We start from the raw sequence: 56,429 nt of genomic DNA, 5'->3' as shown, positions 1-56,429 counted from the left end.
GTTGCCGCCCACCTGGTCGCAGTTGCGGGACGTCGCCGGCTTCGAGACGGTGGCCGATCTGTTCGGTGCACAGCGCACGATCACGCCGATTCAGCCCGACATCGCCGACGACGCAGGCCTGGCGGGACTGCGGTTCGCCGACTCGGCGGAGTACCTGTCTGCCCTGGCCGATGGACGCATGGAACGGATGCGCGACGGCCGGTGACCGGTGCGTCGCGGCGTGCGTCGATCCCGTGCCGCCCGGTTGGGTTCTCGACCTGACTTACCGGTAACCTGCCCTCATGGCTGAGTTCGTGACCCTCGAGACGTCGCCGGAGCACCCCGGTGTCGGCACCATCGCGCTGAACCGTCCGCCGATGAACGCCCTCAACCGTCAGGTGCAGACCGAGCTGGCCGAGGCCGCCCACGAGGCGAGCATGCGCGACGACATCGACGCCGTCGTCGTCTACGGCGGGCCGAAGGTCCTCGCCGCCGGCGCCGACATCAAGGAGATGCAGGGCATGTCGGCGGCCGACATGCGCAAGGTCGCCCGCGGCCTCCAGCGCGCCATCGGCGCGATCTCCGAGATCCCGAAACCGACGGTCGCGGCGATCACCGGATACGCGTTGGGCGGCGGCCTGGAGGTGGCGCTCGGCGCCGACCGTCGCATCGTCGGCGACAACGCCAAACTCGGTGTCCCGGAGATCCTCCTCGGAGTGATCCCCGGCGGGGGCGGCACTCAGCGTCTGGCCCGGTTGATCGGCCCGTCGCGCGCCAAGGACATGGTGTTCACCGGCCGGTTCGTCGACGCCGACGAGGCGCTGCGCATCGGCCTCGTCGACCAGGTCGTCGCGCCCGACGAGGTGTACAACGAGGCGCTCGCATGGGCGGGCCGGTTCCACGGTGCGGCGAGCGTCGCGCTGCGGGCGGCCAAGTCCGCGATCGACGACGGCCTCGGCGTCGATCTCGACACCGGCCTGAAGATCGAGGAGCAGTTGTTCGCCGCACTGTTCGCCACCGACGACCGCACGATCGGCATGGAGTCGTTCGTCGCCAACGGCCCCGGCAAAGCCGAATTCACCGGAGAGTAGTGAGGTATCCGAAGACGATGACCGCAGTAGACGATCAGAAGCCGACCGGCGGGGAGACCGCCCCCGTCGATCGCACCCCCGTCGATCCCACCCCGAACCCGCACGCGACCGCCGAACAGGTGCAGGCCGCGTACGAGGACACCAAGCTGGCCCAGGTGCTGTACCACGACTGGGAGGCCGAGACCTACGACGAGAAGTGGTCGATCTCCTTCGACCAGCGGATCATCGACTTCGCTCGCGGTCGGTTCGACAAGATCGTGCCCGACGCGCCCGTTCCCTACGAGCGTGCGATGGAACTCGGCAGCGGCACCGGGTTCTTCCTGCTCAACCTGATGCAGTCGGGGGTGGCGAAGAAGGGGTCGGTCACCGATCTGTCGCCGGGCATGGTGAAGGTCGCGCTGCGCAACGCCGAGAACCTCGGGCTGGACGTCGACGGCCGCGTCGCCGACGCCGAGTCGATCCCGTACGAGGACGACACCTTCGACCTCGTCGTCGGGCACGCGGTGCTGCACCACATCCCCGACGTCGAGCAGTCGCTGCGCGAGGTGCTGCGGGTCCTCAAACCCGGCGGTCGTTTCGTGTTCGCCGGTGAACCGTCGACCTACGGTGACTTCTACGCCCGTTGGATGAGTCGAGCCACCTGGTGGGCGACCACCACGGTCACCAAGTTGGGGCCGCTCAAGCAGTGGCGTCGCCCGCAGGCCGAGCTCGACGAGAGCTCGCGTGCCGCGGCGTTGGAGGCCGTCGTGGACATCCACACGTTCTCGCCGGACGATCTGGAGCGGCTCGCCGTCGCCGCGGGCGCCGCGGAGGTCGAGACGACCGCAGAGGAGCTGGCCGCCGCGATGCTGGGATGGCCGGTCCGCACCTTCGAGGCCGCGGTCCCGCGGGAGAAGCTGGGCTGGGGCTGGGCCGGATTCGCGTTCGGCGGGTGGAAGCGGATGACGTGGCTCGATGAGAACGTGCTGCGCAAGATCGTTCCGCCGCAGTTCTTCTACAACGTCCTCATCACCGGGGTGAAGCCGGAGAAGTAGGCGCCCGCGTGGGGTACGAGTTCAGCATCGACGACGTCGCCTTCCTGCGGTCCCGACACGGCCGAAAAGCCCTGCTGACCACGGCCGAGTCGACGCTGACTCCCGAGGCGCTGCTGCGGGAGATGCCCGATCTGCGGGCCCGCTACGGCGACCGCGCCGCAGCGCTCGTGGAGATCGTCCGCACCCGCCGCAAGGCGGCGGGCAAACTCGCCGACGCCGGTGAGCTCCTCGCCGGCGACGTGGCGCTTCAGCAGGCCACGGCGTCGGCGGTGGCCGAGCACCGGGCCGCGGACATCGCACGGCATCGCCCGGATGCGGTGGTGCACGATGTGACCTGTTCGATCGGAGCCGAGGTCGTGGCGTTGGCCGACACCCCCGGAATCGCCGGCGTCATCGGCAGCGACACCGATCCGGTCCGTCTCGCGATGGCCGAGCACAACATCGGTCACCGTGACCGCCGGGCGCCGTGGGTCGTCGCCCGCGCCGACGCGCTCGTGCCGACGTCGACCGCCGATGTGGTGATCGCCGACCCGGCGCGTCGGTCGGCGCGGGGGCGCACCTTCCGGCTCGACGAACTCGACCCGCCGCTGATGGAGCTGCTGACGGTGTACGCCGGACGCGAGTTGGCGGTGAAATGTGCGCCCGGCCTCGATTACCGGCTGCTCCGCGATCGTTTCGGCTTCGCCGGGCAGGCCCAGGCGGTGTCACTCGACGGCGGTGTCCGCGAGGTCTGCCTGTGGAGCGAGATCACCCGACCGGCGCGCCGCGCCACGGTGCTCCGGTCGCGCGGGGACGGCTACGAGGTCACCAGCGCCGACCCCGACGAGATCGAGGATCCGGGTGTCGACGACTGGATCATCGACCCGGACGGGGCGGTGGTGCGCGCGGGCCTGGTTCGGCATTACGCGCGCCGGCACGGGCTTCGGCAACTCGATCCGCAGATCGCGTATCTCACCGGCGACCGGGTGCCGTCCGGCGAACGCGGCTTCCGGGTCATCGACCGTTTCGGAACCTCCGAGCGCGGACTGCGGACCGCGCTCGCGGCACGCGACTGCGGGAGTCTGGAGATCCTGGTGCGCGGGATCGACGTGGATCCGGATCGGTTGCGCAAACGGCTCAAACTCTCGGGGAGCACCCCCTACGCGTTGATCATCACGCGGATCGGGCGCGCCGGAACGGCCTTCCTCTGCGAGCCGGGTCGCCGCGGCGGCGACGCCTGACGAGGCTTGCCGGGCGCCGCGCGGGCTACTCGCCGGGGGCGGCGAAGTAGTAGACGGTGCCGCCGGTGGTGGCCACCGCGATCTGACCGGACGCGCCGACGGCGACACCCGTCGCGAATCCCTCGGGTTGCGGCCCCTTCTCGTCGCCGAGCGGCAGGGACCGGACCACCGAGCCGTCCGTCGCGTCGATCTGGAGGAGCGCGAGTCGGCCGCGGGGGTCGGTGCGGCCGACGGTCCACGCGCGGTCACCGGCGGTCAGGGTCGACAGGCCCGCGGTGCGGACGCCCTCGTTCCGGGCGACGACCTCGACGCCGTCACCGGTGTCCCGGAGGATCGTCAGCGGAGCCCCCACGGTGCCCGCCGGGATGATCAGGCCGTCGGGTGAGACGGTGAGGGTGGCGAACCCCGAATCCCCGACATCGGTGCTCCAGCGGACGCGCCCCGTCTCGGCGTCGAAGGCGTACAGCCGGTTCTCCCGGGAGAAGGCGTAGACGGTCCGGCCGTCGGCGGTCGCCGTCGGGGGACCGACCATCCCGCCGGGGAGTTCGGCGGTCCACAGATCGGTGATCTCGCCGTCGGCGTACGACATCGCCTTCACCTGGGCGGCGTCGCCGCCCTGCGGGTGGAAGTTGAGGAAGAAGCGGCTGCGGGGGCCGTCGACCGCGGGCGGGGCCGCCACCGCGCAGGCGGGGCCGCCGGTCCGGCAGTCGTCGATCCCCTCGGCGGGGTCGGCGGCGGCCGGGCCGCGCCAGAGCTGGACGGCGGGGTACTCCGCGTCGCCCGTCTGCGAGTTGACGATGCTGATCTCACCGCGCGACGTCGTCACCAGGACGCGTTCGGGCGCAGCGAACTTCGCCGACGTCGGAACGCCGTTGACGTCTTGTCGCCACCGGATGGCGCCGCCGCCGGTGAACGCCAGGAAGCGTCCCGGCTCACCGATGTAGGGCTGGTTGTACTGGTCGACGAGGGCGGTGTTGGTCCAGAAGCCGTCGGCCATCCGTTTGCAGAAGTTCTTGCGACCGGCCCGGTGGTCGAGTGCGAACAGGTTGCAGCCGGCGCGGGTCTGAGCGGTCACCATCACGTCGCCGCTGCCGGTGAGTGACAGCGGTGCGCGGACGGCGCCCTCGGTGGGGCGCTCCCACGCGGGAGCGAGATCGTCGGGGACGTTCGCGTGGCTGTAGTCGGTGTTGCCGGCGTCGCCGCCGAACGTCGACCAGCCGGGCGCGGGCACCGACCGGACATCGGTGTGGCCGTCCGAACAGGAGGTGACGACCAGGACGGTCGCGGCGGCGAGGACCGCGGCACGGGTGAGCGTGCGCGTGCGACGACGGGCGGCCTGGATCATCGTGCTCCTGTGGTGTCGGCGACGTGAGATGTCGGACGGGGGTGCCCGAACGACTCTATCGCGTCGGCTCCCGGGTGCTTGCGGCCGCTGGGGCCCGAGCGGGTCGGGTCGTCGTTTAGTGTTTGTCACCATGACGACGATGTGGAACGCGTCCTACCGCTCCCGACTTCGCGCCGGCCGTCGCCGCGATCCCCGGCAGGCTCGATTCCTGACGCTCGACTCGCTGCGCTGGGTGCGGCGCAACCGTGCCTGGACCCCCTGGTATCTGGTGCGCTACCTGCGACTGGCCCGCTTCCGGCTGGCGAATCCGCATGTGATCCTGCGGGGCATGGTCTTCCTCGGCAAGAACGTCGAGATCCACGCGACGCCGGAGCTGTCACGGCTGGAGATCGGCCGGTGGGTGCACATCGGCGACGGCAACTCGATCCGCTGTCACGAGGGCAGCATGCGGATCGGCGACAAGACGGTCTTCGGCTGCAACAACGTCGTCAACTCGTATCTGGATCTGGAGATCGGCGGGTCGACGCTCATCGCGGACTGGTGTTACATCTGCGACTTCGACCATGTGACCGATGACCTCACCCTGCCGATCAAGGATCAGGGGATCGTGAAGGGACCGGTCCGCATCGGCCCGGACACGTGGATCGCGGCCAAGGTGACGGTGCTCCGCAACACGACGGTCGGCCGCGGATGCGTGTTGGGCGCGCACGCCGTGGTCCGCGGGGTCGTCGACGACTATGCGATCGCCGTCGGTTCGCCCGCCCGCGTGGTCAAGAACCGCAGGGACGTGTGGGAGGCCGGTGCGGCACAGCGCGCGGAGCTCGAGCGGGCCCTCGCCGACATCGAACGCAAGAAGAAACAGGCCTGACGGGGCCCGTCGGGCTACGCCTCGACGGTGGGATCGCAGTCGGGCTACGCCTCGACGGTGGGATCACGGTCGGGCATCGGTCGCATCGGGATCTCGGGCCGACCCAGGCGGCGGGCGGGCCGCAGGCCGGCGGCGGCGTACACGGTCGCGGTCCGGGCGCCGATGACCGGCCAGGTGAACTCCTCGGTGAGTCGGTCGCGACCGAGCCGGGCACGACGCTGTGCGCCGACCGGGTCGTCGAGCGCCGCGCACACCGCGTCGGTGAGCCCGGCGACGTCGGTGGGATCGAAGCTGAGCCCGGTGCGGCCGTCCTCGACGGCCTCGCCGAGACCGCCCGCGTTGGACGCGACGATCGGGATGCCGGTTGCGGCGGCTTCGAGGGCGACGATCCCGAACGGCTCGTAGCGGCTCGGCAGGACGATCGCGTCGCAGCGGTGCATCAGCGCGAGCATCCCCGCGTGGTCCTGGCGGCCGGCGAAGTCGACGGCAGTCGCGACGCGGAACTCGCGTGACAGCTGCTGCAGCCAGTCCGACTGGGTACCGTCTCCCGCGACGGTCAGCCGCGTCCCGGGGTGGGCACGGCGGATCCGCGGGAGCGCTTCGAGCAGATCCTGGACACCCTTCTCGTATTCGAGGCGGCCGGCGAACAGCAGTTCCGGCGGCCCGATGCGGCGCGTGCGGTCCGCGTAGCTCCAGGTGCCGACGTCGATGCCGTTCTGGATCACCGTGACCGGTGCCAGCTCGGGCCCGAAGAGGGTGTCGACCTCGTCGCGCATCGACGACGAGCAGGTGATGATCGAGTCGGCGGCGTTCGCCAGCCACCACTCCACCGAGTGCACCTGGCGGTTGACGTCGCCGGCCACCCATCCGCTGTGGCGGCCCGCCTCGGTGGCGTGCAGCGTCGCGACCAGGGGGACGTCGAAGTACTCCGCGAGCGCGATCGCGGGATGCGCGACGAGCCAGTCGTGCGCGTGGATGACGTCCGGTGCGGACTCGCCGCGGAGGATCGCCAGTCCGGCGCGCACGAAGCCGTGCCCCATCGCGAGCGTCCACGCCATCATGTCGGCACCGAAGTCGAAGACCGGGGGGTCCTCGGCCACCGCGATCACCCGGACGCCGTTGACCACCGTGTCGGTGGTCGGGTGCGTCGCGGCGTCGGTGCCCGACGGCTGTCGGGTCAGCACGATGACCTCGTGGCCGTGCCCGGCGACCGCTTCGGCGAGATGGTGGACGTGACGGCCGAGACCGCCGACGACGACCGGCGGGTACTCCCAGGAGACGATGAGGACGCGCATCACAGATCGTCCTCCCATCGGCCCAGGCGCCGCGCGTCGAGGGCGCCGAACAGATTGTCGGCCCGACGCCAGCCGCGTGCGAGCTCGCCGGCCCGGTGCTCCCGTCCGGCATCGGACGCCGCGGAGATCTCCCGGGTGGCGTGCGCGTGTTTGTACGCGCGGTCCTGCGCGTATCCCGCCGCGGTGTCCTTGGAGACCATGAACGGCCAGTCGGACTGCACGGTCAGCAGGGTCTCGCGGAGGATCTGGTCGGCCACCGCGTCGCGGACGTGCGGTTCCTCGCGCCGTTTGTCCACCGAGTCGAGCGCGGTCGCGGTGACCTCGGCGTTGAGCTGGACGAGGTGGTCGACCTGCGGTCCCTCCCAGACGCGCCAGTCCTTCCCGGATCCCCACGACGAATCGTGGAGCTCCACCGGGTCGCCGACGTATCCGGCGCGGCGCGCGGTGTCGAGCGAGCCGACGGTGACCCCGGCCTCGGGGAGGCGGCGGAGCACGCGTTCGAGCCAGATCGGTCCCTCGTGCCACCAGTGGCCGTACAGTTCGGTGTCGAAGGCGGCGACGACGTGCGCGGGCCCGCCGATGCGCTCGGACTCCGCGACGAGCCGATCGCGGACGGCGGTGACGAAGTCGTCGACGTGCTTGTCGATCACCGGGTCGGCGAGGTCGGCGTCATACGGCTTCTTCCGTTCGCCGGGGACGTTCTTGCCGGTCACCCGCACGGGTTTGAACCCGGTGCGGTGATCGTAGGTGTGGAAGTCGCGGTACGCGGCGTGTCCCGGGTACCCCGACTTCGGCGACCACACGCGGTAGCTGACCGTGAGGTCGCGGCCGAAGGCGACGACCCCGGAGTCGCCGACGGGGCGGCCGAGTGCGGTGTCGCCGTGGAGGGTGGGGCCGTCGACCATGAAGTGGGAGACGCCGGCGGCGGCGTACTCGGTCTCCATGCCCGCGGTGTAGGCGCACTCGGGCGCCCAGATCCCGGTGGGTCGCGCACCCCAGCGCAGCGCGGCGTCGGCCAGTCCCTCGCGCAGGGAGAAGCGGCGCAGGCGCGGATCGAGCAGCGGGCCGAACGGGTGTGCCAGGGGGCCGCCGAGCAGTTCGATCACGCCGGCGTTCACCAGCGGTCGGATCTGCGGGCTCCCGCCGTGGCGCCACTGCGTCTCGAAGTCGTCGATCGCCGCGGCGGCCGCACGGTACTCGCGGTGCCCCATCCGGCGACGATCGGCGTCGGTGTCGGTCGCCGCCTCCATGGCCCGCAGCTGCCAGTCGGCGAGCCACTCGTGCATCGAGGTGACGCAGTGCGGGTCGTCGAGCTGGGCGGCGAGCACCGGGGTGATGCCGAGCGAGAGCACGTCGGTGTATCCGTCGGCGGCGAGCCGACGCAGGGCGGCGAACACCGGTTGGTAGCAGTTCGCCCACGACTGGTAGAGCCACTCCTCGCCGACGGGCCATCGACCGTGGTTGGCGAGCCACGGCAGATGCGAATGCAGGACCAGGGTGAACTGCCCCGGCACGGGCTCGCCGGAGCGGGTGCCGGCAGTCATCGGCGAACGGCGACGGCGAGCAGGTCGAGGCTCGCGTCGATGTCCGACTCGGCGGCCGAGACGATGTCGAAGTCGTCGGCGGCGACGGCCGCGACGTCGGCGGTCAGGGCGTCGGGCCAGGGGGCGCCGGCCACGGCGCGATCGATCTGCGCGTCGATGATCGATCCGCCCCACTTCTCGTCGAGCGCGGTCAGGGTCGCGCCGTGGAACACGCCGAGCATCTCCCGCACCTCGAATCCGCCGCCGTCGGTGAGCAGGTCGGTGAGTTCGGCGGCGCTGAGCTCGCGGGTGTGGAAGGGGTTGAGCGGGGTGTCGCGGCCGGGGGAGAAGGTGATGCGGTTGGGGGTGCTCATCAGCAGCAGTCCGCCGGGCCGCAGGACGCGACGGCATTCGGCGACGAATGCGGACTGGTCCCAGAGGTGTTCGATGACCTGGAAGTTGACCACCGCGTCCACCGAGCCGTCCGCGAGGGGCAGGTCGATGAGGTTGCCGCGGTGGACGGTCAGCTCGGGGTAGCGTTTGCGGGTGTGCTCGACGGCCTTCTCGTCGTAGTCGACGCACGTCACCGATCGGGCGCGGGCGGCGATCATCGAGGCGCCGTAGCCTTCGCCCGATCCGGCCTCCAGCACCTCGAGATCCGCGAGACGCGGGAGGACGTGTGCGTAGGCGATTTCGTGGCGACGGAACCAGTAGTTCTCGGCGGGGATTCCGGGGACGGTCCGCTCGCCGGTGAGGGCGAGTTGGTCGGCGGAGGGCTCTGTCATTGTGCCGACCTTAGTACCCGTGGTCGGCGCACCCGTACCCCGCGGTGGGCGCTGCGGCGTCGGCCACGTGACAGGCGCCATGTTCGCGGGGCCGGCCCCACCCGCTAAAGTGAACAATGACCCATGGCCTTACCGGCCGGTAAGTTGCCGAACCCGATGCAGGAGGTCGACGTAGACCCATGACGAATATTGTCGTTCTGATCAAGCAGGTTCCCGACACGTGGTCCGAGCGCAAGCTCGCCGATGGCGACTTCACGCTCGACCGGGAAGCCGCCGACGCAGTGCTCGACGAGATCAATGAGCGCGCCGTCGAGGAAGCGCTGCAGATCAAGGAAGCCGCCGGGGAGGGTGAGGTCACCGTCCTGTGCGCCGGCCCGGCCCGCGCGACCGACGCCATCCGCAAGGCGCTGTCGATGGGCGCCGACAAGGCCATCCACATCCAGGACGATCTGATGCACGGCAGCGACGCCGTCCAGACCGCGTACGTCCTGGCATCGGCGCTCGGCACCGTCGAGGGCGTCGAGATGGTCATCGCCGGCAACGAGGCCACCGACGGCCGCACCGGCGCCGTCCCGGCCATGATCGCCGAGTACCTCGAGCTCCCGCACCTGACGCACCTGCGCAAGCTGGAGGTCGACGGCCAGACCCTGCGCGGCGAGCGCGAGACCGACGACGGCATCTTCGCCGTCGAGGCGTCGCTGCCCGCGATCGTCTCGGTCAACGAGAAGATCAACGAGCCGCGCTTCCCGTCCTTCAAGGGCATCATGGCCGCCAAGAAGAAGGAAGTGAACGTCGTTTCGCTCGCCGACCTGGGTGTCGAGGCCGACACCGTCGGACTGGCGAATGCCGGCAGCACCGTGACCGGCGTGACCCCGAAGGCCGAGAAGACCGCGGGCGAGCGCGTCACCGACGAGGGCGACGGCGGCACGAAGGTGGCCGAGTACCTGGCCGCGGCGAAGATCATCTGATTCTCGCGTCCCCTTCAACTGGCGAAACCAAAGAACTCAGGAGAAAAACATGGCTGAAGTACTCGTGCTCGTCGAGCAGGACGCCGAGGGTGGACTCAAGAAGGTCACCAGCGAGCTGATCACCGCCGCACGCACCCTCGGCAGCCCGTCTGCCGTCGTCGTCGCCGCATCCGGCAAGGGATCGGCGGTCACCGGCGATCTGGCCGCGGCCGGCGCCGAGAAGATCTACGTCGCCGAATCCGATGACGTCGCGTCGTACCTGATCACCCCGAAGGTCGACGTGCTCGCGTCGGTCGCCGAGTCGGCGGGCGCCGCGGGCGTCCTCGTCGCGGCCACCGCCGACGGCAAGGAGATCGCCGGTCGATTGGCCGTGCGCCTCGGCTCCGGACTGCTGACCGACGTCATCGACGTCAAGGAGGGCGGCGCAGGCGTCCACTCGATCTTCGGCGGCGCCTTCACCGTCGACGCCCAGGCCGGCGGAGACACCCCGGTGATCTCGGTCCGTCCGGGCGGCGTCGAGGCCGCCCCGTCGGCCGGTGCCGGCGAGGTCGTCGAGGTCGAGGTCCCCGCTCAGGAGGGCGGCGTCTCGGTCACCGGTTTCGAGCCGAACGTCGGCGGCGACCGCCCCGAGCTCACCGAGGCGACGGTCGTCGTCTCCGGTGGCCGCGGTGTCGGTTCGGCCGAGAGCTTCTCGGTGGTCGAGGAGCTCGCCGACGCACTCGGCGGCGCCGTGGGCGCTTCGCGTGCGGCCGTCGACTCGGGGTACTACCCGGGACAGTTCCAGGTCGGTCAGACCGGCAAGACCGTGTCGCCGCAGCTGTACATCGCGCTCGGCATCTCGGGCGCCATCCAGCACCGCGCCGGCATGCAGACCTCGAAGACCATCGTGGCCGTCAACAAGGACGAAGAGGCCCCGATCTTCGAGATCAGCGACTACGGCGTGGTGGGCGACCTGTTCAACGTCGCCCCGCAGCTGACCGAGGAGATCAAGAAGCGCAAGTGATGCGCTGATCTCTGACGATCCACCCCGGCCCCGTCGCCCACCGGCGACGGGGCCGGGGTCTTTTATCAGGTGTTCACCGAGCGTGTCCGGCGTCGTCACGTCGCGGTGCCCGCGGCGATAGATTCCTCGCCTGTACTTCGGGGCATGACAGCGATTCAGGTCTCACCCACCCGCCGCGCCCGTCCGGTCCTGGCCGGCGGCGACTACCAGGTCCTCGTCTCGGAGGATCCCGCCGACATCGATGCGGCGCAGAAGCTCCGCTACGACGTCTTCACCGCAGAGCCCGGGTACTCGGACGCCATCGGCGACGCTGCGACGGGCCGCGACGCCGACGCCTTCGACGATCACTGCGAGCACATGCTGGTCCGACACCTTCCCACCGGAGCCCTGGTGGGCTGCGCCCGCGTTCTGCCGCCGCCGCGCGCGATCGCGGCGGGCGGCTGGTACTCCGCGGGCGAGTTCGACCTCGACGAGCTCCTGGAGATCCGCGGCGAGACGGTGGAGATGGGCCGCGCCGTGGTGGCACCGGAGCATCGCAGCGGGTCGGTGACGGCGATGCTGTGGGCGGCCGTCCTGAACTACCTGGAGGAGGGCGGGTACCGCTACCTGATGGGGTGCGTGTCGGTGCCGCTCGACTCGGAGCTCGGTCGCGGGCGCGCCCTGCGCGGGATCCGCGACCTGGCCCGCGACCGGCATCGGGGAGCGTGGCAGGTGTATCCCCACCGGCACGTCCGCGTCGACGGGCGGTCGCTCGACGAGTTGGATCCGCCGACCGCCATCCGCCTGCCCGCGCTGTTGCGGGGGTATGTGCGGCTCGGTGCGCGGGTCTGCGGTGAGCCGGCCTTCGACGAGATCTTCGACGTCGGCGACTTCCTCACGGTCCTCGACCGCCACCAGGGCGACCGGCGGTACACCGAACGCCTCCGCGGCGCCATGACCCGGCTCGGCTCGGATCGGGGGTAGGGCGACGATGCACGCCGGCGCATGGATGCCGACGAGCCCGTGCGGGACGCATTGCGTGCACACCGCCGCCGAGCCGGTCTCGCGGCTGCGGGCGGCGGCTCGACTCACGGTGCTGCTGACGCTGGGCACGCTCATCGTCGTCGTCGGACTCGCGACCGTGGCGCTGCCGCGTCCGGCGCGCCACGGCTACTGGCGGGGCGGCGCGCGGGCGGCGTTGCGCCTGATGGGGGTGTCGTTGGAGGTCGACGATCGGCGTCCCGCCTCGGCGCGGCGGATCCGGGGAGCGCTGATGGTCGCCAACCACGTGTCGTTCCTCGACATCGTCGCTCTGGCGTGCGTCCATCCGGCGCGTTTCGTCGCCAAACGCGAGGTCGTTCAGATGGCCGGGTTCGGGGTCGTCTCCCGACTGTTCGGCGTGCTGCCGCACCATCGGGGCGATCTGCGGCGCCTCCGGCCGATCGTCGACCGGGTGGCGGCGCTGCTCGACACCGGCCGGCCCGTGGCCGTGTTCCCCGAGGGGACCACCTGGTGCGGGACGGCTTCGGGGCGGTTCCGGCCGGCGTTCTTCCAGGCCGCGATCGACGCCGGCGTCCCCGTCCTCCCGGTGCGGCTGGCGTACACCGACGACGGCGGCCGCACCACCATGCCGGGATTCCTCGGTGAGGACACCGTCGGCACGACGCTGCGCCGGATCGTCCGGACCCGCGGCCTGTCGATCACCGTCACGGTGTTCGACATGCAGCTCCCCGCCGGCGACCGGTCCGAGGTGGCGGCGGCGGCCCAACACCTGATCGCACCGGTCGACGCCGGCGAGGTCCGTTCGGAGATCCCGGTCGCGCTGACGCCGCGATCCGTCACCGTGCCCGTGTGAGGGAGGTCCTCGACTGGGACGACCGGGGCGCGCACGTCTATCCTGGTTGAGTCATGTCTGTACCGCGCCCGCCCGTCTATCTCGACAATGCCGCCTCCACCGCTCTGGTCCCCGAGGCCGCAGCGGCGATGTCCGAGGCGTTCAGTCGCGCAGGCAATCCGTCGTCACTGCACGGAGCGGGTCGTCGCGCCCGCCGGATCCTCGAGGAGTCGCGCGAATCGATCGCCCGTGACCTGGGGGCACGTCCCTCGGAGGTGATCGTCACCGCCGGGGGCACGGAGGCCGACAACCTCGCGCTCAAGGGGATCTACGCCGCCCGTCGCCGCGAGGATCCGCGCCGCCGGACGATCCTGATCTCGGCTGTGGAGCACCACGCCGTCCTCGACCCGGCGCAGTGGCTGGCCGACGACGCCGGGGCCGAGCTGGTGGTCCTGCCCGTCGACGCCGCCGGTGCCGTGCATCCGGAGACGGTGCGTGACGCACTCGCCGCGCACGAGGGTCGGGTGGCCCTCGTCTCGGTGATGTGGGCGAACAACGAGGTCGGGACCGTCCAGCCGATCGAGGAGATCGCCCGCGTGTGCGAGGCGGCCGGTGTGCCTCTGCACTCCGACGCGGTGGCCGCCGCCGGTCACCTGGCGGTCGACTTCGCGAGCAGCGGCCTGTCGGCGATGAGCGTTGCGGCCCACAAGTTCGGCGGACCCCAGGGCGTCGGCGCGCTGATCCTGCGCCGCGATGTGACCTGCGTTCCCCTGCTGCACGGCGGGGGCCACGAACGGGATGTGCGCTCGGGGACCCAGGACGTGGCCGGGATCGCGGCGATGGCGGCGGCGCTGCGCGTCGCCGTGGCACACGCGGACGACCACACCGCCCGCGTCTCGGCGCTGCGCGACCGCCTCGCCGGAATCCTGCGGGGAATCGACGGGGTGACCGTCAACGGCGCGCTCGGCGCCGCCGACGGCGGACTGCGGGCCCTGCCGGGGATCGTGCACGTGTCGATCGCCGGCTGCGAGGGGGACTCGCTGCTGATGCTCCTCGACGCGAAGGGCGTCGAATGCTCCACCGGATCGGCGTGCACCGCCGGTGTGGCGGCCGCCAGCCACGTGCTGCTGGCGATGGGACTGGACACACAGACGGCGCGGGGGTCACTGCGGTTCTCGCTCGCGCCCGACAACGACGACGACGACGTGGACGTCGTGGCCGACGTCATCGGCGACGTGGTCCTGCGGGCGCGGGCCGCGGGCATGCTGTCGGGTGCCGGCGCGGCGTCGGGAGGAACACTCTGATGCGAGTTCTGGCTGCGATGAGCGGTGGAGTCGACTCGGCGGTCGCGGCGGCGCGCGCCGTCGAGGCCGGGCACGACGTGGTGGGCGTCCACCTGGCGCTCTCGACGGCGCCGGGCGCACTGCGGACGGGGTCGCGCGGGTGCTGTTCGCGCGAGGACGCCGACGATGCGCGGCGTGCCGCCGACCTGCTCGGGATCCCGTTCTACGTGTGGGACTTCGCCGACCGCTTCAAGGAAGACGTGATCGACGAGTTCGTCGCCGCATATGCTGCGGGACAGACGCCCAACCCCTGTCTGACGTGCAACGAGAAGATCAAGTTCTCGGCGCTCGCCGAGCGGGCCGTCGCCCTGGGCTTCGACGCCCTGGCGACGGGTCACTATGCGCGGCTGCACGAGGGTGAGCTCCGGCGCGCCGTCGACGCCGACAAAGACCAGTCGTACGTTCTGGCCGTCCTCGATCACCGCCAGCTGTCGCGGGCGATGTTCCCGATCGGCGACACCCCGAAGCCGGAGATCCGGCGGGAGGCGCAGGTCCGAGGGCTGGCAGTGGCCGACAAACCGGACTCGCACGACATCTGCTTCATCCCGACCGGCGACACTCGGGCATTCCTCGGCGCGCGGATCGGCGTCCGCCCGGGTGCGGTGGTCGACTCCTCGACCGGCGACACGCTCGCCGAACACGACGGTGTGCACGGATTCACGATCGGTCAGCGCAAGGGCTTGGGGATCGACGCTCCCGCGCCCGACGGCAGCCCCCGCTACGTGACGGGCATCGATCCGGACAGCGGGACGGTCACGGTCGGCGGCGCCGACGAACTCGACGTCTGGTCGATCACCGCGGGCCGTGCCGTGTGGACCTCGGGGCAGACCCCGGAGGGACCCGTCGAATGCGTCGTCCAGGTGCGCGCACACGGCGGCCTGGCGACCGCCGTCGCCGCCCCGGTGGACCTCCCCGACGGTCCCGGGATGCGGATCGATCTGCGGGAGCCGCTGCGCGGCGTCGCCCGCGGACAGGCCGCCGTGCTGTACCGGCCCGACGCGGACCGCGGCGACCTGGTCGTCGGGTGCGGTCGGATCACCGGGTCGGGGACCGGCACGGAATGACCCCGACGAGCTCGATGCCGGCCGGTGTGGGGACGGGCATCGGGTCGATGCCCGGCACCGACCCGCGCGAGGCGGTCGCCGTCATGGCCGGCGAGACCGGACTGGCCTTTCTGCCCGAACTGCCCGCCCGCGGCGTCGGCGCCGATCTCATCGGCCGCACCGGCGCGCTGCTCATCGACATCCCGCTCGACCACGTCCACCGTGCCTATCGGCTCACCGCGCGACCCACCTCGGTGACCCGTCGGGCGCGCGACCTGCTCCGCTGGGATCTGGACGCCCTCGAGGAGCGCTGGGAGCGCGCCGGCGCGGCCGGTGACGGCCGTGCGGTCAAGGTGCAGGCCTGCGGTCCGTGGACGTTCGCCGCGCACGCCGAACTCCGCGGCGGCCACCGGATCGTCCGCGACGCCGGCGCGGTCCGCGACGTCGCCGAGTCGCTGGCGTACGGATTGCGCGATCACGTCGACGACGTCCGTCGACGCACCGGGGCGTCGGTGGTCGTCCAGCTCGACGAGCCCTCGGTGGGGTCGGTCCTCGACGGGGCGGTGACGCCGCTGACGCGACTGGATCCCATCGCGCCGGTCCCCGCCCCCGACGTCGCCGAACTCCTCGCCTCGACGGCCGCGATCATCGGCGCACCGACCGTCGTGCACTCGTGCGCCGCCCCGCGGTGGGAGCTGGTGCGGCTGCTGCCCGACCTGGTCGCGGGCGTCGATCTCTCGCTGATCAGCGACGGGCGGGACCTCGATGCGCTCGGCGAGTATCTGGATGCCGGGCGGGTCCTGGTCGCGGGGGTGATCCCGGTGGACGCCGGCACGTCCCGCGGCGAACCCGACGCCCTCGTCGACGATGCGGCGGGCAGGCTCGCCGGTCTCGTCGATCGGATCGGCCTGCCGCGGTCGGTGTTGACCGGACAGGTGACGGTCGCGCCCGCGTGCGGCCTGGCGGGCGTGACGCCCGCGCAGGCGGCGCTGGTCCTGCGTGTCTGTTCGACGGTGGCCGAGCGGCTCTGACCGGACTGCTCGACGCGGTCTCCGTCGGGGTGCTCGGCTAACCTGAACCCGTGAGTGAAGCTGACGAGTCGCCGGAACGGGAGTGGACACGTCTCGCCGAGGAGGTCCGCGGACACCAGTTCCGGTACTACGTGCAGGATGCGCCGATCATCAGCGACGGAGAGTTCGACGTCCTGCTCCGACGGTTGCAGGACCTCGAGGACGCGCACCCGGAACTGGCGGTCGCGGATTCGCCGACCAAACTGGTCGGCGGCGGGTTCTCCACCGACTTCGCCTCGGTGGACCATCTGGAGAGGATGATGTCGCTCGACAACGTCTTCGACGCCGACGAGATGTCGTCGTGGCTGTCGCGGACCGAAGCCGAGATCGGCGCCGCGCCGCAGTATCTCTGCGAGCTGAAGATCGACGGCGTCGCGCTGGCCCTCGTCTACGAGCGCGGGCGGCTGGTCCGCGGCGTCACCCGCGGCGACGGCCGGACCGGCGAGGACGTCACGCTCAATGCGCGGACCATCGCGGGTGTCCCGCACGAGCTCGACGATTCGGTGCGCCCGGTGCCCGACCTGCTCGAGGTGCGCGGTGAGGCGTTCTTCCGCGTCGAAGACTTCCAGAACCTCAACGCCGCACTCGTCGAGGACGGCAAGGCGCCGTTCGCGAACCCGCGCAATTCGGCGGCCGGCTCGTTGCGCCAGAAGAATCCGCAGGTCACCGCTCGTCGCCATCTCCGGATGATCTGCCACGGCATCGGACGTATCGAGGGCTGGGCGCCCGAGTCGCTGCACGACGCCTACCTCGCCCTCGGCGAGTGGGGGCTGCCGGTGTCGACGCACACCCGGCCCGCACACGGGGCCGCCGAGATCCTCGACGTGGTCCGATACTGGGGCGAGAACCGTCACTCGGTGGAGCACGAGATCGACGGCCTCGTCGTCAAGATCGACGATGTGGCGGTGCAGCGACGACTGGGCGCCACCTCCCGAGCGCCGCGGTGGGCGATCGCGTACAAGTATCCGCCCGAGGAGGTCACCACCGAGCTCCTGGACATCATGGTCGGGGTCGGCAGGACCGGTCGCGTCACGCCGTGGGCGCTGATGACGCCGGTGCTGGTCGCCGGGTCCACCGTCTCGCGAGCCACGCTGCACAATGCGCACGAGGTGGAACGCAAGGGCGTCCTCATCGGCGACACGATCACCATCCGCAAGGCGGGCGATGTGATCCCCGAGGTGTTGGGGCCGGTCGTCGACCTGCGTGACGGCACGGAACGCCCGTTCGTCATGCCCACCGAATGCCCCGAGTGCGGGACCACTCTGGCGCCGGCCAGGGAGGGGGACAAGGACATCCGCTGCCCCAATCAGCGGACCTGCCCGGGGCAGTTGCGCGAGCGGCTGTTCTACCTCGCGGGGCGCGGTGCGTTCGACATCGAGGCCCTCGGCTACGAGGCCGCACAGGAGCTGTTGAGCAGCGGGGCGCTCACCGACGAGGGGGATCTGTTCGCGCTCGACGAGGACGATCTGCTGGCCACCGAGCTGTTCACGACGAAGAGCGGCGCGCTCTCGGCGAACGGACGGCGCCTGCTCGACAACCTCGACAAGGCCAAGCGCGTCCCGCTGTGGCGGGTGCTGGTGGCGCTGTCGATCCGGCACGTGGGCCCCACCCCGGCCCGCGCCCTGGCCGGCGAGTTCGGCTCACTGGAGGCCGTCGAGGCGGCGACGGTCGACGAGCTCGCCGACGTCGACGGGCTCGGCCCCACCCGGGCCGCCAGCGTCCACGACTGGTTCGCCATCGACTGGCATCGCGAGATCATCGCCAAGTGGCGTGCCGCCGGTGTGTCGATGGCCGACGAGCTCGACGAGTCGACGCCCCGCACCTTGGCGGGCAGGACGCTCGTCGTCACCGGATCGTTGACGGGCTACTCGCGCGACAGCGCCAAGGAGGCGATCATCGCGCGCGGCGGCAAGGCCGCGGGGTCGGTGTCGAAGAAGACCGATTTCGTGGTCGTCGGTGACTCCCCGGGCAGCAAGGCCGACAAGGCCGAGCAGCTGGGCGTGCCGATCCTCGACGAGGAGGCGTTCACCCGACTGTTGGAGACGGGGTCGCCCGAGTGACCTCCCCCGAGGCCTCCGGTCAGGAGGGGGCGGTCGTGCCGCCGCGGGGGAGCACCGAGCCGATGATTCCGGTCAGATAGCCGAGCCGGGCGATCTCGGACGGGCGGAAGTCCGGTCCGCCGATGCGGCCGAGCAGCAGTGTCTGCCCGTGCGATCCCAGGGGTGCGACGGCGAGCCTGGTGTCCATGTCCCGCCAGGCCTCCGGCACCCAGTCGGCGTCGCCGTCGAGCCGAAGCGCCCGCTCGAGCGGGAGCCACGGCGCGGCCGTCAAGGGCGTCTCGGGACTACCGGAGCTCCCGTACAGCCGCACCACGTCCGAGCCGGGACGGGCGATGACCGAGGCCCACGACACGTGCAGGACGCGCGGTGCGTAGTCCACCAGCAACTGCAGTCCCCGCTTCCCGCCGGTCGCGACAAGATCGATGAGCTCGAGTTCCTGATGGGTGTCCAGCACGCCGGTGTGCGGCCGCAGCGAGTCGACGCGGACACCGGTGACCGTCTCGGCAGCCGTGATCAACGTGTCCGGCAGCGCTCCCGGCGGCAGGTCGACGACGATGTCGTCGACCGCGAAGCCGTCACCGCGTTCGATCACCTCCAGCGAACGGATGTCGGCTCCGATCTCACCGAGTTGCATCGCGAGCATCCCGAGGCTGCCGGGTCGGTCCTGAAGCAGTACGCGCAGCAGGTACGACACAGCGTCAGAACTGCGGCGGCTGGGGTGCCTGCGGCGACTGGGGTGTCTGGGGCGACTGCGGTGTTTGGGGCGGCTGGGGCGGTGGAGCGACGTGACCGGCGGGCCCCTCGACGGGACGGGCGCCCACGGCCGTGCCGTATGCGCACACCTCCACACCCCCGGAACCGGCGTACTCATTCGTCTCGAAGCGGAAGGCGACCACCGCGTTGGCGCCCTTCGCCTGCGCCTCGGCGGCCAGGCGGCCCAGCGCCTCCTGGCGGGCCTCCTGCAGCAGCGTGGTGATGCCGCGGAGTTCGCCACCGGCGATGGACTTGAGTCCGGCGCCGATGTTGGAGCCGATGTGACGGGATCGGACCGTGAGGCCGAAGCATTCTCCGAACGTGTGCTCGATCCGGTAGCCGGGCAGCTCATTCGTGGTGACGATGATCATGGCGTCCACGCTACGTCGCGGTGAGGGTTCGGGCCAGGGAAAAAATCATGTGCGGATCGCGAGAGGGGGGAGCGAACCGACTCGGGGACGACCGCATATCCTGGGACCGAGAAGTCATCCGGCGGCTGCGGCCGCGACGCTGTGCAGAGAGGTCGACGATGTCCACCGATTCCCAGCCGACGATCAGCCGGGAAGAGGTCGCGCACCTGGCGCGACTGTCCCGCCTGGCGCTCGACGACGCCGAGCTCGACCGCTATGCGACGCAGCTCGACTCGATTCTGAGCCACGTCGCGCAGATCTCCGAGGTGGCCGCCGACGAGGTGCCGCCGACCGCGCATCCCCTCGACGTGAACGCCGGTCTCCGCGACGACGTCGTCGCGCCCGGACTCACCGCCGAGGAGGCCCTGTCCGGGGCGCCCCGCGAGGAGCAGGAGCGTTTCGCCGTACCGCAGATCCTGGGAGAGGAGTGAGGATGACCGACGTGTCCACCGACGGTGTTCGGGCCACGCGAGCGTCAAATGACGTCACCGGCCTCAGCGCCGCTGAGCTCGCCGAGAAGATCGCCTCCCGAGAACTCTCGTCGGTCGAGGTCACCAGGGCCCACCTCGATCGCATCGCCGAGATCGACGGTGAACTGGGCGCGTTCCTCCACGTCGGCGGCGATGAGGCGCTGGCCGCGGCGGAAGCCGCCGACGCCGCCGTCGCGGCGGGCGAGGCGCCGTCGGCGCTGACCGGTGTGCCGCTGGCCCTCAAGGACGCCTTCACCACCACCGATGCGCCGACCACGTGCGGTTCGCGGATGCTCGAGGGGTGGATGTCGCCCTACGACGCCACGGTCACGGCCAGACTCCGCGCGGCGGGCATCCCGATTCTCGGCAAGACCAACATGGACGAGTTCGCGATGGGCAGCTCCACGGAGAACTCGGCCTACCAGGTGACCCGCAACCCGTGGGACACGACGCGCATCCCGGGCGGATCGGGCGGCGGCAGTGCGGCGGCGCTGGCCTCCCATCAGGCGCCGTTGGCGATCGGGACCGACACCGGCGGCTCCATCCGGCAGCCGGCGGCGGTCACCGCGACCGTCGGCGTGAAGCCGACGTACGGCACCGTGTCCCGGTACGGGCTGATCGCCTGCGCCTCGTCCCTCGACCAGGGCGGACCGTGCGGTCGCACCGTCCTCGACACCGCGCTGCTGCACGAGGTCATCGCCGGTCACGACGCACGCGATGCGACGTCGGTGAGCGCGGCGGTGCCCGATGTGGTGGCGGCGGCGCGCGCCGGAGCCGGCGGCGACCTGTCCGGGGTCCGCATCGGCGTCGTCTCGCAGCTGCAGGGCGAGGGCTACCAGGACGGTGTGCTCGCGTCGTTCCGCGAAGCGTGCGACACCCTGACGGGTCTGGGTGCGACGATCGTGGAGGTCGACTGCCCGCACTTCACCTATGCGCTCGGCGCGTACTACCTCATCCTCCCGTCCGAGGTGTCGAGCAACCTCGCCCGCTTCGACGCGATGCGGTACGGGCTGCGGGTCGGCGACGACGGCACCCACAGCGCCGACGAGGTCATGGCCCTCACGCGCGCCGCCGGATTCGGTCCGGAGGTCAAGCGTCGCATCATGATCGGGACGTACGCGTTGAGTTCGGGCTACTACGACGCCTACTACGGTCAGGCGCAGAAGGTCCGGACCCTCATCGCCCGCGACTTCGCCGCGGCCTACGAGCAGGTCGACGTCCTCATCTCGCCGACCACGCCGACCACGGCGTTCCACCTCGGCGAGAAGGTCGACGATCCGCTGTCGATGTACCTGTTCGACCTGTGCACCCTGCCGGTCAACCTGGCGGGGACGGCGGCGATGTCGGTGCCCTCGGGTGTCGATCCGGCCGACGGGATGCCCGTCGGCCTGCAGATCATGGCGCCCGCGCTGGCCGACGACCGGCTGTACCGGGTCGGCGCGGCCTACGAGGCGGCGCGCGGACCGATCGGCTGAACCGGCTTGTCCGGATCGGCCGTATCCGGAACGGCCGCGTCCGGGAGGCTCCCGTAGCGGTGCCCGTGCCCGACGGGCACGTTCAGTGATCCGAGCAGGTCGACGGCCGTTCCGATGAACGAGACCACCGGGAGCCACGACGACCGCTCGGCCGGTCGCCACAGCAGGGCCGGCTCGAACACGGTGACCGGGTCGTCGGGATTGGCGATCACCGTCCGGGGCGTGGTGGACGGTGCGTCGTGGAGGGCCCCGGCGGGCACGCCCGCCAGCACGGTTCCGGCCACGGCGACGCGATGCTCCGACGCCCACCGGCGGGCGTGGTCCGCGCCGATCGCGCCGAGGCTCTGACCGACGAGGTACACCCGGGGGCGGGCGCGTTCGGGAACCGCACGCAATCGGGCGGCGACCGTGCGCAGGACGGCCACGGCGCTCGCGCCGGCGGCGTCCGGCGACTGCAGGTAGGACTGCCAGGACGGTGCGTCGTCGTATTGGAGTGCGAGCACGCGCACCGAGCCGTGGAACGCACGGTCGATCCCGTCGACGGTCGCCGCGTCGAGCCAGCCGGAGCCGGTCGGCACGGCGACGACGACCGCCCGCTGGGTGATGCCGCCGCGCCGCTCCCAGTCGTCGACGAGGGTTCTCGCGCGCTCGGCGAGCCCGGGGTGAGTGCGCGCCGAGCCGGCGGGGAGGGGCCCGTAGTCGATGATCGCGCGGTCCGGGACGTCCGGCGCTCGCGCATCCGCCGGCCCCGGCATCAGCATCGCCGCTGCGACGATCGTTCCGATCAGCCCCGTGGCGGTCAGGACGCGGATGGGGACGGTGAACGCCGCCGCCGCGACGGACAGGGGCGTGAGGGCGACGACCAGGACCCAGCGGAGACCGATACCGGGGGCGTCGAGCGCCGCACGGACCGCGACCTCGTGCCGGACGCTCAGACCGAGGGCCGCGCCGGCGACGATCAGGCCGACGGTCACAGCGAGACCCGAGACCCCTGGGACGCCTGAAACCCCTGGGCGGTCGCCGTACCGGTCCTCCTCACGGCGCCGTCGAGCGAGCACGGCGGCGCCGGCCGCACCGATCGCCGCGCCGACGAGTATCAGGACGGTGCCGACGCCCGCGGCGACCGGAGCCGACCGCGGCAGCATCCCCGGGGACAGCGACAGCAGCCAGCCGGTGAGCGCGCCGACCGCGGTACCCCTGCCGGGGCGGTGCCTCACAGCGGCCCGCCGAGGGTCTCGGTGAGGCGGGCCAGGTAGGTCACGGCGATCTCGGCGGTCGTCTCGGCCGTCGGGGGCCCGAACCGTTGACGCCAGGTGTTGACCGACAGCGCGGTGCGGGCCGCCTCGGCCGCGGTGTCGCAGCCGGCGTCGCCGGCACAGGCCGCGTGCATGTCGTCGACGAGCATCGCGTCGAGTGCCGGACGTGCCCAGTCGCCGGCGGGGCGTCCGGTCGCCGCACCGTAACGGAGCAGGTCGTAGCCGAAATCGTGGGCGCGACACGCGTTCTCGAACCGGGAGGGCAGGGGGACCGGGGACGAACAGTCGCCGTGCGGTGCGGCCGGGCGCCCGTCGAGCACGACCGGTGTGTACCCCGTCCGCGCACGGAACCGGTCGGGGAGGATGCGCAGTGTGTCGACCGGACGATCGCCGACCAGCGCGGCGATCGCCCGACCCGCCGGGGTCGCGGGAGCATCCGGGACGGCGATGCGACGGGTGGCGGCCGCCGCTGCCGTCACCGGGGCGAAGCCCAGCAGGAGCACCACCGCGGTCACGGCGATCGCAGCGCGGGCCGGCCACCGCAGGGCGGCGTCGGCGGGGTCGTCTCGACGAGGATTCCGATTGAGCATGCGCTGACGCTATGAATCGCGGGCACCTCGGCGGATCCCCCGGCGAGACGGTTCGCCCCCGCACCGTGCGGGGGAGCCGGCGGGCGCTGTCTGCCTCCCGGGAGGCAGCGGGATCTGGTCCTCGCGGGGGAGGTGCGCCGCCGGCCGCGGCCCTACGCTCGGGGAGTGGACTTCTCCGTGATCGACCGGATCGGCGACCCCGCGGTGCGACGGTATCTCGCGCGGCGGTGGAACTGGCTGGGAGCCGGGACGGCGGTCGTGATGATCGCCGTCGCGTGGCCCGTGATGGCGGACGTGACCGAGATCCCGGGGTTCGCACTCCCGGCGTTCGCCGTCGGCGGATGCGGCGGTCTGGCTCTGATCTTCGCCGGACCGGTGCCGGTCCGGTACGGCTGGGCGGCGACAGTCATCACCGCCGGGGTGGCATCGGTGATCGGCACGGTCGACCTGTGGCGGATGCCGATTCCGCTGTTCCTGTCCGTCCTGGCGATGACCGCGGCCGCGCTGTGCACCCAGCCGCTGCGGCGCCTCCCGACGGTCGTGGTGGCCACGGCGGGCGTCTTCGTGCTCGGCGTCGACGCCCAGGCCCGCATCGGGTGGATCTTCGCGCTCATCGTGGTCGCGATGGCGATCGCCTTCGTGCGTTACCGGACGACCACTCAGCGCGACCTCGCCGAACAGAGCGAGGAGACCGAGGTCCTGCGCGCCCGCGAGGCGGTCTTGGCCGAGCGGACGCGCATCGCCCGCGACCTGCACGACATCGTGGCGCATCGGATGTCGATGGTCGTCGTGATGGCGCAGAGTGCACCGTACCGGTTGGCGGCGGCCGACGAGCCGGAGACCGTCGGTCCGGCGACGACGGCCGAGTTCGACGCGATCGCGGCGGCGGCGCGCGGCTCCCTCGACGAAGTTCGCCAGCTGCTGGGCGTGCTGCGTCCGGACGCCGCGGGGACCGACGCCGCCGCATTGCGCCCGGTGCAGGGGCTCGACGACATCGCACCGCTGCTCGACGGGGTCCGCGCGGTGGGCACCGCGGTCGAGACGACCGACACCGTCGACCACGCGCGGGTGGCCGAGGCGATCGGTGCCGCCGTCTTCCGGATCGTCCAGGAGTCGGTGACCAACGCGACGCGGCATGCACCCGGCGCGACGATTCGGGTGTCGATCACCCCCGATGCGACGCACGACGGCCTCCTGGCCGTCGAGGTCGCCAACGGGCCGCCCGACGCCGATCCGGTGAGCGCCGGGGGCGGTCTGGGCATCCTCGGAATGACCGAGCGCGCACTGGCGGTGGGCGGCACTCTCACCGCGGCACCGACCGGTGACGGCGGATTCGCCGTCCGCGCGCGACTCCCGATGGCCCTAAGCTGAGACGGTGACAGTGGGCAGTGGGCCGATAACCGTGGTGATCGCCGACGACCAGGCGATGGTTCGGGCCGGCTTCGGCGCGCTGCTGGACGCCGCCGACGGGATCTCGGTGCTCGGGGACGCCGCGGACGGAGCCGCCGCCGTCGATCAGGTGCGCAGGCTGCGTCCGGACGTCGTGCTGATGGACGTCCGGATGCCGCATCGCGACGGACTGTGGGCGGCCGAGAAGATCGTCGCCGACGGTGGACCGACCCGGGTGCTCATGCTGACGACCTTCGACATCGACGACTACGTGTACTCCGCGCTGCGGATCGGCGCGTCGGGGTTCCTGCTCAAGGACGCCCCCGCCGACGAACTGGTCCGCGCCGTGCGGGTGGTCGCGGCCGGTGACGCACTGCTGGCGCCGTCGGTCACCAAACGGCTCATCGAACGGGTCACCGCCCGGACCGCACGTGCGCCGACCGCGGCCGTGCGGACGTTGACGCCGCGGGAGGTCGAGGTCCTCGTGACGGTGGCCGACGGGAAGTCGAATGCGGAGATCGCCGGCGAACTGTTCGTCTCCGAGCAGACGGTCAAGACGCACGTGAGCAACATGCTGACGAAACTCGGGCTGCGTGATCGTGCACAGGCCGTGGTGTTCGCCTACGAGAACGGCCTCAAGTGACAGCTGCGCGGCACGCGTCCCGAGGTACGTTGGGCGGGAGGATCACCCGGCGGATGAGAGGGCGGCGGCATGGCGCGATACGGCATTCTGACCTCCGGCGGCGACTGTCCCGGGCTCAACGCGGTGATTCGCGGAACGGTGCTGCAGGGGCAGACGGTGCACGGCCAGGAGTTCGTCGGCTTCCGTGACGGATTCTTCGGACTGGTCCACGGCGACGTGCGGACACTGGATCGGCCCGTGGTCCGGGGGATCTCGCAGCAGGGCGGCACGATCCTGGGCACCAGCAGATACGGGCCGTACACCGAGCCGGACGGCGGGGCGCAGAACATCACCGCGGTCCTCGACCGGCTCGCGATCGACGGTGTGATCGCCGTCGGCGGCGACGGCACGATGGCTGCGGCCAACCGGTTGATGAACGACGGCGTCCCCGTCGTCGGCGTCCCGAAGACCATCGACAACGACCTGCGGGCCACCGATTACACGTTCGGCTTCAACACGGCGGTCGAGATCGCCACCGAGGCCGTCGACCGGCTCCGGACCACCGGGAACTCGCACACCCGGTGCATGGTGCTCGAGGTGATGGGGCGGCACGCCGGCTGGATCGCGATGTACGCGGGCGTCGCCGCGGGCGCACACGCGATCCTCATTCCCGAACGGCCCGAATCGTTGGAGCAGATCTGCGAGTGGGTCACCAGCGTGCGGCGGCGCGGTCGGTCGCCGATGGTGGTCGTCGCCGAGGGCTTCACGCTGCCGGACATGCCCGAGGCGTACTCGCGCGGCGGTCGCGACGGCTTCGACCGTCCGCGGCTCGGCGGTGTCGCCGACGTCCTGGCCCCGCTGATCGAGGAGCGCACGGGCATCGAGACCCGTGCGACGATCCTCGGCTACATCCAGCGCGGCGGGGTGCCGTCGGCGTGGGACCGGGTTCTGGGGACCCGGTTCGGTCAGGCGGTCAGCGATCTGGTCGCCGACGGCGGCTGGGGGGAGATGGTCGCCCTGCGCGGCACCGACATCGTCCGCGTCCCGTTCTCGGCGGCCGTCGGGAACATCAAGAACGTGCCGATCGAGTACTACAACGGGGCGCGCGCCGTCTTCGGGTGACGTCGGGTCAGCCCTTCGGGATCACCAGCCACAGCAGCAGGTATGCCAGGACCTGCGGTCCGGGCAGGATGATCGACGCCACGAAGGCGACGCGCACCCACGTGGAGTCGATGCCGAAGTATTCGGCGATGCCGCCGGCGACGCCGCCGATCATCGAGTCCGTCGTCGAGCGGGTCAGACGACGGCGTGCGGGCTGTGGGCGGTTCGGCCCGGTCCCCGCGTGGTTCTGGGGTCCTGCGTTGTCCTGGGGGCCCGCGTAGTTCTGGGGTTCTGCGTAGTTCTGGGGTCCGGAGTGGTCCTGGGTCACGATGTCCTCCTCGGGAACGGTCTGGAGCTCGATCCGATCGATGCCTTCACGGTAGGTCCGGCGCCGCGAGCGGGGCATCGGTGAGCACCCCGAGATCGACCCCCGGATACGATGGACGCCATGACTGCGGCTATCGACGAACTGATGGATTTCGACGACGTCATCGCGGCGTTCCACCCCGTGATGGGCATGGAGGTCCACGTCGAACTCGGCACCGCGACGAAGATGTTCTGCGGCTGCCCCACCACGTTCGGCGGTGATCCCAACTCTCAGGTGTGTCCGGCGTGTCTGGGGCTGCCCGGGGCACTCCCGGTCGCGAACGCGCAGGCGGTGGAATCGGCCGTCCGCATCGGATTGGCGCTGAACTGCTCGATCCGGGAGTCGAGCGTGTTCGCCCGCAAGAACTACTTCTACCCGGATCAGCCGAAGAACTACCAGATCAGCCAGTACGACGAGCCGATCGCCTACGACGGCCACCTCGACGTGGTCCTCGGCGACGGGACCACGTGGCGGGTGGAGATCGAACGCGCCCACATGGAGGAGGACACCGGTAAGTCGCTGCACATCGGCGGTGCGACCGGCCGCATCCACGGCGCCAGCCATTCGCTCCTCGACTACAACCGCGCGGGCGTCCCCCTGGTGGAGATCGTCACCCGGCCCATCGAGGGGGCCGGTGAGCGGGCACCGGAGGTGGCGCGGGCGTACGTGACCGCGCTGCGCGACCTGCTCAAGTCGCTCGACGTCTCCGATGTGCGAATGGATCAGGGGTCGATGCGCTGCGACGTCAACCTGTCGCTGATGGCGAAGGACGCGAGCGAGTTCGGCACCCGCACCGAGACGAAGAACGTCAACTCGCTCAAATCAGTCGAGACGGCCGTCCGTTTCGAGATGCAGCGTCAGGCGGCGGTCCTCGTCGCGGGCGGCGAGATCGTCCAGGAGACCCGTCACTTCCACGAGGCGGACGGCACCACGTCGGCCGGGCGGCGCAAGGAGACCGCCGAGGACTACCGGTACTTCCCCGAACCCGACCTGCCGCCCGTTGTGGCCGACCCGCAGTGGGTCGACTCGCTGCGCGGCACGCTGCCGGAGCTGCCGTGGATCCGGCGGGCGCGCATCCAGGAGCAGTGGGGGGTCTCCGACGAGGTGATGCGCGATCTGGTGAACGTCGGCGCCGTCGACCTCATCATCGCGACGGCCGAGGCCGGGGCGTCACCGGACGCCGCCCGCAGCTGGTGGGTCTCGTTCCTCGCGCAGCAGGCGAACGTCCGCGAGGTGGAGCTCGACAATCTGTCGATCGCTCCGGAGGAGGTCGCCGAGATCATCGGGATGGTCGACGAGGGAAAGCTCACCACGAAGCTCGCACAGCAGGTGGCCGTCGCGGTGCTCGACGGTGAGGGCGCCCCGGCGCAGATCGTCGCCGACCGGGGCCTGGAGGTGGTCCGCGACGACTCGGCACTGCAGAAGGCCGTCGACGAGGCGCTCGCGGCGAACCCGGACATCGCCGACAAGATCCGCGGGGGCAAGGTTCAGGCGGCCGGCAAGATCGTCGGCGACGTCATGAAGGCCACCCGCGGGCAGGCGGATCCGGCGCGGGTCAAGGAACTCGTGCTCGAAGCCTGCCGGTAGACGTCACATCCGGTCCTCGGTGGCGCTCTCGGGCAGGTACATGGCCACGCGGTCGTCGAACGACTGCGGCTTGGCGCCGGGAGTCGAGGTGTTGATGGTCGCGAGTTGGAGGGGGCCGCCGCCGTAGGTGACCATCCGGCCGACCGCGCCGAACGTCTTGCTCAGGTCGGACTCGCTCGGCTCGCCGATGGACGGGCTCCCCGACTTGGGGGTGGAGAACACGTCGAGACGCTGGGCGCGCGGAATCGAGACGGCGATCGTCGAATCGCTGGCGGCGCATCCGCCGATGCCCGGCCGGTCGGCCCAGCTCCACAGCTTCCGCAGTCCGTGCGAGCCGACGACCGACAGCCGGTCGCCGTCGGCGCCGCTGTCGGCGACGAAGAGCTGTCCGTCGGCGCCGCCCGACGGGCACAGCGCGACGTTCGAACCCAGACCGCTGGCGCGGACGTCGGGTTTGGCGTTCGGCCGGTTGAGGTCGATGCTCAGGATCTTTCCCGCGAGGGACGACGGGTCCTTGGCGGCCGCCCGGTCGCCGGCGTCGCCGGTCGCGACGATCAGCTCGGTGGGCGAGGCGAGCGAGATCGATCCCATGTTGCCCCGCGGCCCCTTCGGGATGCCGGTCAGGACCGGCTGTGCGGATCCGGTCGGCGCGATCCGGACCACCCGGTTGTCCGATCCGGTGGTGATCAGCGCGTAGATCATCTGGTCGGACTGGTATGCGGGGGACAGGACGAAGTCGACGAGTCCGCCGTCACCCGAGCCGTCGACGCGGGCCGAGGCGATCTCACGCTGCGGTCCGTAGCGTTTGGAGATGAAGATCTTGCCGGTCGTCCGCTCGGCGACGTAGGTGGTCTTCCCGGTCGGGTCGGCGGGACGGACCCCCGACGTGGTCTCCAGGCAGGTGGCGATGACCGCGGGATTCGGGTCGACACACGGTCCCTCCGGCGGATCCACCTCGTCGGTGGTGGGGGGAGGCGGCGCCTTCGGCTGCTCCACGACCGACGGAAGCGGACTGAAATCGCCCTGCTGCTGTGCGGCGTCCTGGTCGCTGAAGCTGGCGCAGGACGTCACGAGTGCGGCCGCGGCGATCGTGGACGTCACGGCGAGCACGGCGCGGCGGGCGTTCCGGTGGAGCGGCGTCATTCCTCCAATGTAGATGAGCCGCGGCACGGCCCGAATGCGACGATCGTTATCAAATCGTCTAGTGGCGCTCAGCCAATGCACGGGCCCGTGGTCATACAGTCGATAACTGTGAGCAATGCGAAAGACACGCCCGCCGACCCCGGCGACGCGCCCGTGGGCAGCCCCTACGACGACCGGCCGACCGAGTCGATCGCGCGGCGCTCGGTGCGTAGGCCGCGACCGGACAACGACGATTTCTTCGACCGCCACGGGCGGCGACCCGCACCGGAGGTGACCGGTGCGATGGCCGAGAAGGCGGCCCGCGACGGCGATGAGGCCGGTGGGGAGCCCGTCGGCGGGAAGCAGGCCGGTGGGGACACGGCCGCCGCCGGTGACGGCGGGGAGCCCACCGAGGCGATCGAGGCCCGGCCGCAGCGCCGGCGCGATCCCGTCTCGGGGAAGGCCGCACCCCAGCGCATCGAGCCGGTCAAGCGGGGGCGCAAGGCCGCCGCCGCACCGGTGGAGGAGGACGTGGAGATTCCCGACGCCGACGATCACGGCGATGCGGGCGATCTCGCCGCCGATCTCGACGGGACCGCCGACGAGGACGAGGCGAAGACCGCCGTCATCATCAGCGGTGCCGACGCCGAACCGCGCAACGCCGTCCGGATGAGCTCCTCCGACGACCCCGTGCACACCGAGCCGTTCATCGACACCGACGAGTCGGTCTCCGAACGATCGGGTCGGCGGTACGCCGAACACCTCACCGAGCCGCCGCTGCCGTACATCGAGCCGTCGCCCACCACGCCGCTGCTCGATGACGGCACCGGATTCGACGGCACCGGATACGACGGCACCGGATACGACGGCGGGCTCGACGGCGACGCGGGCTACGACCCGGAGCCCGCACCGGTCGCGCCCGCGCACGCGCGGCGCGGAACCATCGACCTCGGCCTGCTGATCCTGCGGGTCGTGGTGGGTCTCACGTTCACACTGCACGGACTGCAGAAGCTGACCGGATGGATGAACGGTCCGGGGCTCGACGGATTCGCCGACATGCTGAAGAACTCGGCCGACCCGGGTCTCGGTTTCACCCCCGACGCCACCACGGCGCTCGCGATCGTCGGCGCCGTCAGTGAGACGGCGGGCGGGGTGCTGCTGATCCTCGGCCTGCTGACCCCGTTGGCGGGATCGGCCGTCCTCGGCACCATCGCGGTCGCGTTGACCTACAAGGTGACGATCTCCGGCGGACTGTGGTTCTTCGCGTCCCAGGGCGACAACTCGGGCATCGAACTGGAACTGCTGCTCGCGGCCGCGGCCGCGGCGCTGATCCTCACCGGGCCCGGAACCTACTCCGTCGACCGACTCTGGGGCTGGTCACGGCGTCCGTCGTGGGGGTCGGCGGCGTGGGTCGTCATCGCGATCGCCGCCGCGATCGCCACGTGGATCGTGTTCAACGGCGCCAACCCGCTCGAATCGTGGAGCAGCGCCCACCGCTGATCGAGTGCGACGAGGTCAGTCCACCGAGCGGACCGCTCCGCGATCGGCGGATGTGGCCAACGCGGCGTAGGCGCGCAGCGCGGTGGTGACCGTGCGCTCGCGGTTCCGCGGCGCCCACGGATGCTCGGAGGCCGCCATCTTCGCGCGGCGCTCCGCGAGCGTCTCGTCGTCGACGAGCACCTTCAGCGCCCGCTCCTTCACGTCGATGTAGATCTCGTCGCCGTCCTCGATGAGACCGATGGCGCCGCCGGCCGCGGCCTCGGGCGCGATGTGGCCGATCGACAGGCCCGACGAACCGCCGGAGAAGCGGCCGTCGGTGATGAGCGCGCACTTGCGACCCATGCCGGTGCCCTTCATGAACGCGGTCGGGTGCAGCATCTCCTGCATGCCCGGGCCGCCCGCGGGCCCCTCGTAGCGCACCACGAGCACCTCACCGGCCTGCAACTCCTTGGAGAGGATGGCGTGGACGGCGGCCTCCTGGCTCTCGACCACGCGAGCCGGCCCCTGGAAATGCCACAGCTCCTCGTCGATGCCCGCGGTCTTGAGGACCGAGCCGTTGGGTGCGATGTTGCCGGTGAGGACGCACAGCCCGCCCTCATCGGTGTAGCGGTGCGCATAGTCGCGGATGCACCCCTCGGCGGCGTCGACGTCCAACGAACTCCAACGGTTGGACGTGGAGAAGGGCTCGGTGGTCCGCACGCCGCCGGGTGCCGCGTGGAACAGTTCGACGGCCTCGTCGGTGGCGGTTCCGCCGCGGATGTCCCAGTCGTCGAGGAACTGCGCGAGCGTCGGTGAATGAACGGTCGACGCGGTGTCGTCGATCAGTCCGGCGCGGCGCAGTTCGCCGAGGATGGCGGGGATCCCGCCGGCGCGATGCACGTCCTCCATGTGGTAGTCGGAGTTCGGTGACACCTTCGACAGGCACGGCACGTTCCGGCTGATCTCGTCGATCGCCGAGAGGTCGAAGTCGGCGACCTCGCCCTCCTGCGCGGCGGCGAGGATGTGCAGGACCGTGTTCGTCGAGCCGCCCATCGCGACGTCGAGGGCCATCGCATTGCGGAACGCCGTCGACGTCGCGACGCTGCGCGGGAGCACGGAGGCGTCGTCGTCCCGGTACCAGCGAGTGGCCGCCTCGACCACCGTGCGGCCGGCCCGCTCGAACAGCGCCCGCCGCGCGGAGTGGGTGGCGAGCGTCGAACCGTTGCCGGGCAGCGCCAGCCCGAGCGCCTCGGTGAGGCAGTTCATCGAATTCGCGGTGAACATGCCGGAGCAGGAGCCGCAGGTGGGGCAGGCGCTGGCCTCGACGGCGGCCAGCCCCTCGTCGTCGACGGCGTCGTTGGCCGACGCGGAGATCGCGGTGATGAGATCGGTGGGGGCCTGGGCCACCCCGTCGACGACGACGGCCTTGCCCGCCTCCATCGGACCGCCCGAGACGAAGACCGTCGGGACGTTCAGGCGCATCGCGGCGTTGAGCATGCCCGGAGTGATCTTGTCGCAGTTGGAGATGCAGACGAGGGCGTCCGCGGTGTGCGCGTTGACCATGTACTCGACGGAGTCGGCGATGATCTCACGGCTGGGCAGCGAGTACAGCATGCCGCCGTGCCCCATGGCGATCCCGTCGTCGACGGCGATGGTGTGGAACTCCTTGGCGACGCCGCCGGCCTCGCGGACGGCGTCGGCGACGATCTCGCCGACATCCTTCAGGTGCACGTGGCCCGGCACGAACTGGGTGTACGAGTTCGCGATCGCGACGATCGGCTTGCCGAAATCGTCATCGGTCATACCCGTGGCGCGCCAGAGGGCGCGGGCGCCGGACGCCTCGCGGCCGACGGTGGTGGTGCGAGATCGCAGGGCTGGCATCAGGGTCCTCGCTCAGAAAGAGAAATCGGAACTGCGGTCCGGTTCGGCCGTCGGCCGTCGGACCGGTTCACCACTCTACGCCGAGCGCGAATCCGGTCAGATTCCGAGGACCGACTTGGCGATGGTGAAGTAGATGATCAGGCCCGTCGCATCGCAGAAGGTCGAGATGAAGGGCGTGGAGAAGACCGCGGGGTCGACGCGCACGGTCTTCGCCACGAGCGGCATCAGCCCGCCGACCGTCGCCGCCATGGTGCACACCGACACGATGGTCAGCCCGATCACGGTGCCGATGTCCAGACCGTAGACGGCCGAGGCGACGACGAAGCCCACCGCGCCCAGGGCGGCACCCATCGTGAGGCCGACCCGGATCTCCTTGCCGGCGACGCGGCCGGCGTCGCCGGAGGTCACCTCGTCGGTCGCCAGCGCGCGCGTGACCGTGGTGGCGGCCTGCGATCCCGTGTTGCCGCCGATGCCGGTGAGCAGGGGGATGAAGAGGGCCAGGGCCACCCGCTGCTCCAGGGTGCCCTCGAAGATCTCCAACACGTTGACGGTCAGGATCGCCGAGACCGCCAGGACGAACAGCCAGACCACGCGGGCGCGGGTGATCGCGAGGATCGACGACTGCAGATACGGCGTCTTCAGGACCTCGCGGGCACCGGCACGCGCCTCGTCCTCGTCACGGGCGGCCTCGACCACCTCGGCGGCGTCGTCGAGGGTCAACACGCCCAGGAGACGGTCCTCGCCGTCGACGACGGGCATCGCGAAGATCGCGCGGTCGATGCATCGCTGCGCGGCCGACTCGGCGTCCTCGTCGACGTGCGCGTAGATCGGGGGGTTCATGTGCTCGTCGACGGCGACGTCGGAGTCCGAGAGCAGCAGTTCGCGCAGGCTCACCACACCGACCAGGCGGCGGTGATGGTCGACCACCGGAACGGTGTAGATGGTCTCGGCGTCCCGGCCCCGGGCCTTGATGCGATCGACGGCCTCGCCGCAGGTGTCGTCGGGGAACACGTGGACGAACTCCGGGCTCATGCGACGACCCACGGAACCGCGCGCGAACCCGAGGACCACGGCCGTCGTCTCCCGCTCGCTGGGGGACAGGCTCCGGATGAGCGCCTTGGCGACGTTCGCCGGCAGCTCGTCGAGCAGCTCGGCCCGGTCGTCGGGATCGAGGTTGTCGAAGGCGTCGGCGACCTCGACCGTGCCCAGTGACCGGATCAGCGTCGCCTGCGCGGTCGGGGTGAGATCGTCGAAGACCTGGACCGCGTAGTCCTTGGGGAGCAGCCGGAAGGCGATCGTCCGGTCGCTGCGATCCATCGCGTCCAGAAGCGCGGCGGTGTCCTGGGGCGCCAGCTCGGGGAGCTCGCGGCCCACGAACGAGAGCCGCCCGTCGGCGATCGCGTTCTGGAGGTCCTTGGCGTTGAGGGTCTGCATGGGGTCCTCGGCTGATTCTCTCCGGCGGCGTCGGCGGTCGGGGGACCGTGCGGGCCGTCCGGGCGGTGGGGGCGGTCGGGGACGTGACGGGGGGACGTGACGGGGGGACGTGACGGGGGGAGGCGGTGTCAGCCCGCCGCCAACCGCGTCTCGCGTTCGGCGGCGAACGGGTCGGGGACGCGGCCCCCGCTGATCTCGGCGAGCACCGGGAGGTCACCGAAACCGACCGACGGCAGCGGCACCTCGGTGCCGTCGGTGAGGACGGCGCGAGCAGCGCTCCACCGGGGGAAGCGCAGCCCGTCGACGTCGCCCCACGGGACGCGAGTGGTGGAGAACGTGCCGACGGCCGTCATCCCCTGGGCGTCGACCTCGGTGCGCAGGTGGTGGATCCACCAGGCCAGGGCGATCGGGAAGATCAGCGTCCAGCCGAAACCGGCCACCGACACGCCCATCATCATGAAACTGAGCAACAGCACGAGCGGCACCACGAGGTAGGCCAGCGGCGAGATCTTGAAGTCGGTCGTCGTTGCACTCATATCCGCCATTGTCGCACGATCTGCCGTCGCACGATCTGGCCTCGTCACACGATCGGCGCGGTCGGCGACGGCGCGAGAGACCGACAGACCGCCGATTTGACTCCCGCGGTCGAACTGCCTTACTTTGTGCAGGTGATGACTCAGAAGCTTCTCGTAGTAATCGGTCGGCGCGTCCACGCCTGATCGGTCACTTCGTAGACCTTCAGAACCATTTACGACGCGCCCCTCGCACAGCCTCGCTGGCGGGGGTTTTTTCTTGCCGGAACCCGGAACGCGGCCTCACCGCCACGGGGTCGGGCCGGGAGCGTGGAAGAGCAGAACACGAAACAGATGAGGATCGTGCAGTGAGTAATCCAACAGCGCGTGGACCGCGACCGCAGTCGCCGTCCACGGAGGGAATGCGTTCGCCGGACGCCGTCGTCGCTCCCGAGCGAGTCACCGGCGCCCAGTCGGTCGTCCGGTCGCTCGAAGAGCTCGGCGTCGAGGTCGTGTTCGGCATTCCCGGCGGAGCTGTGCTCCCGGTCTACGATCCGCTGCTCGACTCGCAGCGCGTCCGCCACGTGCTCGTCCGTCACGAGCAGGGTGCAGGCCACGCCGCCACCGGATACGCGCAGGTGAAGGGGCGGGCGGGCGTGATGATGGCGACCTCCGGGCCCGGCGCCACCAACCTGGTGACCCCGCTGGCCGACGCGCAGATGGACTCGGTTCCGGTGGTCGCGATCACCGGACAGGTCGGTCGCTCGCTCATCGGCACCGACGGCTTCCAGGAGGCCGACATCTCCGGCATCACCATGCCGATCACCAAGCACAACTTCCTGGTGAGCTCCGCCGCGGACATCCCGCGGATCATCGCCGAGGCGTTCTTCATCGCCGAGTCGGGCCGTCCGGGCGCCGTCCTCGTCGACATCCCCAAGGACATCCTGCAGGCGCAGACCACGTTCGCGTGGCCGCCCCAGTTCGAGCTGCCCGGATACCGACCCGTCACCAAGCCGCACGGCAAGCAGATCCGGGAGGCGGCCCGCATGATCGCGGCGGCCAGCGCGCCGGTCCTGTACGTCGGCGGCGGCATCATCAAGGCCGAGGCGTCCGCCGAGCTCGCCGAGCTCGCCGAGCTCACCGGCATCCCGGTGGTCACCACCCTCATGGCCCGCGGCGCGTTCCCGGACAGCCACCGGCTGCACATGGGGATGCCGGGCATGCACGGTTCGGTCGGCGCCGTCGGCGCACTCCAGCGCAGTGACCTGCTGATCACCCTGGGCGCGCGCTTCGACGACCGCGTCACCGGACAGCTGGACTCCTTCGCGCCGGGCGCCAAGGTGATCCACGCCGACATCGACCCCGCGGAGATCGGCAAGAACCGCGACGTCGACGTGCCGATCGTCGGCGACGCCAAAGCCGTCATCACCGAACTCATCGAGGCGGTCCGCGCCGATCTGGCCGCCGGCGGATCGCTGCCGGAGATGACCAAGTGGTGGGAGTACCTCGAGGATCTGCGCACCACCTACCCGCTGAGCTACGACGCGCAGTCCGACGGTTCGCTGTCGCCGGAATACGTGATCTCCGAGCTGGGCAGGGCCGCGGGCCCCGACGCCGTGTACGTCGCGGGTGTGGGCCAGCACCAGATGTGGGCCGCACAGTTCATCGACTACGAGAAGCCGCGGACGTGGCTCAACTCGGGCGGTCTGGGGACGATGGGGTACTCGATCCCCGCCGCGATGGGGGCCAAGGCGGCCGCACCCGACACGGAGGTGTGGGCCGTCGACGGTGACGGATGCTTCCAGATGACCAACCAGGAGCTCGCCACCTGCGCGATCGAGGGGCTGCCGATCAAGGTGGCGCTGATCAACAACGGCAACCTCGGCATGGTCCGGCAGTGGCAGACCCTCTTCTACGAGCAGCGCTACTCCAACACCGACCTCTCGACGCACTCGCGGATGATCCCGGACTTCGTCAAGCTCGGCGAGGCGCTCGGCTGCGTGGCCTTCCGCGTCGAGAAGGAGGAGGACGTCGCGCCGACCATCGCCAAGGCGCGCGAGATCAACGACCGCCCGGTCCTCATCGACTTCATCGTCGGCAAGGACGCCCAGGTGTGGCCGATGGTCGCCGCGGGCACCGGCAACGACGAGATCATGGCGGCGCGCGACATCCGGCCGCTGTTCGACGACGACGAGTCGGTGGCCGACCCGGTCGAGATCCACGGCACGATGGAAGGGAACCAGCAGTGAGCACCCATACCCTGAGCGTCCTGGTCGAAGACCGGCCGGGCGTCCTGGCCCGCGTCTCGGGCCTGTTCTCCCGCCGCGGCTTCAACATCGAGTCGCTGGCCGTCGGACCGACCGAGAACAAGGGGATCTCCCGGATGACCATCATGGTCTCGGTGGAGGACTTCCCCCTCGAACAGGTCACCAAGCAGCTCAACAAGCTGGTGAACGTGATCAAGATCGTGGAGCAGGAGCCGGCGAACTCGGTCTCCCGCGAACTGATCCTCATCAAGGTCCGCGCCGACGCGGGGAACCGCAGCGACCTCATCGACGTGGTGAACCTGTTCCGCGCCAAGGTCGTCGACGTCTCACCGGAGTCGGTGACCGTCGAGGCGACCGGCACCTCCGACAAGCTGGAGGCGTTGCTGCGGATGCTGGATCCGTACGGCATCCGCGAGATCGCTCAGTCCGGCGGCGTCACCCTCGGCCGCGGACCGAAGAGCATGTCGGCCAATCGCTGACCCGGCCGTGCACGCCCGGGCGCGGGCGCGGTTCAATAGACACGACAAGATAGACACGACAACACCGACCGACACGGACGAGACTGTGTCCGGACTCTTCTGAAGGGAAACAACTGTGGCAGTCGAGATGTTCTACGACGACGACGCCGACCTGTCGATCATCCAGGGCCGCAAGGTCGCGGTGATCGGCTACGGCAGCCAGGGCCACGCGCACTCGCTGTCGCTGCGCGATTCGGGCGTCGAGGTGGTCATCGGCCTGCGCGAGGGATCGAAGTCGCGCGAGAAGGCTCAGGAGCAGGGGCTGACCGTGATGACCGCGGCCGAGGCGGCGGCGTGGGCCGACGTCATCATGCTGCTGGCTCCCGACACCAGCCAGGCCTCGATCTTCACCGAGGCGATCGAGCCGAACCTGAAGGACGGCGACGCGCTGTTCTTCGGTCACGGCCTCAACATCCACTTCGACCTCATCACGCCGGCCGACAACATCACGGTCGCGATGGTCGCGCCCAAGGGCCCGGGGCACCTGGTCCGTCGCCAGTTCGTCGACGGCAAGGGCGTTCCGGCTCTGATCGCCGTCGACCAGGACCCGAAGGGCGAGGGCCAGGCGCTCGCGCTGAGCTACGCCAAGGCCATCGGCGGCACCCGCGCGGGCGTCATCAAGACCTCCTTCAAGGAGGAGACCGAGACCGACCTGTTCGGTGAGCAGGCCGTGCTCTGCGGTGGCACCGAGGAACTGGTCAAGACCGGTTTCGAGGTCATGGTCGAGGCCGGCTACGCGCCGGAGATGGCGTACTTCGAGGTCCTGCACGAGCTGAAGCTGATCGTCGACCTCATGTACGAGGGCGGCATCGCACGCATGAACTACTCGGTGTCCGACACCGCGGAGTTCGGCGGCTACCTGTCCGGTCCGCGCGTCATCGACGCCGACACCAAGGAGCGCATGCGGGCCATCCTCAAGGACATTCAGGACGGCACCTTCGTCAAGCGTCTCGTCGCGAACGTCGAGGGCGGCAACAAGGAGCTGGAGGGCCTCCGCAAGGAGAACGCCGAGCACCCGATCGAGGTCACCGGCCAGAAGCTGCGCGACCTGATGAGCTGGGTCGACCGCCCGATCACCGAGACCGCGTAGCTCCGCACGATTGCAGCGACGACCCCGCACCCGCCTCCGCGGTGGGTGCGGGGTCGTCTGCGTGATACCCGCGGAGTGCGGGGTCCGCGACGACTGTGCCATCGGTGCATGGCATTGTTGTCCCCACATGTCTGTGACACCACCGTTTCAGATCGATCGTCTCCAGGAGGAGCCATGCCGTCAGTCCGGCACCAGGCACGGTCCAGCCGTCCGCGCGCCGAAGTGTTCGCCTACGTCGACGACCACACCAACGTCCCCGACTGGATGTTCGGAATCACGTCGTTCGTCGCCAGGGATCCGTCGCAGACATCGGGTCTGGGCGCCACCTACGACGCCGTGATGAAGATCGGGCCGAAATCGCTGTCGTCGACGGTTCAGGTGACCGAATGGGTCGAGAACGAGCGGATCGTGCTCACCTCGATCGCGGGATTCGACGTCAGCACGGGCTGGCGGTTCGCCGACGGCGACGACGGGCAGACGGTGCTCGACGTGAACTTCGACTACACCCTGCCCGGCGGGCTGGCCGGCCGGGCGTTGGCCGCCATCATCGAACCCGTGGTCGGGCAGGCCGTCCGCCAGACCGAATCGGCACTGCGCGCGAACGTCGAGGGTGCGGCCTGATCACCGGACGGTACCGATCACAGGACGAAGGCGGGCGGACCGATCATCTCGGTCCGCCCGCCTTCGCATTCTGCTGTTCGCGATGATCCCGCGGATCAGGCGACCTTGAAGTTGCCGTAGCCCTTCGCGTCGAGTCGCTTGAGGATCGTCGAGATGTTGGTGCCGGTCTCCGGGCCGAGGCAGGAGACGAAGTAGTAGGCGTTCACCATGCCGACGAGGCGGTCGCCGACGACGACCGGGCTGCCCGAGTCGCCTTCGATCACGCACATCTGGCTGAAGTGCGTCTGCTTGTCGGAGAACCAGGTGACACCGCAGGTGTTGCCGGTGGTGCGGCCCGACTTGCACAGGACCGTCGGAAAGTTCACCGGACGCTTGCTGATGCCGCGAATGGTCACGCCGCGCACGGTGCGGACCGGGCGCACATTGGATCCGAGCTTGATGACGGCCATGTCGATGTCGGCCGCGGTGTACGCGATGGTGCCGATCTGGCCGCGGCTGGTGAAGTTCTCGGAGAACACGCGCTGGCCGGGCTTTCCGCAGTGACCGGCGGTGAGGGCGATCAGCTCGCCCTTGTGCTTACCGGCCGTGGGGCGGCCGACGGCCGTGACGGTGCAGGCCGAGGCGGTGTTTCCGCCCTTGGAGACGAGGATCGACGATCCGCCGCCCAGCGGCACGGGTGCCGCCGCCTCCGCGTGTGGAACTCCGACCAGTGACAGGAGCCCCGCGGCCACGACCGCGAGCATCACCGTCAGCTTCTTCATGGGCTTCTCCGCTCAGTACTTCGTCCTCGGCCCGCGCGATCTGCACCGGACAGGCCTACTCTAAGTGCGTCCTCGGACAACCCCCACTGTCCACCTCACGTCCTGATCAAGTTGTGATGGAATCGAGACGACCCTTAGAACGTACCCGTCGCGCGTGTCGAGTGCCACATTCCGCGGAGGGCGGATGAGGCCGTCGGCCGTGTCCCGCCTACAGTGAACGAGCAAGTCTTGGGTGCCGCACGGGTGTCCATCGCCGACAAGAATCCTGGAGAGTGTAGTGACCGAAAGCGGCCGTCCAGTCGTCCTCATCGCTGACAAACTCGCACCTTCGACGGTGGAGGCCCTCGGGTCCGACGTCGAGGTCCGCTGGGTCGACGGCCCCGATCGTCCGAAGCTCCTCGAGGCCGTCGTCGACGCCGACGCCCTGCTGGTCCGTTCGGCCACCACCGTCGACGCCGAGGTCCTGGACGCGGGCAAGAACCTCACCATCATCGCCCGTGCCGGCGTCGGCCTCGACAACGTCGACGTGCCCGCCGCGACCGAACGCGGCGTCATGGTGGTCAACGCCCCGACGTCCAACATCCACTCGGCGGCCGAGCACGCGATCGCCCTCCTGATGTCGACCGCGCGCCAGGTCCCGGCGGCCGACGCGACGCTCAAGGAGCACACCTGGAAGCGGTCGTCGTTCTCCGGTGTGGAACTGTTCGACAAGACGGTCGGCGTCATCGGCATGGGACGCATCGGCCAGCTCGTCGCGCAGCGGCTGTCGGCGTTCGAGACCCGCGTGGTGGCCTACGACCCCTACGCCTCGGCGGCCCGAGCGGCCCAGCTCGGCATCGAACTGGTCGATCTCGACGAACTGCTGGAGCGCGCCGACTTCATCACCATCCACCTCCCCAAGACCAAGGAGACGGCCGGTCTGATCGGCGCCGAGCAGCTCACCAAGGTCAAGGACGGCGTCATCATCGTCAACGCCGCGCGCGGCGGACTGATCGACGAGCAGGCGCTGGCCGACGCGATCACCGCGGGCCGCGTCCGCGGAGCGGGCCTCGACGTCTTCGACTCCGAGCCGTGCACCGACTCGCCGCTCTTCGAACTCGACCAGGTGGTCGTCACACCGCACCTCGGCGCCTCGACGGCCGAGGCGCAGGACCGGGCGGGCACCGACGTCGCGGCCAGCGTGAAGCTCGCCCTCGCCGGCGACTTCGTTCCGGACGCCGTCAACGTCAGCGGCGGCCCCGTCGACGAGCTCGTCGCCCCGTGGCTCGAGCTCACCCGCAAGCTGGGCGTCCTCGCCGGCGTCGTCGCCGGCGCGATGCCGACCAACCTCACCGTCGAGGTGCGCGGCGAACTGTCGGCGAGCCCCGTCGACGTCCTCGGCCTCTCCGCACTGCGGGGACTGTTCTCGGCGGTCGTCGACGAACCGATCACCTTCGTCAACGCCCCGACGGTGGCCTCCGAGCGGGGCGTGACCCACGAGGTCGTCACCGAGACCGAGAGCCCCAACCACCGGAGCCAGGTCGACGTCCGGGCCGTGTTCGCCGACGGCGCCGTGGTGAACGTGGCCGGCAGCCTCACCGGTCCGACGGCGGTCGAGAAGATCGTGAACATCAACGGCCGCAACTTCGACCTCCGGGCCGAGGGCCGCAACCTCCTCGTCAGCTACGCCGACCAGCCGGGATCCCTCGGCAAGATCGGCACGCTCCTCGGCGAGTCCGGCGTCGACATCGTCGCCGCCGCGCTCGCCCAGGACGTGGAGGGCGAGGGCGCCACCATGATCCTGCGCCTCGACCGTGAGATCGACGACGCCCTGGTCGGCTCCATCGGCGAGGCCGTGAACGCCACCCTGATCAAGCAGGTGGATCTGTCATGACCGATCAGCCCATGAAGCTCGCCGTCATCCCCGGCGACGGAATCGGCCCCGAGGTGGTCGAGCAGGCGCTCCGCGTGCTGCGCAAACTGCACCCGGACGTCGAGACCACCGAGTACGACTTCGGTGCCCGCCGCTACCACAGCACCGGCGATCTGCTGACCGACGCCGACGTCGCATCGCTGCGCGAGCACGACGCGATCCTCCTCGGCGCGATCGGCGACCCGTCGGTTCCGTCGGGCACCCTGGAGCGCGGTTTTCTGCTGAAGATGCGCTTCATCCTCGATCACCACGTGAACCTGCGCCCGTCGATCCTGTTCGACGGGGTCGAGTCACCGCTCGCCGGTCGACCCGACATCGACTTCGTCGTGGTGCGCGAGGGCACCGAGGGGCCGTACACCGGCAACGGCGGAGCCATCCGAGTCGGCACGCCGAACGAGGTCGCGACCGAGGTGAGCGTCAACACCCGGTTCGGCATCGAGCGGGTGATCCGCGATGCGTTCGCGCGTGCTCGGGCGCGCCGCAAGAAGTTGACGCTGGTGCACAAGAACAACGTGCTCAGCTTCGCCGGTGGGATGTGGACCCGTGCGGTCGAGGAGATCGGCGCGGAGTTCCCGGACGTGGCCACCGACTACATTCATGTGGACGCTGCCACCATCTATCTGGTCACCGACCCGGGTCGGTTCGACGTGATCGTCACCGACAACCTGTTCGGCGACATCATCACCGACCTGGCGGCCGCGGTCTCCGGCGGGATCGGGCTGGCGGCGTCGGGCAACATCGACGCCACTCGCGCCAACCCGTCGATGTTCGAACCCGTCCACGGGAGTGCGCCGGACATCGCCGGCCAGAACATCGCCGACCCGACCGCCGCGATCCTGTCGGTGAGCCTGCTGCTGCGTCACCTCGGTGACGAGGAGGGCGCCGCGCGCGTGGAGAAGGCGGTCGCCGCTTCGGTCGCGCAGCGCGGTGAGACCCGCGGTTCCACCACCGAGGTGGGCGAGGAGATCCTGTCGCTGGTGTGACGGGTGCCTGATCGTGGCAGGTCCGCCGCGGCGCGGGGGCGGCGTGCTCAACGCGCCGGTCGCGGACCGCTCTCGTCGACCGGCGTCTCGACTCGGCGACGGGGCGGGTCGGCCGGCACCAGCGGGATCGCGAGCAGCGGTGCGACGGCGCCCACCGCGAACGCGGCCGGGTAGCCGCCGAACTCGATCACCGCGCCCAGTACGGGGGTGGCGGCGGCCGTCGTCACGTACTGTGCGGTGTTCTGGACGCCGAGGGCGCGGCCGCTCCAGGACGGGCCGGCGAATTCGGCGATCGCCGTGAAGGCGAGGCCGTTGTCGGCGACGGCGCTGATCGACGCGACGACCATCACGGCGGCGGCCAGCGGGGAGTCGAGCTGATCGGCGAGTGCCAGACCGGCGGTGGTCGCGGTCGCCGCGACGGCGATGGCGCGGATCGGCCGCATCCGCGAACCCCACACGTCGGAGATGCGACCCGCGGCGATGCGTCCGACGGCACCGACGATCTGAGTGCAGGTCACCAGGACACCCGCGGCGAACGGCGACCAGTCGTGACCGACGATCAGCCAGGTGGGGACGAACGTCCACAGCATCGACTGGGGGATCACCAGGAGCAGGCTGACGGCGTGCACGCGCTGCAGGAACGTCGCGCCCCGGTAGGGGTTGGCGGCTGCCGCGTGCGCCGCCGCGGTCAGCGGCGGGTCGACGATGCCGGCGAGCACGGCGACGAGTCCGACCGCCGTGACGATCGGTGGGACGGCGAAGGCGGCCGCGAGGCCGGGGCCGGCGGCGAGCGCGGGCATGGTCAGCGCGCAGAGGGCCACGCCGAGCGGCTGGGCCATCTGCCGGATCCCCATCGCCGTGCCGCGTTGCCGTGCGGGGAACCAGCCGACCACGATGCGTCCGCTCGCGCCGTTCGCGGCACCGGAGCCGAGCCCGCCGATCAGCAGACCGGCGGCCAGTGCGGTGAAACCGGCGTCGGTGAGGGCCGCGGTGAGCGCCATGAGGGTCCCGAACAGGGTGATGCCGAGCGACACGAGGAGGATCCGGCGCTCGCCGAAGCGGTCGAGCGCCGCACCCCAGGCGACGATGGTGAGGGTGAGGCCGATGGTGGGGATGGCGGCGAGCGCGGCGGCCGCGGTCAGCGAGACGCCCTGCTGCTCGTGCAGTGCCGGGATCACGTAGGCCACTCCGGCGGTGGCGCAGGTGGTGGTCATGGCGGCGACCAGCGAGCACACGAGCATCGCCCACCGTTGCGCAGTCGTCGGGTCGTGAGCGCTCATCCGCCATCGGGCCGGCCCCATCACGCTCCTCCCGAAATCCCACCTAATGATATTTCTGTTCCAGAGTATAGAACTCGATGGGGTATGCGATAGCCTGGCGGTCATGAAATTGGGTCGCGTAGCCAGTCCGGACGGTGTCGCATTCGTCGCCGTCGAAGGTGCTCCGGGGGAGGAGACCGCCCGCGAGATCGCCGAGCACCCCTTCGGGGAACCGACGTTCACCGGCCGGTCCTGGAAGCTCGCCGACACCCGGATCCTGGCCCCGATCCTCGCCACCAAGATCATCGCGATCGGCAAGAACTACGCCGCGCACGCCGCCGAGATGGGCGGCGAGGCGCCCGCCGACCCGGTGATCTTCATGAAACCCAACACCTCGATCGTCGGCCCCGGCGCGCCCATCGTCCGCCCGCCGTCGTCCGAGCGAGTCGACTACGAGGGCGAACTGGCCGTCGTCATCGGCCGACCCTGCAAAGACGTGCCCGCCGCCAAAGCCGCCGACGTGATCCTCGGCTACACCGTGGCCAACGACGTGACCGCGCGTGACCAGCAGAAATACGACGGTCAGTGGACACGAGGCAAAGGCTACGACACCTTCTGCCCACTCGGACCCTGGATCGTCACCGACCTCGACGCCGCCGACATCGCGGTGCGCACCGAACTCGACGGAGAGGTCAAACAGTCGAGCCGGACCTCCCTCATGCTGCACAGCGTCGGCGAGATCATCGAATGGGTGTCGCGGGTGATGACACTGCTGCCCGGCGACGTGATCCTCACCGGCACCCCGGAAGGCGTCGGCCCCATGGTCGCAGGCCAGACGGTCTCGGTGACCGTCGACGGAATCGGGACGCTCGCCAACCCGGTCATCGACAAGTGACGCACCCGACCGCCGACTGAAGTCACCGCGCGTCGGCGACGGTGACTAGCGCGCCGACACGTCGGCGACGGCGGCGAGCACGGAGGCCGCGGTCTGCGCGTCACGCATCGTGACCACGAATGTTCGGCCGCCCGACTTGGTGACCGTCAGGGCGGGGCCGGAACGCAGCACCACGCCGAGGGCGCCCGGACGGAACCGGATCCCCCATCCGCCGAACTGGCGGAGGGGCGACACATCGGTCGTCGCGACCTCGGCGACGTCGGCCGCCGCGATCCGAAAGCGGGGCAGTCCGATCAGCGACCGCACGGTCAAGCCGGACTGGTCGATCCGGACATGGAAGGCCATCGTCGATGCGACGGTCAACGCCGTCGCCGCGAGCACGATCAACGGAACGAGCAGGGCCGACGCGGAGTCGCCGTGCAGTCCCGCCGTCGTCACGACGACAAGGGTGACCACGGCGATCGCCACGACGAGCAAGCCGATCGCAGGGCCGATCGTCTCGGTGCTGATCCACAGGAGTCGTTCGCGACCCGATGTCGTGATCGGCGTCGCCGACCGGGTCGGCGGCGGTGTGTCGCGCGGCAGCAGCAACCACGCCGCCAGCCCGACGCCCACGGCCGCGGCGACCCCGACCAGCGAGATGAGGCCCGGTCGTACCGCGTCGTCCCGCGTCTGCTCGAGGACCGTCCAGGTCAGGATCGTGCTCACACCGACAGCGGTCGCCGCGGACACCGCGGCCAGATAGGCGAACGACGAGCCGGCCGAACCCTGACGCAACGGACGGATGTTCGGCGCGACGAGGAGCGCGGGCAGCCCCAGGCCGACGCCGACGGTGATCGCCAGCAGAGTCCACGGCGATCCCCACCCGGCGGGGTCGCCGTCCGCGCTCCAGTGCACGGCGATCCGGTCGGGCAGGTCGGGCCACGCGAGCCCCTGGACGACGGCGGCGACGGCGACCGCGACGAGCGGGATGCCCGCGCCGACGAGGATGAAACCCGCGGAACTGCGCGGGGCGGGAGTGCGGGGGGAACGACTCATCGGAGGGCCTCCTGGATCAGTGCGGTCAGGGTCTGGTGGGACAGTCCGGCGGCGGTGGCCTTCGCGGCGAGCGCGCGGACGTCGTCGTGGACCGAGGTGAGGGCGAGGGCCGCATCGGTGAGGACGGCGCCGCGGCCGCGGCGGAGCTCCACCAGGCCCTCGTCGCGGAGTTCCTGGTAGGCCCGCAGGACGGTGTGGACGTTGACCTCCAGGGCGGCCGCGACCTCGCGTGCCGCCGGCAGTCGATGTCCCGGGCGCATCCGGCCGGCGGCGGCCTCGATGCGGACGTTGTCGGCGATCTGTTGGAAGATCGGTGCGTCGCCGACGGGGTCGATGCGGAACAACATAAACTAGTTCTAGTTCAACTAGAACAATAACGTCAAGGGTTCACGCCGGGACAGCCGACCTCGCCGTGAACCGGAACGGTCCGATGCCCTAGGCTGACCTGCATGACCAGTGCCGAAAACGTCCGTGTCCGCTTCTGCCCGTCGCCCACCGGAACGCCGCACGTCGGCCTCGCCCGCACAGCGCTGTTCAACTACGCCCAGGCCCGCCACACGGGCGGCGCCTTCGTCTTCCGCATCGAGGACACCGACGCGTCCCGTGACAGTCAGGAGTCGTACGACGCCATCCTCGACGCCCTGCGGTGGCTCGGACTCGACTGGGACGAGGGTCCCGAGGTCGGTGGACCGCACGGCCCCTACCGGCAGTCGGAGCGCAAGGACATCCACCTCGACGTCGTCGCGCGCCTGGTGGCCGCGGGCGAGGCGTACGAGGCGTTCTCGACGGCCGACGAGGTGGAGGCCCGCCATCGCGCGGCCGGCCGCGACCCCAAGCTCGGCTACGACAACTTCGACCGCGACCTCACCGATGAGCAGCGTGCGGCCTTCCGCGCCGAAGGGCGCACGCCGGTCATCCGGCTGCGGATGCCCGATGAGGACATCGCGTGGGACGACCTCGTTCGCGGGAGCACCGTCATCAAGGCCGGAACGGTGCCGGACTTCGCTCTCACCCGCGCGGGCGCACCCGACGGCGGGCTCGGGGCGCCGCTGTACACGCTGGTGAACCCGGTGGACGATGCGATGATGAAGATCACGCACGTGCTGCGGGGTGAGGACCTGTTGCCGTCGACCCCGCGGCAGATCGCCCTGTACCGCGCCCTGATGCGGATCGACGTCGCCGAGCGGGTGCCCGAGTTCGGTCACCTGCCGTTCGTGATGGGGGACGGCAACAAGAAGCTCTCGAAGCGCGATCCGGAGTCGAGCCTGTTCCATCACCGCGATCGCGGATTCATCCCGGAGGGGTTGATCAACTACCTGGCGCTCCTCGGATGGGGCATCTCCGCCGACCACGACATCTTCACGCTCGACGAGATGATCGGCGCATTCGATGTGCGCGAGGTGAACTCCAACCCGGCGCGGTTCGACCAGCGCAAGGCCGACTCCATCAACGCCGAGCACATCCGGCGTCTGGATCCGGCGGACTTCGCGGCGCGGCTGCGGACCTACCTGGCCGATCGGGAACTGCTCGTCGACGACGTCGACGATGCGCGGTGGGCGGTGATCGCCGATCTGGTCCAGACGCGGATTCAGGTGCTCGGCGACGCCTGGGCGCTCATCGCATTCCTGTTCGTCACTGATGACGACCTGGAATACGACGAGAAGTCGGTCGCCAAGAACCTCGGCGGGGAGGCGACCGCGGTCCTCGACGCCGCGATCGCCGCGTGCGAGGGCGTGGACGTCTGGGACACGGCGACCCTGGAGGAGACGCTCAAGGGTGCGCTCGTCGAGGGTCTCGGGCTCAAGCCGCGCAAGGCCTTCGGTCCCGTGCGGGTCGGTGTCACCGGTGCCGCGGTGAGCCCGCCGCTCTACGAGTCGATGGAACTGCTGGGGCGTGAGTCGTCGCTGGTTCGGATGCGTCGGGCGCGGGAGCTGTCGGCCTCGCTCTGACGGGTTGACCTGCCGATTTGTGCTTTCGGTGGGGGTTGTTGGTAGTCTTCTTCCCGGCCCGGAAAGCGGACGGCAGGATCAGTCGGTCGAATTTCGGTTCAGACCCTTGGGGTATGGTGTAATTGGCAACACAGCTGATTCTGGTTCAGCCATTCTAGGTTCGAGTCCTGGTACCCCAGCAAAGTACACGGATGTTACTCTGTGTGCCTCACAACTCCATGGAGTTGTCCTAGGGCCCCGTCGTCTAGCGGCCTAGGACGCCGCCCTCTCAAGGCGGTAGCGCGGGTTCGAATCCCGTCGGGGCTACAACGCATCGAGCGGACTGTGCCGTATTTCGTTACCCGATTCGGGTAACGAAATACGGCACAGTCGTCTCTGGGGGGAACGGGGTCAGTCGGTGAGGAACTGGGCGGTGGTGCCGCCGAGCGGGATCGCGGGAAGGCCCAGCTTGCGGTGGTCCCACGACCGCGTGCGGGTGCCCTTCAATCGGACGGCCACGCGCTTGTTCATCATCGCCTCGACCGCGGGCTTCAGCTCGTCGCTGTAGGGGCCGTTGTACCGCTCCCAGACGGAGACGCCGACCGCGAGGCACGTGTCGGGATCGTCGTGGATCTCGACGGTGCCCTCGATGCTGACGCCGCGCAGCGTGTCGTAGGTGAGTCCGTCCTCGATGAGGACGGTGGCGCGCGGGTCGCGGCGGAGGTTGACGATCTTCTGCGACTTCGCCTTGGTCTCGAACCAGATCTCACCGTCGATGACGGCGTACCACATGGCCAGCAGGTGGATCCCGTCTCTGCCGTGGGTTGCGAGGGATGCGGTCCGGTGTCGGTCGATGAACTCGGTGATCTCCTCGTCGGACATCACGATCTGTGCGCGCTGGTTGGTTCCCATGCCCGAGACGTTAGCCGAGTCACACGAAGCCGTGACGCACCGGACGAGTTACAGGCGGGCGCCGATCGCCTCGGCGGCGGCGAGCAGATCGGCGGCCCAGCGTTCGCCGGGGCGACGACCCATGCGGTCGATGGGGCCGGACACCGAGACGGCGGCGACCACCTCGCCCAGCGGGCTGCGGACCGGTGCGGAGATGCTTGCGACGCCCGCGGCCCGCTCGGCCACGCTCTGCGCCCACCCGCGACGACGCGTCTCGGCCAAGGTCCGCTGGGTGTAGACGGCGTCGGGCAGAAGGCCGGCGACGGTGTCGGTGTCGGCCCATGCCAGCAGGACTTTGGCCGCCGATCCCGCCGACATCGGGAGGCGGGTGCCCTCGGGCACCGTGTCGCGCAGACCGGTGGGCGGCTCCGCGGCGGCCATGCAGACTCGCTCGGCGCCTTCGCGGCGATAGAGTTGCACCGATTCTCCGGTGGTCTCCTGGAGTCGGGGGAGGATCAGCAGCGCCGCGTCGCGGACGTGGTCGCGGGCCGACGACGCGAGGCGGCCGAGGGCGGGCCCGGGGGTCCACCGGCCGGACTCGTCGCGGGCGAGCAGTTGGTGCACCTCGAGGCCCACGGACAGCCGATGGGCGGTCGCCCGGGGCAGTCCGGTGGTGTCGCAGAGCTCGCCGAGGTTGCGCGGTTGCGCGGCCACGGCGTGCAGAATCATCACGGATTTGTCGAGCACGCCGATTCCGCTATCCTTTCCCATAGGACGATACTAGCGGTCCAAATACTGAGAATGAAGTCGATGTCCGAACGAGATCGACTTCGGCAGCGACAACTACGAGTAGATGGCAGAGCTCATGAGCGAGAACTCCGGCACGCCGCGCACTCTGGCGGAGAAGGTCTGGGACGACCACGTGGTGGTCCCCGGAACGGTCGACGCAGGCGGCGAGGCCACCCCCGACCTGATCTACATCGACCTGCACCTGGTGCACGAGGTGACCAGCCCGCAGGCCTTCGACGGCCTCCGCATGGCGGGACGAGAGCTCCGCCGTCCGGACCTCACGATCGCCACCGAGGACCACAACGTCCCGACCGTCGACATCTTCAGCCCCATCGCCGACCAGGTCTCGGCTCTTCAGGTGGAGACGCTGCGGAAGAACTGCGAGGAGTTCGGTGTCCGCCTGTACCCGATGGGTGACGCCGAGCAGGGCATCGTTCACGTCGTCGGCCCGCAGCTCGGTCTCACCCAGCCCGGCATGACCGTGGTGTGCGGCGACAGCCACACGTCCACCCACGGTGCGTTCGGCGCGCTCGCGATGGGCATCGGCACCTCCGAGGTGGAGCACGTCATGGCCACTCAGACGCTGTCGCTGCGTCCCTTCAAGTCCATGGCGATCACGGTCGACGGCGAACTGCCCGACGGTGTGACGAGCAAGGACCTCATCCTGGCGGTGATCGCGGAGATCGGCACCGGCGGCGGCCAGGGCCATGTCCTGGAGTACCGCGGGTCGGCCATCGAGAAGCTCTCGATGGAAGCACGGATGACGATCTGCAACATGTCGATCGAGGCGGGTGCCCGTGCGGGGATGATCGCCCCCGACGCGACCACCTACGAGTTCCTCAAGGGGCGTCCGCATGCGCCGACCGGCGCGGACTGGGACGCGGCCGTGGAGTACTGGGATTCACTGCGAACCGACGACGACGCGGTCTTCGACCGCGAGGTGCGCATCGACGCCTCGACCCTCACTCCGTTCGTGACCTGGGGGACGAACCCCGGGCAGGGCCTGCCGCTCGGTGCGTCGGTGCCCGACCCCGCCGACATCGTCGACGAGGCCGAGGCGACGGCCGCGGCGCGGGCGCTCGAATACATGGACCTGACTCCCGGGATGCCGCTGCGCGACGTGGCCGTGGACACCGTGTTCGTCGGCTCGTGCACGAACGGCCGGATCGAGGATCTCCGGGCGGTGGCCGACGTCCTGCGCGGTCGTCGGATCGCCGACGGCATGCGGATGCTCGTGGTCCCCGGGTCGATGAAGGTCCGCGAGCAGGCCGAGGTCGAGGGGCTCGGGGAGGTGTTCACCGCCGCGGGCGCCGAGTGGCGCATGGCGGGCTGCTCGATGTGTCTGGGCATGAACCCCGACCAGCTCTCGCCCGGCGAGCGCTGTGCGTCGACGTCGAACCGCAACTTCGAGGGCAGGCAGGGGAAGGGCGGCCGCACCCACCTGGTGTCGCCCGCCGTGGCCGCGGCGACCGCCGTCCGCGGTCGCCTCGCCGCTCCCGCCGACCTGGACTGACCCGAGAATCGATCGCGAGGAACCTCACATGGAACCCATCATCACGCACACCGGAATCGGAGTTCCGCTGCAGCGCAGCAACATCGACACCGACCAGATCATCCCGGCCGTCTACCTCAAACGCGTCACCCGGACCGGATTCGAGGACGGCCTGTTCGCCGGATGGCGGACGGACCCGGACTTCATCCTCAACAACGATCCGTGGAGCAACGGCTCGGTGCTCGTCGCCGGACCCGACTTCGGCACCGGATCGTCGCGTGAGCACGCGGTCTGGGCGCTCATGGACTTCGGCTTCCGGGTCGTCATCTCGTCGCGGTTCGCCGACATCTTCCGCGGGAACTCCGGGAAGGCGGGTCTCGTTGCGGCCCAGGTGGATCAGTCCGACGTCGAGCTGCTGTGGAAGCGGCTCGACGCCGAGCCCGGCCTGGAGGTGACCGTGAGTCTGGACGACATGACGGTCACCGCGGGCGACCTCGTCGTTCCGATGCAGCTCGACGAGTACACGCGCTGGCGCCTCATGGAGGGCCTCGACGACATCGGCCTCACCCTCCGCGAGGTCGACGCCATCGGCGAGTACGAGTCGCGACGTCCGGAGTTCAAGCCCACGACCATTCCCTGATCCGTTCACCCGGGATCCGGGACGCGCACGGCGAGAGCGGGATTCGGTTCCCGCCGTGCGCGGTGTCGGGGATGTCCGCGTTCTTCCGGCATTTGCGCTGGTTCGCAACCTTTTGTGCGGCAAGGCGTTTACCGTGTGGATAATCGGCGGGCCGAGCCGGTGGAGGATCCTGCGGAGGTACGGATGAACAAGGCAGAACTCGTCGAGGAGATCACCAAACGCCTCGACGCTGACAGGAAGACCGCAACCAACTACGTCGAGCAGGTCATCGACACCATCGTGCGCGCCGTGAACAAGGGCGAGAGCGTGACCCTCACCGGCTTCGGCGTTTTCGAGAAGCGTCGCCGTGCCGCGCGGGTCGCTCGCAATCCGCGCACGGGTGAGACCGTGAAGGTCAAGGCGACGTCGGTGCCGGCGTTCCGGCCGGGAGCCCAGTTCAAGGACATCGTCGCGGGGAAGCAGAAGATCAAGGCCGGTGAGCCGGCGGTGAAGCGTGCAGCGGCCGCCACGGACGACGACGCCGCGGACGTCAAGAAGCCCGCCGCGAAGAAGCCGGCGGCGAAGAAGCCGGCGGCGAAGAAGACGGCGGCGAAGAAGACGGCGGCGAAGAAGACGGCGGCGAAGAAGACGGCGGCGAAGAAGACGGCGGCGAAGAAGACGGCGGCGACCAAGCCGGCCGCGAAGAAGACCGCGGCGAAGAAGACCACCGCGACCAAGACCGCGGCAAAGAAGACCACAACAAAGCAGACCGCGGCAAAGAAGTCTCCCGCAAAGAAGGCCCCCGTAAAGAAGACTGCGGCGAAGAAGGGCACCGCCGGGAAGTAGACGCAGCCAAGCGCCTGACGGCCCAGACGCCTCGACCGGTCAGCCCAGGGGATCGGCGATGTGGTCCGCCGTGACCAGGACCCCGTCGCGCACGCTGAGCACCCAGACGCTGCCCTTCTCGGTCCGCGCCGCCGGCAGCAGGACGGCGTCGTCATCGGCCCAGCGCTCCAGGATCGGCGGAATCACACCGCCCTGACTGCACACGACGTGCACCGATCCGGTCTTCGCGCCGATCTTGCGGAGCCGGGCGTGCGCGGCATCCGGATCGGCGTCGAAAGCCTCCTCCGAGAGCGCCGGTTCGGGCCGGATGGCGACGTCGAGCCGTTCGGCCAACGGCTCCAGCGTCTGCACGCATCGCGTACGGTCCGCGGCGTGCAACCGGCCGGCCCCGAACAGTCCCAGGATCTGCGCCAGCGCATCGGCCTGACGGCGACCCACCTCGTCGAGCGGACGCGACACGTCGTCGGCGCCCGGCCACCGGGACCCGGCCCACCCGTGGCGGACCACGAGCAGCGTGTGCAGCTCGCTCACCGGACGGGAGGCGAACTCGTGGAGCACTTCGGCGTCGAGGGCGTAACTGGTCGCCGCGATCGCCTCGTCGACCGGCATCCACCGCAGTTCGTCGCACTCCCGGTTCGGGCGAAAACGGCCGTCGACGACGCGCGCCGACCAATACCCGACCTTTTTGCAGGCCCCCGACGGAAGCCGATAGCGGACCGTTCGCAGATGGTGGCCCAGCCGGATCGCCAGACCCGTCTCCTCGACGATCTCGCGCGCCGCCGTCACCGGGAGGATCTCGCCCGGCTCCGACTTCCCCTTCGGCAGCGACCAGTCGTCGTACCGCGGCCGGTGCACCAACGCCACCTCGACCCCGGAACCCGACGGCCGCCACAGGACACCGCCGCCCGCCCACACCGTCCGAGATGAGCGCGGGCCGACCCGACCGCCCATCAGTGGGCGGCGGGCTCGGCGTGGTGGCGGTTGCGGATCATCATCTGGCGCTGGTGGTCACGGACCTGCTCGCCGGCCGCCGGTTGCGCCTCCCACGAGCCGCTCGGCCGCAACTCCCAGCACCGGGTGCGGGGATCGAGCGCCGAATCGAACATGTCCTGCAGATCGGCGGTGAGTCGCCGGTCGCGGACCTGCACCATCACCTCCACGCGGCGGTCGAGGTTCCGGTGCATCATGTCGGCGCTGCCGATCCAGAACTCGTCCTGCGCACCGAACTGGAGGATCCGCGAGTGTTCCAGGAACTGACCGAGAATGGACCGGACCACGATGTTCTCACTGAGGCCGTCGATCCCGGGCCGCAGCGCGCAGATTCCGCGGACCACCACCTCCACCGGGACACCGGCCTGCGATGCGCGGTAGAGGGCGTCGATCACCTGCTCATCGACGAGCGCGTTCGCCTTCAGCCGGACGCGGGCGCGGTCGTCGCCCGCCTTCTTCAGGGCGATCTCACCGTGAATCCGCTCGATGATGCCGTCGCGGATCCCATGCGGCGCCACCAGCAGATTGCGGTACTCCTGTTTGCGCGAGTATCCGGTGAGCGTGTTGAACAGGTCGGTCAGGTCCGCGCCGATCTCCGGGGCCGCGGTGAACAGGCCGACGTCCTCGTAGAGACGCGCGGTCTTCGGGTTGTAGTTCCCGGTGCCGATGTGGCAGTAGCGCCGCAGCGTGGATCCCTCGCGCCGCACCACCAGACACGTCTTGCAGTGTGTCTTGAGTCCGACCAGTCCGTACACGACGTGGACGCCGGCCTGCTCCAGCTGTCGCGCCCACCGGATGTTCGCCTGTTCGTCGAACCGCGCCTTCAACTCGACGAGCGCGACGACCTGTTTACCGGCGGCGGCGGCGTCGATCAGCGCATTGACGATCGGGGAGTCGCCCGACGTGCGGTACAGCGTCTGTTTGATCGCGAGGACGTGCGGGTCGGCCGCGGCCTGCTCGATGAACCGCTGCACGCTGGTGGAGAACGAGTCGTAGGGATGCTGCACCAGGACGTCGCCCTCACGGAGTGTCGCGAAGACGCTCTTCGGGGTCTCGCGTTCGCCGAACGCCGGATGGGTCGCCGGCACGAAGGGCCGCTCCTTGAGCGCCGGTCGATCGATGCCGTAGATCTGCCACAGGCACGTCAGGTCGAGCAGCCCCGGCACCTGGATGACGTCCGCGGGGTCCACGTCGAGCTCACGCAGCAGCAGATCGAGCATGTAATCGGTCATGTCGTCGCCGACCTCGAGCCGCACCGGCGAGCCGAAACGGCGACGCGCCAGTTCGCGTTCGAGGGCTTGGAGCAGGTCCTCGTCGCGGTCCTCGTCGACCTCGAAGTCGGCATTGCGCGTCACCCGGAACACGTGATGCTCCACGATGTCCATCCCCGGGAAGAGCTCCGTGAGGTTCGCGGCGATCAGATTCTCCACCGGGAGCAGGAGCACGCGCCGGGGCCCGTCGGAGTCGGGGTCGTCGGCGGGCACCAACTGGTCGACCCGCACGAACCGCGAGACGTTGTCGGGGACCTTGACGCGCGCGAAGTGCTGGCCGCCCTCGGTGCGGTCGCGGACCGTCACCGCCAGATTGAGGCTCAGCCCCGAGATGTACGGGAACGGGTGGGCGGGGTCGACGGCGAGCGGCGTCAGAATCGGGAAGAGCTCGTTGTGGAAGTGATCCTGCAGGCGGGTTCGCTGCTCGGCGCTGAGATCGTCCCACCCGACGATGTGGATGTTCTCCTCGGACAGCGCGGGAGCCACCGAATCGCGGAACACGCGAGCATGCCGATCGGCCACCTTCTGGGTGCGCACCGCGATCATCTGCAGCTGCTCGCGCGGCGACCGCCCGTCCGCCGATCGCACCGACAGGCCCGTCTCGTCGCGTCGTTTCAGTCCGGCGACGCGGACCATGAAGAACTCATCGAGATTCGAGGCGAAGATCGCGAGGAACTTCGCGCGTTCCAACAGCGGCAGCGAGACGTCCTCGGCGAGGGCCAGGACACGCGAGTTGAAGTCGATCCAGCTCAGTTCGCGGTTCAGATACCGGTCGGCCGGAAGGTCCGCCGCCTCGTCCGGATCGACCGTCTCGGCGGGCAGCGCCGATGGCAGGGTCGTCAGGGATTCGTCATCGATCTCGTCCGTGGCACTCACGAGTCAATTGTGAACCATCGAGGCGATGCTGTCGCGTCCACGCGACGCAAACCACGCAGCACCGTCGTCGTCTCGGGTCCCACCCCGAGTGCGCGGGCGGCGCCGAGATCGTCGGCCGTGTCGACGTCGGTGCGCAGACCGGACCACCGACGGCGTGCCGGATCGAGTTCCACCGCGCCCGCTCCGCGGTGGTGGGCGGCGGAGGCGGGACCGAATCGCGGAGCGAAGGACGGTCCGGCGGGCACCGCGAGCAGGACGGTGCCCTCCCCGGCGCGGTCGGCCACCAGCGCCGCGGGCGCTCCGGTCGCCAGCGCGGCCTCGGCCTCCCCGACGGCGTCGCGCAGCACCTCCGGCGTCAGGGCCGGAAGGTCGGGCTGCACCACGACGATCGTCCTCGCCGCGGGGGCGGCCGCCGCGATGCCGGCGGTGAGCGCGATGTTCAGCGTGCTGAACCGGATGTCGCCGCCGGTGGCGTCCGGCGGTGCGGTCGGCTCG

General features: G+C 70.3%; 51 protein-coding genes, 2 tRNA genes and 2 pseudogenes (1 of these 55 cut by a window edge). 33 read left to right on the top strand and 22 right to left on the bottom strand.

Annotation, left to right across the window (positions count from 1 at the left end; translation table 11 throughout):
* The 4 genes from G528_RS16630 to G528_RS0106555 form a co-directional block, all read left to right on the top strand.
* Positions 1-205, top strand: partial view of an NUDIX hydrolase gene (locus G528_RS16630; protein WP_245569693.1) — the end only. 650 nt of this gene lie to the left of the window's left edge; only the last 205 of its 855 coding nucleotides appear in the window; its start codon lies off the left edge, out of view; it ends in the stop codon at positions 203-205.
* Positions 206-281: 76 nt separating this feature from the next.
* Positions 282-1,070, top strand: coding sequence for an enoyl-CoA hydratase/isomerase family protein (locus G528_RS0106565; RefSeq protein WP_026918282.1), 789 nt, complete (start codon positions 282-284; stop codon positions 1,068-1,070).
* Positions 1,071-1,087: 17 nt separating this feature from the next.
* On the top strand, positions 1,088-2,104 hold the full coding sequence (locus tag G528_RS0106560) for a class I SAM-dependent methyltransferase (RefSeq protein ID WP_026918281.1): 1,017 nt from the start codon (positions 1,088-1,090) through the stop codon (positions 2,102-2,104).
* Positions 2,105-2,112: 8 nt separating this feature from the next.
* A complete protein-coding gene (locus tag G528_RS0106555) occupies positions 2,113-3,324 on the top strand; it encodes a THUMP-like domain-containing protein (protein WP_026918280.1) in 1,212 nt (403 codons plus the stop codon).
* Between the two features lie 25 nt (positions 3,325-3,349).
* On the opposite strand, the gene G528_RS0106550 is transcribed toward G528_RS0106555, so the two are convergent.
* On the bottom strand, positions 3,350-4,669 hold the full coding sequence (locus G528_RS0106550) for an outer membrane protein assembly factor BamB family protein (protein ID WP_026918279.1): 1,320 nt from the start codon (positions 4,667-4,669) through the stop codon (positions 3,350-3,352).
* 130 nt (positions 4,670-4,799) lie between these two features.
* Here G528_RS0106550 and G528_RS0106545 point away from each other — a divergent pair, with 130 nt between their 5' ends.
* Positions 4,800-5,537, top strand: a complete 738-nt coding sequence (locus tag G528_RS0106545) for an acyltransferase (protein ID WP_026918278.1) — start codon at positions 4,800-4,802, stop codon at positions 5,535-5,537.
* Between the two features lie 44 nt (positions 5,538-5,581).
* Here the strand turns inward: G528_RS0106545 and G528_RS0106540 are convergent, their stop codons facing one another.
* From G528_RS0106540 to G528_RS0106530, 3 genes are read right to left on the bottom strand one after another with little or no spacing between them, the layout of a single operon-like run.
* A complete protein-coding gene (locus G528_RS0106540) occupies positions 5,582-6,832 on the bottom strand; it encodes a glycosyltransferase family 4 protein (protein ID WP_026918277.1) in 1,251 nt (416 codons plus the stop codon).
* Complete coding sequence (locus G528_RS0106535) at positions 6,832-8,376, bottom strand: 1,4-alpha-glucan branching protein domain-containing protein (protein ID WP_026918276.1); 1,545 nt, start codon at positions 8,374-8,376, stop codon at positions 6,832-6,834. Before G528_RS0106535 ends, G528_RS0106540 begins: the two co-directional genes overlap by 1 nt.
* A complete protein-coding gene (locus G528_RS0106530; protein WP_084638064.1) occupies positions 8,373-9,221 on the bottom strand; it encodes a class I SAM-dependent methyltransferase in 849 nt (282 codons plus the stop codon). The genes G528_RS0106535 and G528_RS0106530 overlap by 4 nt, the downstream gene beginning before the upstream one ends.
* A 98-nt stretch (positions 9,222-9,319) precedes the next feature.
* Here G528_RS0106530 and G528_RS0106525 point away from each other — a divergent pair, with 98 nt between their 5' ends.
* From G528_RS0106525 to ligA, 8 genes are all read left to right on the top strand, one after another.
* Positions 9,320-10,108, top strand: coding sequence for an electron transfer flavoprotein subunit beta/FixA family protein (locus G528_RS0106525; RefSeq protein WP_026918274.1), 789 nt, complete (start codon positions 9,320-9,322; stop codon positions 10,106-10,108).
* Positions 10,109-10,157: 49 nt separating this feature from the next.
* Entirely contained in the window at positions 10,158-11,111 is a 954-nt protein-coding gene (locus G528_RS0106520) for an electron transfer flavoprotein subunit alpha/FixB family protein (protein WP_026918273.1), read from the top strand.
* Positions 11,112-11,255: 144 nt separating this feature from the next.
* Entirely contained in the window at positions 11,256-12,074 is an 819-nt protein-coding gene (locus G528_RS0106515) for a GNAT family N-acetyltransferase (RefSeq protein WP_035719114.1), read from the top strand.
* 55 nt (positions 12,075-12,129) lie between these two features.
* A complete protein-coding gene (locus G528_RS0106510; protein WP_245569692.1) occupies positions 12,130-12,945 on the top strand; it encodes a lysophospholipid acyltransferase family protein in 816 nt (271 codons plus the stop codon).
* 53 nt (positions 12,946-12,998) lie between these two features.
* Entirely contained in the window at positions 12,999-14,228 is a 1,230-nt protein-coding gene (locus G528_RS0106505; RefSeq protein WP_026918270.1) for a cysteine desulfurase family protein, read from the top strand.
* Positions 14,228-15,331, top strand: coding sequence for a tRNA 2-thiouridine(34) synthase MnmA (gene mnmA / locus G528_RS0106500; protein ID WP_035719112.1), 1,104 nt, complete (start codon positions 14,228-14,230; stop codon positions 15,329-15,331). The genes G528_RS0106505 and mnmA overlap by 1 nt, the downstream gene beginning before the upstream one ends.
* Positions 15,328-16,341: a uroporphyrinogen decarboxylase/cobalamine-independent methonine synthase family protein gene (locus G528_RS0106495; RefSeq protein WP_026918268.1), complete on the top strand. Its 1,014-nt coding sequence runs from the start codon at positions 15,328-15,330 to the stop codon at positions 16,339-16,341. Before mnmA ends, G528_RS0106495 begins: the two co-directional genes overlap by 4 nt.
* A gap of 50 nt (positions 16,342-16,391) precedes the next feature.
* Positions 16,392-18,440, top strand: a complete 2,049-nt coding sequence (ligA, locus tag G528_RS0106490) for an NAD-dependent DNA ligase LigA (protein ID WP_026918267.1) — start codon at positions 16,392-16,394, stop codon at positions 18,438-18,440.
* Positions 18,441-18,459: 19 nt separating this feature from the next.
* On the opposite strand, the gene G528_RS0106485 is transcribed toward ligA, so the two are convergent.
* Both G528_RS0106485 and G528_RS16625 read right to left on the bottom strand, forming a co-directional pair.
* Complete coding sequence (locus G528_RS0106485) at positions 18,460-19,134, bottom strand: ACT domain-containing protein (RefSeq protein ID WP_026918266.1); 675 nt, start codon at positions 19,132-19,134, stop codon at positions 18,460-18,462.
* A 106-nt stretch (positions 19,135-19,240) separates the two neighbouring features.
* A pseudogene (locus G528_RS16625) lies at positions 19,241-19,564 on the bottom strand (YbjQ family protein); the annotation flags it as partial.
* A gap of 158 nt (positions 19,565-19,722) precedes the next feature.
* Here G528_RS16625 and gatC point away from each other — a divergent pair.
* Both gatC and gatA read left to right on the top strand, forming a co-directional pair.
* Positions 19,723-20,034 (top strand): Asp-tRNA(Asn)/Glu-tRNA(Gln) amidotransferase subunit GatC, encoded by a 312-nt coding sequence (gatC, locus tag G528_RS0106475; RefSeq protein WP_026918265.1) that lies wholly within the window; start codon positions 19,723-19,725, stop codon positions 20,032-20,034.
* Between the two features lie 2 nt (positions 20,035-20,036).
* The gene (gene gatA, locus G528_RS0106470; RefSeq protein ID WP_156890363.1) at positions 20,037-21,548 is read left to right on the top strand and encodes an Asp-tRNA(Asn)/Glu-tRNA(Gln) amidotransferase subunit GatA; all 1,512 of its coding nucleotides are present in this window, start codon (positions 20,037-20,039) and stop codon (positions 21,546-21,548) included.
* Here gatA and G528_RS0106465 read toward each other — a convergent pair.
* Positions 21,518-22,765, bottom strand: a complete 1,248-nt coding sequence (locus G528_RS0106465) for an alpha/beta-hydrolase family protein (RefSeq protein WP_026918263.1) — start codon at positions 22,763-22,765, stop codon at positions 21,518-21,520. The genes gatA and G528_RS0106465 overlap by 31 nt on opposite strands.
* A complete protein-coding gene (locus tag G528_RS0106460; RefSeq protein ID WP_245569691.1) occupies positions 22,762-23,394 on the bottom strand; it encodes a hypothetical protein in 633 nt (210 codons plus the stop codon). The genes G528_RS0106465 and G528_RS0106460 overlap by 4 nt, the downstream gene beginning before the upstream one ends.
* A 165-nt stretch (positions 23,395-23,559) precedes the next feature.
* Here G528_RS0106460 and G528_RS16620 point away from each other — a divergent pair, with 165 nt between their 5' ends.
* From G528_RS16620 to G528_RS0106445, 3 genes are all read left to right on the top strand, one after another.
* Positions 23,560-24,765, top strand: coding sequence for a sensor histidine kinase (locus G528_RS16620; protein ID WP_035719110.1), 1,206 nt, complete (start codon positions 23,560-23,562; stop codon positions 24,763-24,765).
* A 4-nt stretch (positions 24,766-24,769) separates the two neighbouring features.
* On the top strand, positions 24,770-25,426 hold the full coding sequence (locus G528_RS0106450; protein WP_281170338.1) for a response regulator: 657 nt from the start codon (positions 24,770-24,772) through the stop codon (positions 25,424-25,426).
* Between the two features lie 69 nt (positions 25,427-25,495).
* On the top strand, positions 25,496-26,527 hold the full coding sequence (locus G528_RS0106445) for an ATP-dependent 6-phosphofructokinase (RefSeq protein ID WP_026918260.1): 1,032 nt from the start codon (positions 25,496-25,498) through the stop codon (positions 26,525-26,527).
* Positions 26,528-26,534: 7 nt separating this feature from the next.
* Here the strand turns inward: G528_RS0106445 and G528_RS18790 are convergent, their stop codons facing one another.
* On the bottom strand, positions 26,535-26,705 hold the full coding sequence (locus G528_RS18790; RefSeq protein ID WP_281170340.1) for a PspC domain-containing protein: 171 nt from the start codon (positions 26,703-26,705) through the stop codon (positions 26,535-26,537).
* 249 nt (positions 26,706-26,954) lie between these two features.
* On the opposite strand from G528_RS18790, the gene gatB reads away from it, so the two are divergent.
* Positions 26,955-28,460, top strand: a complete 1,506-nt coding sequence (gene gatB / locus G528_RS0106435) for an Asp-tRNA(Asn)/Glu-tRNA(Gln) amidotransferase subunit GatB (protein WP_026918259.1) — start codon at positions 26,955-26,957, stop codon at positions 28,458-28,460.
* Between the two features lie 3 nt (positions 28,461-28,463).
* Here gatB and G528_RS0106430 read toward each other — a convergent pair whose 3' ends face one another.
* Positions 28,464-29,603 (bottom strand): PQQ-dependent sugar dehydrogenase, encoded by a 1,140-nt coding sequence (locus tag G528_RS0106430; RefSeq protein ID WP_051198379.1) that lies wholly within the window; start codon positions 29,601-29,603, stop codon positions 28,464-28,466.
* A gap of 108 nt (positions 29,604-29,711) precedes the next feature.
* Here G528_RS0106430 and G528_RS0106425 point away from each other — a divergent pair, with 108 nt between their 5' ends.
* On the top strand, positions 29,712-31,082 hold the full coding sequence (locus G528_RS0106425) for a DoxX family protein (protein WP_026918257.1): 1,371 nt from the start codon (positions 29,712-29,714) through the stop codon (positions 31,080-31,082).
* Positions 31,083-31,097: 15 nt separating this feature from the next.
* On the opposite strand, the gene ilvD is transcribed toward G528_RS0106425, so the two are convergent.
* From ilvD to G528_RS0106410, 3 genes are all read right to left on the bottom strand, one after another.
* Positions 31,098-32,942, bottom strand: a complete 1,845-nt coding sequence (gene ilvD, locus G528_RS0106420; protein WP_026918256.1) for a dihydroxy-acid dehydratase — start codon at positions 32,940-32,942, stop codon at positions 31,098-31,100.
* Between the two features lie 96 nt (positions 32,943-33,038).
* A complete protein-coding gene (gene mgtE / locus G528_RS0106415; protein ID WP_026918255.1) occupies positions 33,039-34,376 on the bottom strand; it encodes a magnesium transporter in 1,338 nt (445 codons plus the stop codon).
* Positions 34,377-34,504: 128 nt separating this feature from the next.
* Positions 34,505-34,912, bottom strand: coding sequence for a PH domain-containing protein (locus G528_RS0106410; protein WP_051198378.1), 408 nt, complete (start codon positions 34,910-34,912; stop codon positions 34,505-34,507).
* A 344-nt stretch (positions 34,913-35,256) separates the two neighbouring features.
* Between G528_RS0106410 and G528_RS0106405 the strand changes: the two genes are divergently transcribed.
* The 4 genes from G528_RS0106405 (at position 35,257) to G528_RS0106390 (ending at position 39,384) form a co-directional block, all read left to right on the top strand.
* Positions 35,257-37,137, top strand: a complete 1,881-nt coding sequence (locus G528_RS0106405; protein WP_084638063.1) for an acetolactate synthase large subunit — start codon at positions 35,257-35,259, stop codon at positions 37,135-37,137.
* The gene (ilvN, locus tag G528_RS0106400; RefSeq protein WP_026918252.1) at positions 37,134-37,634 is read left to right on the top strand and encodes an acetolactate synthase small subunit; all 501 of its coding nucleotides are present in this window, start codon (positions 37,134-37,136) and stop codon (positions 37,632-37,634) included. Before G528_RS0106405 ends, ilvN begins: the two co-directional genes overlap by 4 nt.
* Positions 37,635-37,761: 127 nt before the next feature.
* Positions 37,762-38,763, top strand: a complete 1,002-nt coding sequence (gene ilvC / locus G528_RS0106395; RefSeq protein ID WP_211220603.1) for a ketol-acid reductoisomerase — start codon at positions 37,762-37,764, stop codon at positions 38,761-38,763.
* A gap of 174 nt (positions 38,764-38,937) precedes the next feature.
* Complete coding sequence (locus tag G528_RS0106390; RefSeq protein ID WP_026918250.1) at positions 38,938-39,384, top strand: SRPBCC family protein; 447 nt, start codon at positions 38,938-38,940, stop codon at positions 39,382-39,384.
* Between the two features lie 95 nt (positions 39,385-39,479).
* Here the strand turns inward: G528_RS0106390 and G528_RS0106385 are convergent, their stop codons facing one another.
* The gene (locus G528_RS0106385; RefSeq protein WP_026918249.1) at positions 39,480-40,145 is read right to left on the bottom strand and encodes a trypsin-like serine protease; all 666 of its coding nucleotides are present in this window, start codon (positions 40,143-40,145) and stop codon (positions 39,480-39,482) included.
* Positions 40,146-40,422: 277 nt separating this feature from the next.
* On the opposite strand from G528_RS0106385, the gene serA reads away from it, so the two are divergent.
* On the top strand, positions 40,423-42,018 hold the full coding sequence (gene serA / locus G528_RS0106380) for a phosphoglycerate dehydrogenase (RefSeq protein ID WP_026918248.1): 1,596 nt from the start codon (positions 40,423-40,425) through the stop codon (positions 42,016-42,018).
* An 11-nt stretch (positions 42,019-42,029) separates the two neighbouring features.
* Positions 42,030-43,040: a 3-isopropylmalate dehydrogenase gene (locus tag G528_RS0106375; RefSeq protein WP_026918247.1), complete on the top strand. Its 1,011-nt coding sequence runs from the start codon at positions 42,030-42,032 to the stop codon at positions 43,038-43,040.
* 47 nt (positions 43,041-43,087) lie between these two features.
* Here the strand turns inward: G528_RS0106375 and G528_RS0106370 are convergent, their stop codons facing one another.
* Entirely contained in the window at positions 43,088-44,341 is a 1,254-nt protein-coding gene (locus G528_RS0106370; protein WP_245569690.1) for an MFS transporter, read from the bottom strand.
* An 82-nt stretch (positions 44,342-44,423) separates the two neighbouring features.
* Here G528_RS0106370 and G528_RS0106365 point away from each other — a divergent pair, with 82 nt between their 5' ends.
* Complete coding sequence (locus tag G528_RS0106365) at positions 44,424-45,194, top strand: fumarylacetoacetate hydrolase family protein (RefSeq protein WP_026918245.1); 771 nt, start codon at positions 44,424-44,426, stop codon at positions 45,192-45,194.
* Between the two features lie 45 nt (positions 45,195-45,239).
* Here the strand turns inward: G528_RS0106365 and G528_RS0106360 are convergent, their stop codons facing one another.
* Positions 45,240-46,232, bottom strand: a complete 993-nt coding sequence (locus tag G528_RS0106360; RefSeq protein WP_026918244.1) for a DUF1648 domain-containing protein — start codon at positions 46,230-46,232, stop codon at positions 45,240-45,242.
* A complete protein-coding gene (locus tag G528_RS0106355; RefSeq protein WP_026918243.1) occupies positions 46,229-46,579 on the bottom strand; it encodes a GntR family transcriptional regulator in 351 nt (116 codons plus the stop codon). Before G528_RS0106355 ends, G528_RS0106360 begins: the two co-directional genes overlap by 4 nt.
* 102 nt (positions 46,580-46,681) lie before the next feature.
* On the opposite strand from G528_RS0106355, the gene gltX reads away from it, so the two are divergent.
* The 3 genes from gltX (at position 46,682) to G528_RS0106340 (ending at position 48,487) form a co-directional block, all read left to right on the top strand.
* Positions 46,682-48,181 carry a glutamate--tRNA ligase gene (gene gltX / locus G528_RS0106350; RefSeq protein ID WP_026918242.1) on the top strand — a complete coding sequence of 500 codons (1,500 nt, stop codon included), beginning with the start codon at positions 46,682-46,684 and terminating at the stop codon, positions 48,179-48,181.
* A gap of 107 nt (positions 48,182-48,288) precedes the next feature.
* Positions 48,289-48,360: transfer RNA gene (locus G528_RS0106345), tRNA-Gln, on the top strand.
* Between the two features lie 54 nt (positions 48,361-48,414).
* Positions 48,415-48,487, top strand: a tRNA-Glu gene (locus G528_RS0106340).
* Positions 48,488-48,571: 84 nt separating this feature from the next.
* Here the strand turns inward: G528_RS0106340 and G528_RS0106335 are convergent.
* Together G528_RS0106335 and G528_RS0106330 are read right to left on the bottom strand one after the other, a co-directional pair.
* Complete coding sequence (locus tag G528_RS0106335) at positions 48,572-49,072, bottom strand: pyridoxamine 5'-phosphate oxidase family protein (RefSeq protein WP_026918241.1); 501 nt, start codon at positions 49,070-49,072, stop codon at positions 48,572-48,574.
* 48 nt (positions 49,073-49,120) lie between these two features.
* Positions 49,121-49,822: an IclR family transcriptional regulator gene (locus G528_RS0106330; RefSeq protein ID WP_026918240.1), complete on the bottom strand. Its 702-nt coding sequence runs from the start codon at positions 49,820-49,822 to the stop codon at positions 49,121-49,123.
* Between the two features lie 82 nt (positions 49,823-49,904).
* On the opposite strand from G528_RS0106330, the gene leuC reads away from it, so the two are divergent.
* The 3 genes from leuC (at position 49,905) to G528_RS0106315 (ending at position 52,797) form a co-directional block, all read left to right on the top strand.
* Positions 49,905-51,353, top strand: coding sequence for a 3-isopropylmalate dehydratase large subunit (leuC, locus tag G528_RS0106325; RefSeq protein WP_425402214.1), 1,449 nt, complete (start codon positions 49,905-49,907; stop codon positions 51,351-51,353).
* 28 nt (positions 51,354-51,381) lie between these two features.
* Positions 51,382-51,972 (top strand): 3-isopropylmalate dehydratase small subunit, encoded by a 591-nt coding sequence (leuD, locus tag G528_RS0106320; protein WP_026918238.1) that lies wholly within the window; start codon positions 51,382-51,384, stop codon positions 51,970-51,972.
* Positions 51,973-52,155: 183 nt separating this feature from the next.
* The gene (locus tag G528_RS0106315; RefSeq protein WP_026918237.1) at positions 52,156-52,797 is read left to right on the top strand and encodes an HU family DNA-binding protein; all 642 of its coding nucleotides are present in this window, start codon (positions 52,156-52,158) and stop codon (positions 52,795-52,797) included.
* A gap of 39 nt (positions 52,798-52,836) precedes the next feature.
* Here G528_RS0106315 and G528_RS0106310 read toward each other — a convergent pair whose 3' ends face one another.
* The 3 genes and pseudogenes from G528_RS0106310 to G528_RS18940 form a co-directional block, all read right to left on the bottom strand.
* Positions 52,837-53,748, bottom strand: a complete 912-nt coding sequence (locus G528_RS0106310; protein ID WP_026918236.1) for an NUDIX hydrolase — start codon at positions 53,746-53,748, stop codon at positions 52,837-52,839.
* Positions 53,748-55,934 carry an RNA degradosome polyphosphate kinase gene (locus G528_RS0106305; protein WP_026918235.1) on the bottom strand — a complete coding sequence of 729 codons (2,187 nt, stop codon included), beginning with the start codon at positions 55,932-55,934 and terminating at the stop codon, positions 53,748-53,750. Before G528_RS0106305 ends, G528_RS0106310 begins: the two co-directional genes overlap by 1 nt.
* Positions 55,931-56,429 (bottom strand): annotated as a pseudogene (locus G528_RS18940) (2-phospho-L-lactate guanylyltransferase); the annotation flags it as partial. The pseudogene G528_RS18940 and the gene G528_RS0106305, both read right to left, overlap by 4 nt.

Origin of the sequence: Gordonia shandongensis DSM 45094 (assembly GCF_000423025.1) — a bacterium.
GTDB lineage: Bacteria > Actinomycetota > Actinomycetes > Mycobacteriales > Mycobacteriaceae > Gordonia > Gordonia shandongensis.
The sequence above is the reverse complement of the archived record's forward strand: the minus strand, read 5'-3'. Positions and strand labels throughout refer to the sequence as shown.

Bases quoted from the DNA above. Each gene is read 5' to 3' on its own strand.
- G528_RS0106565 (WP_026918282.1), top strand. From the start codon at position 282: ATGGCTGAGTTCGTGACCCTCGAGACGTCGCCGGAGCACCCCGGTGTC.
- G528_RS0106560 (WP_026918281.1), top strand. From the start codon at position 1,088: ATGACCGCAGTAGACGATCAGAAGCCGACCGGCGGGGAGACCGCCCCC.
- G528_RS0106550 (WP_026918279.1), bottom strand. From the start codon at position 4,669: ATGATCCAGGCCGCCCGTCGTCGCACGCGCACGCTCACCCGTGCCGCG.
- G528_RS0106545 (WP_026918278.1), top strand. From the start codon at position 4,800: ATGACGACGATGTGGAACGCGTCCTACCGCTCCCGACTTCGCGCCGGC.
- G528_RS0106540 (WP_026918277.1), bottom strand. From the start codon at position 6,832: ATGCGCGTCCTCATCGTCTCCTGGGAGTACCCGCCGGTCGTCGTCGGC.
- G528_RS0106535 (WP_026918276.1), bottom strand. From the start codon at position 8,376: ATGACTGCCGGCACCCGCTCCGGCGAGCCCGTGCCGGGGCAGTTCACC.
- G528_RS0106530 (WP_084638064.1), bottom strand. From the start codon at position 9,221: ATGGCGCCTGTCACGTGGCCGACGCCGCAGCGCCCACCGCGGGGTACG.
- G528_RS0106525 (WP_026918274.1), top strand. From the start codon at position 9,320: ATGACGAATATTGTCGTTCTGATCAAGCAGGTTCCCGACACGTGGTCC.
- G528_RS0106520 (WP_026918273.1), top strand. From the start codon at position 10,158: ATGGCTGAAGTACTCGTGCTCGTCGAGCAGGACGCCGAGGGTGGACTC.
- G528_RS0106515 (WP_035719114.1), top strand. From the start codon at position 11,256: ATGACAGCGATTCAGGTCTCACCCACCCGCCGCGCCCGTCCGGTCCTG.
- G528_RS0106505 (WP_026918270.1), top strand. From the start codon at position 12,999: ATGTCTGTACCGCGCCCGCCCGTCTATCTCGACAATGCCGCCTCCACC.
- mnmA (WP_035719112.1), top strand. From the start codon at position 14,228: ATGCGAGTTCTGGCTGCGATGAGCGGTGGAGTCGACTCGGCGGTCGCG.
- G528_RS0106495 (WP_026918268.1), top strand. From the start codon at position 15,328: ATGACCCCGACGAGCTCGATGCCGGCCGGTGTGGGGACGGGCATCGGG.
- gatC (WP_026918265.1), top strand. From the start codon at position 19,723: ATGTCCACCGATTCCCAGCCGACGATCAGCCGGGAAGAGGTCGCGCAC.
- gatA (WP_156890363.1), top strand. From the start codon at position 20,037: ATGACCGACGTGTCCACCGACGGTGTTCGGGCCACGCGAGCGTCAAAT.
- G528_RS0106460 (WP_245569691.1), bottom strand. From the start codon at position 23,394: ATGCTCAATCGGAATCCTCGTCGAGACGACCCCGCCGACGCCGCCCTG.
- G528_RS0106445 (WP_026918260.1), top strand. From the start codon at position 25,496: ATGGCGCGATACGGCATTCTGACCTCCGGCGGCGACTGTCCCGGGCTC.
- gatB (WP_026918259.1), top strand. From the start codon at position 26,955: ATGACTGCGGCTATCGACGAACTGATGGATTTCGACGACGTCATCGCG.
- G528_RS0106430 (WP_051198379.1), bottom strand. From the start codon at position 29,603: ATGACGCCGCTCCACCGGAACGCCCGCCGCGCCGTGCTCGCCGTGACG.
- ilvD (WP_026918256.1), bottom strand. From the start codon at position 32,942: ATGCCAGCCCTGCGATCTCGCACCACCACCGTCGGCCGCGAGGCGTCC.
- mgtE (WP_026918255.1), bottom strand. From the start codon at position 34,376: ATGCAGACCCTCAACGCCAAGGACCTCCAGAACGCGATCGCCGACGGG.
- G528_RS0106410 (WP_051198378.1), bottom strand. From the start codon at position 34,912: ATGAGTGCAACGACGACCGACTTCAAGATCTCGCCGCTGGCCTACCTC.
- ilvC (WP_211220603.1), top strand. From the start codon at position 37,762: ATGTTCTACGACGACGACGCCGACCTGTCGATCATCCAGGGCCGCAAG.
- G528_RS0106390 (WP_026918250.1), top strand. From the start codon at position 38,938: ATGCCGTCAGTCCGGCACCAGGCACGGTCCAGCCGTCCGCGCGCCGAA.
- G528_RS0106385 (WP_026918249.1), bottom strand. From the start codon at position 40,145: ATGAAGAAGCTGACGGTGATGCTCGCGGTCGTGGCCGCGGGGCTCCTG.
- G528_RS0106375 (WP_026918247.1), top strand. From the start codon at position 42,030: ATGAAGCTCGCCGTCATCCCCGGCGACGGAATCGGCCCCGAGGTGGTC.
- G528_RS0106370 (WP_245569690.1), bottom strand. From the start codon at position 44,341: ATGGGGCCGGCCCGATGGCGGATGAGCGCTCACGACCCGACGACTGCG.
- G528_RS0106365 (WP_026918245.1), top strand. From the start codon at position 44,424: ATGAAATTGGGTCGCGTAGCCAGTCCGGACGGTGTCGCATTCGTCGCC.
- G528_RS0106360 (WP_026918244.1), bottom strand. From the start codon at position 46,232: ATGAGTCGTTCCCCCCGCACTCCCGCCCCGCGCAGTTCCGCGGGTTTC.
- G528_RS0106355 (WP_026918243.1), bottom strand. From the start codon at position 46,579: ATGTTGTTCCGCATCGACCCCGTCGGCGACGCACCGATCTTCCAACAG.
- gltX (WP_026918242.1), top strand. From the start codon at position 46,682: ATGACCAGTGCCGAAAACGTCCGTGTCCGCTTCTGCCCGTCGCCCACC.
- G528_RS0106335 (WP_026918241.1), bottom strand. From the start codon at position 49,072: ATGGGAACCAACCAGCGCGCACAGATCGTGATGTCCGACGAGGAGATC.
- G528_RS0106330 (WP_026918240.1), bottom strand. From the start codon at position 49,822: ATGGGAAAGGATAGCGGAATCGGCGTGCTCGACAAATCCGTGATGATT.
- leuC (WP_425402214.1), top strand. From the start codon at position 49,905: ATGGCAGAGCTCATGAGCGAGAACTCCGGCACGCCGCGCACTCTGGCG.
- leuD (WP_026918238.1), top strand. From the start codon at position 51,382: ATGGAACCCATCATCACGCACACCGGAATCGGAGTTCCGCTGCAGCGC.
- G528_RS0106315 (WP_026918237.1), top strand. From the start codon at position 52,156: ATGAACAAGGCAGAACTCGTCGAGGAGATCACCAAACGCCTCGACGCT.
- G528_RS0106310 (WP_026918236.1), bottom strand. From the start codon at position 53,748: ATGGGCGGTCGGGTCGGCCCGCGCTCATCTCGGACGGTGTGGGCGGGC.